The sequence below is a fragment of the Pseudomonas sp. DP-17 genome (assembly GCF_022380625.1).
GTDB classification, from domain to species: Bacteria; Pseudomonadota; Gammaproteobacteria; order Pseudomonadales; family Pseudomonadaceae; genus Pseudomonas; species Pseudomonas nitroreducens_A.
The window spans coordinates 56,457-113,197 of record NZ_JAKSXG010000008.1 but is presented as its reverse complement, the minus strand read 5'-3'; the positions used below and the strand labels follow the sequence as shown (position 1 = coordinate 113,197).

The following is a 56,741-nucleotide window of genomic DNA, read 5'->3' as shown; positions in this document are numbered from 1 at the left end:
GACATCAGGCTGTGGCAGTTGTCGGCGCGTCGCAGGTCGCCGACGGCGGTGGCGTCCAGCGGAACCTGGGCGTTGAGCGCATGCAGGCCGGCTTTGTCCACGTCGGTTGCGGCGATGCGCCAGTGGCTTTGGGCGAAACGTTTGGCGATGGCTTTTCCGAGGCCACCGGCGGCACCGGTGATCAGTACGACGGGAGTGCTCATTGTCTACGGGTTCTCCCTGCCTGAGAGAGGACGGCGGCCGGCAGGCAGTACCGGCGGCGCCGAGAGGACCACGAGGCGCGTCTGTGCCCCGTGCAGTTACAGACCAAGAAAAGACCAGATTCTTCAGTCTGACAGGGTAAATTTTTCGTAAGGCTGTCGTGTGTCAGGGCGCGGGTGGAACGTGATGGCTCAGAGGCCAGAGCCAAGCCCCTCCCCCCGGCACGTACTCCCCCGGTCATCCGCTCACGCGTGATGCAGGTACCAGCGCCAGTCCTGCTCGCCGACCTCGCCCATGAACTGGCGGTATTCCTCCCACTTGATCGCCAGGAACACCTTGAGGAATTCCTCGCCCAGCGCCTCGCGGGCCCAGGTGGACGCCTCCAGGGCGCGCAGCGCGGTGAGCCAGTCGGTGGGGAGGAACTCGGTGGCCTGCTCGTAGCCGTTGCCGACGATGGGCGCGCCCGGGTCGATCTGCTTGCGGATGCCTTCGTGGATGGCCGCAAGGATTGCCGCTGCCGCGAGATAGGGGTTGGCGTCGGCGCCGCAGATGCGGTGCTCGATGTGCCGGCTCTTGGCCGGGCCGCCGGGCACGCGGAACGACACGGTGCGGTTGTTCACGCCCCAGCTCTTTGCCAGCGGTGCATAGCTGTTGGCCTGGAAGCGGCGGAAGGAGTTGGCGTTGGGGCAGAAGATCGCCAGGGAATCCAGCAGCCGCGCCATCATGCCGCCGATGGAGTGGCGCAGCAGCGGCGTGCCATGGATGTCTTCGCTGGCGTAGAGATTGTTGCCCTGCTCATCGGCCAGGCTGACATGCAGGTGCATGCCGCTGCCTGCACGGTCGCCGAACGGCTTGGCCATGAAGCAGGCCTGCAGCCCGTGCTTGTTCGCCACACCCTTCACCAGGCGCTTGTAGCGCACGCCTTCGTCGATGGCCTGCATGACGTCGAAGCGGTGCTCCAGGGTCAACTCGACCTGGCCCGGCGCATATTCGGAGATCGCCGTGCGCACCGGCAGGCCCTGTACTTCGCAGGCGGCGTAGAGGTCGTCGAGGAACGGCTGCAGTTGCTCCAGTTCATAGACGCCATAGACCTGCGGCGCTTCCGGGCGGATGCCGTTCATCTGCAGCGCCGGCTGCGGGCGACCATGGGCGTCGCGCTGCTTGTCCAGCAGGTAGAACTCCAGCTCCACCGCCATCACCGGGTGGAAGCCGTCGGCCTTCAGCCGATCGACCACGCGGCTCAGCGCCTGGCGCGGGTCGGCCGGCGTGGCCGGCAGGCCCTGGGTCGGGTGCATGCTCACCTGCAACTGGCCGGTGGGGCTGGCGCGCCAGGGTTGCAGGGTCAGGCTGCCGGGCAGCGGGTAGGTCCAGCAGTCGGCGTCGGCCACTTCCCAGACCAGCCCGGTGCCTTCGACGTCTTCGCCCTGCACGGTCAGCGCGAGTATCGAGCTGGGCAGCGGACGGCCGTTGTCGTAGATCGCCACCAGCTCGTCACGGTGCAGCAGCTTGCCGCGGGGGATGCCGTTGGAGTCGATGATGAACAGTTCGATGCTGCGCACGTCCGGGTGGGCGGCGAGGAAGGCTTCGGCTTCCTTTCGATCGGCGAATTGCATGATGGTCCTCGGTGGCGCGGTGCGCCGGGTGTTCTGGGTTGGGGCGACTGGTTTTGCGTCGCGCTTCCCTCTCCCTAACCCTCTCCCTGAAGGGAGAGGGGACCGTTCGGTGCAGGACGAAACCTTGGCGTCAGCCGGCACGGACAGCTCCCTCTCTCTTCAGGGAGAGGGCGGGGGAGAGGGGCTTTCGATCAGGCCTCGCGCGCGCCGGGGATCGCCAGCAGCTCGGTGATGCCGGCATCCAGCGTCGCGATCAGGCGATCCACGTCGTCGGCGGTGGTGTCCGGGCAGCACAGGGTCATGTTGTGGAACGGCGTGATCAGGATGCCGCGGTTGATCAGGTACAGGTGCAGGGCCATCTGCAGCTCGTCGTGGAACGCCGCTTCGGCTTCGGCGCCGGTGCGCGGCGAGACGGGGCAGAACTGGAATTCGCTGCGCGCGCCCAACTCGGTCACCGACCACTTCAGCTCGTGCTTGGCGATCAACGTGCGGAAGCCATCCGCCAGGCGCTTGGCCAGCGGCAGCATGTGGTCATAGGCCGCCTGGGTCATGACCTGTTCCAGGTTGGCGCGCATGCAGTGCATGGCCAGGGCGTTGGCCGAGAGCGTGGTGCCCATGCCGCTGTGGCCGTGGCCATGGCTGTCTTCCTGGGCACTCTTGCGCGAGGCGGCCATGCGTTCGGCCATCTCCGCGCTGCAGCCGAAAATGCCGCAAGGCACGCCGCCGGCAATCGGCTTGCCGACCACGAAGAAGTCCGGGTCGAGGTTCCACAGCTGGGTGCAACCGCCGATGTTGGTGGAGATGGTGTGGGTTTCGTCGATGATCAGCAGCGCGCCGTATTTACGCGTCAGCTCGCGGCACTTCTGCATGAAGCCCGGATCGGGCAGGACCATGCCGATGTTGGTCATCGCCGGCTCGCACAGCAGGGCGCAGACGTCGCCCTGGGCCAGCGCGGCTTCCAGCGCCTCGACGTCGTTGAAGGGGATGGAGCGGCTGTGCTGGGTCAGGTCGTAGGCCTGGCCGACCAGGCCGGAACGGTGCACGGTCTCACCATCGCGGTAGCGCACCATCACGTCGTCGACGGTGCCGTGGTAGCAGCCATCGAACACCAGCAGGGTCTTGCGCTTGGTCACCGCGCGCGCCCAGCGCAGCACATAGCGGTTGGAGTCGGTGGCGGTGGCGGTCACCTGCCAGTAAGGCAGGCCGAAACGCGCGGCGAGCAGTTCGCCGCAGACCACCGCATCTTCCCCCGGAAGCATGGTGGTCAGGCCCCGCGCACCTTGTTCGGCGAGGGCGCGGGCAATGGGCGCCGGCGAGTGGCCGAACATGCTGCCGGTGTCGCCCAGGCAGAAGTCCACGTAGTCATGGCCATCCACGTCGTAGAAGCGGGCGCCCTGGGCGCGTTCGACGAACAGCGGGCAGGGCGTGGACCAGTCGGCCATCCAGTGCATCGGCACGCCAGCGTACAGCGACTGGTGCGCGCGCTCGGCGAGTGCAACGGACTTGGGATTCTGTTCCAGGAAGCGCTGGCGCTCACGGGCGGTGAAGAGATCAACGGCCTGTTGGGCGATTCCGCTGGCGGTCATGTTGCACACCTCGTTTGTTATTTCGCACATCTTCCATTTGTGATCACAAAAATGTCAATACAGCCGATCAACTGCCTGATAATCTGCCCTGTAACGAATTCTGTGATCACAGAGTGAGAAGATGCCCATGATAGATGTCACGGATGAGTCCGCCTGGGCGGGTCAGGTCGCCCTGGTCAGCGGTGCCGGTAGTGAGTCCGGCATCGGTTTCGCCAGCGCCCGCCGGCTGGCGCGCAATGGCGTGAAACTGCTGCTCACCGCCAGCAGCGAGCGCGTCCTGCAGCGGGCGGACGAGCTGCGCGCCGAGGGCTTCGAGGCCCGTGCACAGCCCGCCGACCTGACCTGCGAGGACGACGTTCGGGCCCTGGCCGAATGGGTGCAGGCGCAATGGGGAAGGGTAGACGTACTGGTCAACAACGCCGGCATGGCCATGCAGGGCAGCCCGGAACCCTTCGCCGATCTGGCGGCAATGGATCTGGCGACCTGGAACCTGTCGCTGGCGCGCAACCTGACCAGCGCCTTCCTGCTCACCCGCGCGTTGCTGCCGGGGATGCTGGAGCGCGGCTATGGGCGCATCGTCAACATCAGTTCCACCACCGGCGTGCGGGGAAGCAATCCGGGCGAATCGGCGTACAGCGCGGCCAAGGCCGGAATGCTCGGCATGAGCATGGGCCTGGCGCTGGAAGTGGCGCGTCGCGGGGTGACGGTGAACAGCGTGGCGCCGGGCTGGATTGCCACCGGCTCCAGCAGCGACGAAGAAATCCAGGCCGGACGGCGCACGCCGCTCGGCCGTTCCGGGCGACCGGAGGAGGTGGCGGCCGCCATCGCCTTCCTGGCCTCGCCCGAAGCCAGCTACATCACCGGCGAAGTGCTGGTGGTGGATGGCGGCAACTGTCTGATCGAGAACAAGGGATAAGCAAGATGAAGCACGACTGCAGCCTGACCTTCGCCCAACTGCCGGCACCGCCGGCCGGCCGGGAGTAATCCGCGATGGCCGACAACCTTCAGGAACAGCTGTACCAGAATCTGCGCCAGGCCCTGCTGAGCGGGCGCTTCCAGCCCGGCGAGCGGCTCAAGATCCGCGACCTGGCCGATGAATGGGGCACCAGCCCGATGCCGGTTCGCGCCGCCCTGCAACGGCTGGTGGCAGAAGGAGCGCTGGAAGGCGAGCCGCAGCGTTCGCTACGGGTGCCGGTGATGACCCGCGAGCGCTACCTGCAGATCCTGCAGGTGCGGCAATCCCTGGAGGGGCTGGCGGTGGAAGACGCGGCCCGGCATCTGACGCCCGCCGACATGGCGCTGCTGCGCGATTGCACCGAACGCATGGAAAGCGCGCTGAATGCCCGCGACGTCCACGGCTACCTGGAGGCCAACAGCCTGTTCCACCTGACGCTCTACCGTGCCTGTGGCAATCCCACGCTGCTGCGGATGATCGAGGCGCTGTGGCTGCAGGTCGGGCCCTTCTTCAACCGGTTGTTCACCGAGGCCGACCTGTCGCTGCGCCTGAACGACTTCCACGAAGACACCCTGCAGGCGCTGGAGCGCGGCGATGGCGCGGGCGCGCGCAAAGCCATCGAACAGGACCTGGGCTACTGCGGCCAGTACCTGCTCAACCTGCTGGAGCTGGAAAGCGGGGGAAGGCTCGGGGCGCGCTAGGGCGCCCTTCACGGGGTCTTGATGAAGCGGACGTTGTCCTTCTTGATCAGGATCGTCTCGCCGTTGAGCTGTTCGAATTCGTAGTAGTCATTGTATTTGTCGTAGTCGGAGTGATCCTTCACCAGGATTTCGCTGCCGTCCTGCAGCGTCACCACGGCCTTGTCGGCGCATCCGGCGAGGCCGAGCAGCAACAGGCAGGTGAACAAGGCTTTCAACTTCATAGTTTCTCCACGGGGCATCGTACCCGCCCGGGCAGCAAGGGCTGGAGGTACGCTGGGTTGCCTGTGTGACCATGGAAGTTTCAGGAAATTCCGACACCCCCCTTCAAGTATCGAGCCATACGTCGCGTGCCCAGGTCCACACCGAGTCCCAGGTCTCCTCGGTGAGCTCGCCGTCGGCCCAGAGGATCACCTCGCCGTCCTCTGCGACCGCGTAATAGTCGTCACCGTCGGCGCAGAGCGGAATCAGCTCGCGCGGCAGGCCGCTGGCCCAGGCAACGGCGGCCACTTCCGGCAGATAGGTGTGGGACTGCGGATCGGCCACGGTGACCGGCTCCAGTCGACCGTAGACGACGTCGCTCACCAGCAGGAGGAACTCACGGAATTCCGACGGAATGCCGATCAGCAGGGCTTCTTCGATTTCCACCAGCAGTTCTTCGTCTGGTAGCTCCAGCGGTACCGGAACCGGCTCGTTCGCTTCACGCAGTTTCTCGATCACATCTTCCACAGGCGGGGCCTCTCTGAAATTCGACGAATGGCGCGCTTTATACAGTAGTAGCCGGCCATCCGTGCAAGACCACTGCGCCGGCGTTGTCCGGACGAGCGGCGGGCCCGCGGGCACGGTTGTGCTGCTGCTCCCCGAGGGCTGCAGAAACGAAAAAGCCCGGCAATCGCCGGGCTTTTTCAGTGTTGCGGGCAGGATCAGTTCTGGCGGATGCCCGCCACCAGCCAGGGCTGGTTCTCGCCCTGGGCACGCTCCATGCGCCAGCTTTCGCTGAAGGGCTCGCCCTGGTCGAAGCGCGAGGACTTCGACACGCCGCTGAAGGTCAGGGTGGCGATGGTCTTCTCGGCCTGGTCGTCCACGCCCTCGAGTTGCACGTCGAGGTTGTCGATGTAGGTGGACTGGTAGCCGTCGCCCAGGTCAGCACGCTCCTGCTTGAGGAACTGCAGCATCTGCGGGGTGACGAACTCGGCGATCTTGTCCATCTCGTTGGCGTCCCAGTGCTGCTGCAGGGACATGAAATGCTCGCGGGCGGCCGCGACGAAACGGGTCTCGTCGAACCAGCTCGGCGCGTTGATCACCGGGCGGCTGTCCATCACCGGACGGGAAGCACCACCGAAGATCGACGGCGGGGCGGCCGGCATTTCGCGCTGCATCGGCGCGTGTCCACCGGCCATGGCGGGCTGGCCCTGCTGCTGGCGGCGACGGGAGGCGATGAAGCGGAAGGCGATGAATGCGATCAGCGCGATGATCAGGATGTCGAGGAACTGCATGCCCTGGAAGCCGTCGCCCATGAACATGGAGGCGAGCAGGCCGCCGGCGGCGAGGCCGGCCAGCGGGCCGAGCCAGCGCGAAGCACCGCTCTTGGCGGCAGCGCCGGCAGCGCCTGCGGCGGCACCGGTCGCGGCTGGGCCAGCAGCGGTCGGGGAATTCGGGGCGGCGCCGGGTTGCGCCTGGCGGGTCTGGTGGCTCGGCGCCGAGCCCATGCTCTTGCCGCCACCGAAACGCTTGGCGGCATTGACGTCGAGGCTGAGCGTCACGGCGACACAGAAGGCCATTGCAAGGCTGAGAAAGCGCTTCATCGTTGTCATTCTCTTGATGGGGTATACGACGCACATCATGTTGCCGGCCGAGGCCTGGAAGGGCCAGTCGGATTTTGTTTCGTGCTGTTGCCCTGTCCGGGGCACACCCCTGATATGGGGACGGATGAATCCCTTTCCAAATCAGTCTGTTACTGATTCTTTCAGAGCCGCCTGTCAGAGAACTCGGATGGTAGGCTTCGCTGAGCGAGGCCGTCAGCCGCGCGATCCCCTGACCCCACGCCGCGAGGACCGCCGACCATGCATGCCATCGACTTCATCCAGGACCTCGCGGTGATCATGCTGATCGCCGGTTTCGTCACCATTCTCTGCCACCGTTTCAAGCAGCCGGTAGTGCTGGGCTACATCATCGCCGGGGTGATCATCGGCCCGCATACCCCGCCCTTCGCCCTGGTGCATGACGAGGAGACCATCAAGACCCTCGCCGAGCTGGGGGTGATCTTCCTGATGTTCTGCCTGGGCCTGGAATTCTCCCTGCGCAAGCTGTTCCAGGTCGGCGCCACGGCGTTCATCGCCGCGTTCCTGGAAATCACGCTGATGATCTGGGCCGGCTTCGAGATCGGCCGCCTGTTCGACTGGAGCACCATGGATTCGCTGTTCCTCGGCGCGATCCTGGCGATGTCCTCCACCACCATCATCATCAAGGTCCTGGGCGACCTGAAGATGAAGAACGAGCGCTTCGCCCAGCTGATCTTCGGCGTGCTGATCATCGAGGACATCCTCGGCATCGGTATCATCGCGCTGTTCTCCGGCATCGCCGTGAGCGGCACGGTGGAGGCCGACCAGGTGTTCTCCACGGTCGGCAAGCTCAGCCTGTTCATGGTCGTCGCACTGGTCGTCGGCATCCTGCTGGTGCCGCGCCTGCTGGCCTACGTGGCGAAGTTCGAAAGCAACGAGATGCTGCTGGTGACGGTGCTCGGGCTGTGCTTCGGCTTCTGCCTGCTGGTGGTGAAGCTGGAATACAGCATGATCCTGGGCGCCTTCCTGATCGGCGCGATCATGGCCGAGTCGCGCCAGCTGGTGCAGATCGAGCGCCTGATGGAGCCGGTGCGCGACATGTTCAGCGCGATCTTCTTCGTCGCCATCGGTCTGACCATCGACCCCAGGGTGCTGGTGGACTATGCAGCACCGATCCTGGTGATCACCCTGGTGGTGGTCGCCGGCAAGCTGGTGTCGTGCGGCGCCGGCGCCTTCATCGCCGGCAACGACGGGCGTACCTCCATGCGCGTCGGCATGGGCCTTTCGCAGATCGGCGAGTTCTCCTTCATCATCGCCGCGCTGGGCATGAGCCTGGGGGTGACGAGCGACTTCCTCTACCCCGTGGTGGTCGGTGTGTCGGCCATCACCACGCTGCTGACGCCCTACCTGATCCGCTCGGCCGACCCGCTGGCGCTGTACCTGGGCCGCAGCCTGCCATCGCCCATGGTGCGGGTGTTCAGCCTGTATGGCGAATGGCTGCGCAGCATCAAGCCGCGCGGCGACAAGGCGATCCTCGCCGGGATGATCCGGCGCATCCTGCTGCAGGTCGGGGTCAACCTGACCCTGGTGATCGCGATCTTCTTCGGCCTGGCGTTCTTCGCCGGGCAGATCGGCCAGTGGCTGGCGCAGTTCGTCGAGCCCGAAGCGCTGCACAAGGCGCTGATCTGGGGCGCCGCGCTGCTGCTGTCGCTGCCGTTCCTGATTGCCGCCTACCGCAAGCTCAAGGCGCTGGCGATGCTGCTGGCGGAGATGGGCGTGAAGGCCGAAAGCGCCGGGCGCCACACGGCCCGCGTGCGCCGGGTGATTTCCGAGCTGATCCCGCTGCTGTCGCTGGGCGGCATGATGCTGCTGCTGGCGGCGCTCAGTTCGAGCATCCTGCCGCCGGGCGAGCTATTGGTGGTGGTGGCGCTGATCGCCGCGCTGGTGATCGCGGTGTTCTGGCGCTGGTTCATCCGCGTGCATTCGCGGATGCAGGTGGCGCTGATCGAGACCTTAGAGCAGGGCGGTGGCGGGCATCATCATTGATGTCGCTGCTGAACTGGGCGTAGGAGCGGACTTTGTCCGCGATGTTCCGAGTTTGCTGTGAGCTATCGCGGACGGAGTCCGCTCCTACGCATACCCGAGCGGGGGTGCCGGGTGATCAGATAGCCTCCAGCTTGGCATACCCCATCATCAGCCACTTGCTGCCCTCGCTATCGAAGTTCACCTGCACCCGTGCCTGGGCGCCGGAGCCTTCGAAGTTGAGGATCACGCCGTCGCCGAACAGCGGGTGGCGCACGGACTGGCCGAGGCTGAAAGGAGTGTCCGGCACGCTGGCGCCGCTGAACAGGTTGCCGCTGCGCTGGTTGCCCGACAACGGGCGGCTCACCGAGTTGGACAGGCGCACTTCCTGGATCAGGCTCGGCGGGATTTCGCGGACGAAGCGCGACACCTTGTTGTAGGTCTCGCTGCCATACAGCCGTCGGGTTTCGGCATAGGTCATGACCAGGCGGTGCATGGCGCGGGTGATGCCGACATACGCCAGGCGGCGTTCCTCTTCCAGGCGGCCGGGTTCTTCCAGGCTCATCTTGTGCGGGAACAGGCCTTCTTCCACGCCGGCGAGGAACACCAGCGGGAATTCCAGGCCCTTGGCGCTGTGCAGCGTCATCAGCTGCACGCTGTCCTCGAAGGCGTCGGCCTGGGTATCGCCGGACTCCAGCGCGGTGTGGTCGAGGAAGGCCACCAGCGGCGGGGTGTCCTCGTCGTCCGGATTCTCGAAGGCGCGGGCGGCGCTGACCAGTTCTTCCAGGTTTTCCACCCGGGCCTGGCCTTTCTCGCCCTTCTCTTCCTTGTGGTAGGTGATCAGCCCGGACTGCTCGATGACGATCTGGGTCATCTGGTGCAGCGGCATGCCCTCGACCTTCACCGCGAGCAGGTCGACGGTTTCCAGGAAGCCATTGAGCGCACTGGCGGCGCGGCCGGTCACGGCCTTGGCGGCGATCACGTCGTTGATCGCACGCCACATGGAGGTGCCGTTGTGGCGCGCGGCGTTGCGGATCGCCTCGACGGTCTTCTCGCCGATGCCGCGTGGCGGCACGTTGACCACCCGTTCCAGCGCGGCGTCGTCGTCGCGCAGGCGGATCAGGCGCAGGTAGGCGAGGGCGTTCTTGATCTCGGCGCGCTCGAAGAAGCGCTGGCCGCCGTAGATGCGGTAGGGAATCTTCTCGCGCAGCAGCGCCTCTTCCAGTACACGGGACTGGGCGTTGGAGCGATAGAGGATGGCGATTTCGCTGCGCTTCAAGCCGTCCTTGCGCAGGGCGTCCTCGATGGTTTCGACGATATAGCGCGCCTCGTCGTGCTCGTTGAAGCCGGAATACAGGGTGATCGGGTCGCCGTCGACGCCGTCGGTCCACAGTTCCTTGCCCAGGCGCCCGCTGTTGTTGGCGATCAGCGCGTTGGCGGCCTTGAGGATGGTGCCGGTGGAGCGGTAGTTCTGCTCCAGGCGGATGTCCTCGGTGCCGGCGAAGTCATCGCCGAACTGCTGGATGTTCTCGATCTTCGCGCCGCGCCAGCCGTAGATCGACTGGTCGTCGTCGCCCACCACCATCAGGCTCTCGCCGCCCTTGCCGAGCAAGCGCAGCCAGGCGTACTGCACGGCGTTGGTGTCCTGGAACTCGTCCACCAGGATGTGGCGGAAGCGCCGCTGGTAGTGCTCCAGCAGGCTCGGGCGGTCGCGCCAGAGGTCCAGCGAGCGCAGCAGCAGCTCGGCGAAGTCCACCACGCCGGCACGGGCGCAGGCTTCTTCATAGGCCTGGTAGACGCTGACCATGGTGGACAGGTACAGGTCGCCGCCGGCCTGGATGTTCTGCGGGCGGTTGCCCTCGTCCTTCTGGCCGTTGATGAACCACTGCGCCTGGCGCGGCGGCCAGCGCTGCTCATCGAGGCCCAGCTCGCGCACCACGCGCTTGACCAGGCGCAGCTGGTCGTCGCTGTCGAGGATCTGGAAGTTTTCCGGCAATCCGGCTTCCTGCCAGTGCGCGCGCAGCAGGCGGTGCGCCAGTCCGTGGAAGGTGCCGACCCACATGCCGGCCGGGTTGATGCCCAGCAGCTGCTCGATCCGCGCGCGCATCTCGGCGGCGGCCTTGTTGGTGAAGGTCACGGCCAGGATGCTGTGTGGCGAGGCATTCTCGACCTGGATCAGCCAGGCGATACGGTGCACCAGCACGCGGGTCTTGCCGGACCCGGCGCCAGCGAGCACGCGCTGGCGCCCCAGCGGCGCGGCCACGGCCTGGCGCTGCGGGTCATTGAGGGAGTTGAGCAGGTAGGAGATGTCATCGTTCATGGGGCGGCATTCTACCGACGGGCGGTTTTCCCCGGCAAACCCGCCCGCCGTCCGGCGTCTTCCCGACGAAAGTTGGGCGGGCGGCCAGCCAATTGCCATCATCCTGCTTGGGTGGGGCAACCTCCTCGGGTATGCTCCGCCGACGCCTAGGCCTGACACCTACAAGAAAAACGCCTATGACCGCTTATGTAGAGCCTTCGGTGATCCCGGTGAGCCATGCCGAGATCCGCCAGCAGTACGCTCACGAAATTGCCGTCGAACGCACGCGCCTCCTCTACCAGGGCTCGCGCGTGCCGACCCTGCTCATGCTGCTCAATGGCCTGGCCTGCGCCGGCCTGCTGTGGGATTACGTGAAGCCGGGGCTGCTCGCCGGATGGCTGATCTGGCTGGTAATGCTGGCCATGCTGCGGCTGATCCAGGTCAGCGCCTTCAATGCCGCTTCCGCCGAACGCCAGGCCAGTCCGCACTGGCAGCGCACCTTCCTGTTCGGCGCTGGCGCTTCGGGGCTGACGCTGGCCTTCGCCGCCATCGCCCTGGTGCCGCCGGACGCCTTCCTCCAGCAATCCCTGGTCTTCGGCCTGATTGCCGCAGCCATCCTGTCCGCCAGCGTTGCCTATGCGGTCAGCCTGCCGGCCTTCCTCACGTTTGCCTTGCCCTGTCTGTTCCCCTCCATTGCCTATTTATTGATCAGCGATAACCCGCTGCAACAAGGCTGGGGCGTGCTCGGGGTGATCCTGCTGGCGGCGCTGCTGGTGGTGGCCTGGCAGATCCACCGGGTCGTGCATGTCGGCCTGCTGCGGCGCTTCCAGGCCCAGGCGCTGGTGGCGCACCTGGAGCGCGCCAAGGCACAGACCGAGGCGCTGAACCAGGACCTGGAGCGTGAAGTCGAGCAGCGTCGCCGTGCCGAGCGTGAATTGTGCCGCGCCCGTGACGCCCTGCAGGAGCGGGTCGAGGCCGGCAGCGTGCAACTGACCCATACCGAGGCACGTCTGGCCCTGGCACTGGAAGCCAGCGAGCTGGGGCTGTGGGACTGGAACCTGCTGACCGACGAAGTGCACCACTCGCACCTGGAGGAAATCTTCGGTATCACCCAGGACGCCGTGAAGAGCGTGCGAAACGACCTGCGCCCGCGCCTGCACCCCGACGATCTGCCGCTGCTGCGCCGCGCGCTGGTCGAGCACCTCAAGGGACGCACCGACGGCTACCGCATCGAGTACCGCGTGCGCCATGCGGCTGGCCACTGGGTCTGGGTAGAAGACCGTGGCCGGGTGATGGAGCGCGACAGCCGCGGGCAGGTCACGCGGATGGTCGGCACCCGTGCCGACATCTCCACGCGCAAGCTGCGCGAAGAGGAACAGCGCCTGGCGGCCACGGTGTTCGAGGCCGCCAGCGAAGGCATCATCATCCTCGACCCGGACTACCGGCTGATCGCCCTCAACGAGGCCTTCACCCGCCTCACCGGCTATCGCCGCGAAGAGGTGCTGGGGCACAACGTCGCGCGCCTGATGGGCTCCTCGGAAGCCCTGCGCCGCTACCAGTCGATCCGCGCCGACCTGGAGCGCCTGGGCTCCTGGCAGGGTGAGCTGATCGAGACGCGCAAGAACGGCGAACTCTACCCGCAATGGCTGCAGCTCAACGTGGTGCGCGACAGCCGCGGCCAGGTCGCCCACGTGGTCGGCTTCTTCGCCGACCTCACCGCCCGCCGCGATGCCGAGGAGCGCCTGCGCTACCTGTCGCACTACGACGAACTCACGGGCCTGGCCAACCGCACGTTGTTCAAGGAACGCCTGCACGAGGCCAGCCAGCGCGCGCGCCAGGAAGGCCGCACGGCGGCGCTGCTGCTGATCGACCTGGATCGCTTCAAGCTGCTCAATGACAGCCTCGGCCACGAAGTCGCCGACCAGCTGCTGAGGCAGATGTCGCGGCGCATGACCCAGACCGTGCCCGAGGCCGACACCATCGCCCGGCTGTCCGGCGATGAGTTCGCTGTGCTGATCGACTCCTACGCCAGCCTCGCCGCGCTGGCTCGGCTGTCCAGCCGCCTGCTGGCCAAGCTGCGCACGCCGATGACCGTGGGTGGCCACGAACTGATGATCAGCGCCTCGGTGGGCATCAGCCTGTTGCCGGAAAACGCCTGGGAAATCTCCGCGCTGATGAGCCAGGCGAACATGGCCATGCAGCACGCCAAGCATCTGGGCGGGAATACCTTCCAGTTCTTCACCGACAACCTGCAGGCCTGCACCCTGGAGCGCCTGCAGCTGGAAACCCGCCTGCGCAAGGCCATCGACGAAGGCCAGCTGGACGTGCACTACCAGCCCAAGCTGAACCTCGCCAATGAGCGCCTGGACAGCGCCGAGGCGCTGGTGCGCTGGCGTCATCCGGAGATGGGCATGGTGCCGCCCAGCGACTTCATCGGCCTCGCCGAGGAAACCGGGCTGATTGGCGCCATTGGCGAATTCGTTCTGCGCCGCGCCTGCCAGCAGGCCCGCGCGTGGCAGAAGCTTGGGCGCGAACTGCGGGTGTCGGTGAACCTCTCGGTGCACCAGCTGCGCACCGGCAACCTGGTCGACCTGGTGCGTACCGTGCTGGAGGACACCGGCCTGCCGCCGCATCTGCTGGAGCTGGAGCTCACCGAAAGCCAGCTGCTGGATAACGTCGAGAGCGTCACCATGACCTTCCGCCAGCTGCGCGAGATGGGCGTGAAGCTGGCCATCGACGATTTCGGCACCGGCTATTCCTCGCTCAGCTACCTCAAGCGTTTCCCGGTGGACTACGTGAAGATCGACCAGACCTTCATCCGCGACCTGTCCGAGCGCGGCGAAGACGCGGCTATTACCCGGGCGATCATCGCCATGGCACACAGCCTGGAACTGAAGGTGGTGGCCGAAGGCGTCGAGCACGCCGAACAGCTGCGCTTCCTGCGCGCCCACGGCTGCGACGAGATTCAGGGCTACCTGATCAGCCCGCCGCTGGTGGCGGGGGATTGCCTGGAGCTATTGATAAGCGTCGACCGGCGCTGAGCGCGCCGGCCTGCGGCCTCAGTGGTGCTGGTGGTCGCCGGAGATGCCTTGCAGCACGCTCTGGTCGATCTCGCTGAAGCGCAGCACCCGACCACCTTCGGCATTGGCCATGCGCTCCGCGTCGGAGCGCTCGGCGAATGACGCCAGGGTCGCCCCCATGGCGCCCGGTCGCGGTACGCCGGCCACGTAATAAGCGGTGGTGGCGTCGATCAGGTGCCGGTCATCCGGGTGGTCCCAGCTGCTGTGGGCCATGTTGTGCACATAGAGGCGGGCACCGCTTTGCTGGTTTTCCGGTTGCAGCCACCAGCCGAGCAGTTCGGCGGTGGAGCAGAACTTGCGCACGCCGTCGGCGGCGACCGCCTCGCCCTTGGGACCGGGGAAACCTTCGATGAGCATGCCGCAAACATGGCATTCCTCTCCGCTGTGGAAGGGTACGGGAGCGAGGTTGGCCGAGCCCTGGTGGCTTTCATCGCAGCCGGCGATCAGGCCCAACAGACCGATCAGCAACGTGATCAGGTAAAGGCGCAATGGGAGGGGGATCTGCATGGGGTTCTCCTTGTGTCAGATCGGCCGGCGGCGGAACAGCGCGTAGGCCAGCGCCAGCGCGGTCAGGGGCCAGGCGCACAGCGCCAGCCAGAGGCCGGTGACGGGAACGGCGAGGTCGCGGCCGAGGGTCAGCACGCCGCCCAGCTCGGAACCGAAGTCAGGCAGGTTGATCAGCCGGTACAGGTCGGTGGGGTTGAGCAACAGCAGCCAGGGCAGCAGGTTGGCGCTGAGCTGGCCCTTGCCTATCACCAGCAGGGCGAGCAGGGCCAGGTCGAACAGCAGTACGAAGAAGAACCACACACCCAGCGCCAGGCCGGCGGCGGTGGATTTTTCGCTGACCCGCGCGCTCAGCGCGTAGGCCATCGCCAGGAAGGTCCAGCCCAGCAGACAGGACGACAGGATGAAGCGGGCGAACGAGCCCAGCAGTTGCCCCAGCGGGATACCCGGCACCAGCAGGCCGATGGCCAGGGCGGCAGCGGAGAAGCCCAGCAGCGTGGCGAGCCCGAGAATCAGGCCGTGGCCAAGAAATTTGCCGATCAGCAACTGCCCGCGCCCCAGCGGGTAGGTCAGCAGCAGCAAAAGGGTGCCGCCTTCTTCCTCGCCGACAATGGCGTCGTAGGCCAGCAACAGGGCGATCAGCGGCATCAGGAAGGTAGCGAGGCTGGTCAGGCTGGCCAGGGTCGCCGGTAGCGAGGTGAAGCCTACCTGGCCACTGGCGGCGGCACCGAGCCAGGCAATGCCGACCGCCAGCAGGGCGAACAGCAGGCTGATGGCAAGCAGCCAGCGATTGCGCAGGCCGTCGGCCAGTTCCTTGCGCGCGATGTTCCAGATCGGGTTCATGTCGGGGCTCCCGCTTGCGCGCTCTGCATGTGATGGCGATAGAGGTCCTCCAGCGACGGCGGCAGTACTTCGAGCTCCTGTGCGTGCTCGGCGAGCAGAACGCTGAGCACTTCGTGCTGGCGCCCTTCATCGACCCGCAGCTCCAGGCGTCGGCCATCCAGGGCGGTGACTTCATGGCCGACGGTGCGCCAGTGTTGCGGCCAGTCGCTGTCGGGTTTGCCTGCGTAGCGGATACGTACCGGCAGGCCGGCATTCCGCCTTAGGTCGGCAAGACTGCCGGCTGTGAGCAGGCGGCCCTTGGCCAGGATCGCGGCGCGGTCGATATGCGACTCCACGCCGGGCAGTACGTGAGAGCAGAGGATGATCCCGGTGCCCTGTGCGCGCAGGCGGTCCAGCCATTGGTAGAGCTCGATGGTGGCCAACGGATCGAGGCCGACGGTGGGCTCGTCGAGCAACAGCAGCTGTGGCTCGCCGAGTAGCGCTTGGGCCAGGCCGAGGCGCTGGCGCATGCCCTTGGAGTAGGTTTTCACCCGGCGCTGTGCGGCGTGGCCGAGGCCGACTCGCTCGAGCAACTCGTCCACCGCGGCGGGTCGCGCGCCCTTGAGTCGGGCGAAGTGCTGCAGGGTTTCGCGGCCGGTCAGCTGTGGATAGAAGGTTACGTTCTCCGGCAGGAAGCCGATGCGCCGGCGTACTGCCGCATCACCCGGCGACTGGCCGAAGACTCGCACCGAGCCTTGTGTCGGGCGCAGCAGGCCGAGGATCAGCTTGATCGTGGTGGTCTTGCCGGCGCCGTTATGTCCGAGCAGGCCGAGGACTTCCCCGGCCCCCAGTTGCAGATCGAGCCCATGCAGGGCAGTGAAGCCGCCGTAGTCCAGAGTTGCGTCACGGATTTCCACGGGGTTCATGGTTGCGGCTCCAGGTCAGCGGTTCGCATCAGCGGGAAGCTGTCGCGCACGCCGGGTGGACGGGTGACGGGAAAGGCGCGCTGGACCCAGCGCAGCAATTCGATGGCGGGGCTGGTCATCAGCAGCTGCACCTGTGGGTACAGCCAGAGCAACTGGTCGACCTTGTCGTTGGGCTCGTAGGCGACGTCGCCGATGCCGTCGGCGTTGCGGTCCCAGCCCAGGTAATCGCTCCAGTAGTTGCCGCGCCCGTCGGCGGACCATTCCTGGGTCCGGCTGGCGACGTACTTGACCTGCTGGCGGTTGCCAATGAAGGCGTTGCCACTGATGCGGTTGTCTTCGGAGCCGGCGGTCAGGTGGATGCCCAGGGCGCTGCTTTCGAAGCGGTTGTCCTCGATGCGGTTGAACAGCGAGTTATAGATGAACAGGGCCTTGCCCTCGGCCCCGGCGATCATCGCGTCGCCGCCGCCATCGCCGCTGCGCACGGCCTCGACGCGGTTGCCGGTGAGGGTGGAGTAGGTGATGTAGTTCATCAGGATGCCGTAGTTCTGGTCGTCCACCGAGCGGTTGCCGACCACGGTGAGCTTGCGGCTCTGCATCAGCGCATAGCCGGTGCGGGTGTGCCGGGTGGTGTTGCCGATGACGCGGCTGTTGTGGGTGAACATGTAGTGCACGCCGTAGCGCAGGTCCTCGAAGAGGTTGTCTTCGATGCTGCTGTCGTTGGAGGTGTCGATGTAGACGCCGTCGCGGGTCTGGCGCACCTGATTGCCGCGCACCAGGGCGTTCTTCACCGCATAGAGGTGGATGCCGTTGCCGCGGTCCTGGGAGCGCACGCTGGGGTCGCCCTGGATGCGGTTATGGAGCACCTGCACGTCCGCCGTGGCGTCGAGCCAGATGCCAAAGCCGGCGCCCTGCAGGTCATTACCGCGCACCACGGTGCCGTGCGCAGCCTTGTCGATGAAGATCGCCGCGTCCATGGCCGTCAGGTCGCGCCCCCAATTGCGCAGGGTGCAGTTTTCGATGGTGACGCCGGGTGCCCGCACCTGCAGTGTGCTGCCCGCGCCCTGGCCGTCGATCAGGGCGCCAGGCGCACAGCGCAGGTGCAGCGGCTGGTCGATGGTGAAGTTGCCGTGGTAGGTGCCGGCCGGCAGCATGCGGAGCTCGCCATCGCCATCGCCATCGCCCTGCAACGGCAATTGGTCGATGGCTTGCGGTTGTGCCTGGGCGCTTGCCGCAACCAACAGCGACAGGGCCAGGCCAAGCCGGGTGAGTTCCATGCAGCACCTTCTCGTCGATGCCCCGCCGGCGGCTGCCGGCGGGGCCAGGGGCCTGGAAATCAGGCCTTTTCCACCAGCATGCGACCGACCATTTCCATGTGCAGCGCATGGCAGAACCAGCTGCAGTAGTACCAGTGCAGGCCGGGCTTGTCGGCGGTGAAGGTGATGGAGGAAGTCTGCTGCGGGCTGATCTCCATGCTTACGCCGTGGTTGACCACGACAAAGCCGTGGGTGACGTCCTCGATCTCGTCCAGGTTGGTAATGGTGACGGTGACTTCGTCGCCCTGCTTCACGGTGAATTCGGTGAGGCCGTAGGAGGGAGCGGTCGAGGTCATGTAGACGCGGACCTTCTTGCCGTCGCGGATGACCTTGTTGTCCTGCATCAGGTCGATGCCGTCGCGCTTGGCGATCGCCACGGTCTCGGCGAAGAAGGGATCGTCGCGTGCCCAGATCTTGCGGGTCTTGATCTGGTCGCGCCGGGCCAGGATGCAGTCATGCGGCTCGGCGAAGGTGGGGCCGTCGTGCACCAGCTTCATCTCGTCGCCGGAGATATCGATCAGCTGGTCGTTCTCCGGGTGCAGCGGCCCGGTAGGCAGGAAGCGGTCCTTGGAGAACTTGCTGAGCACGATGATCCATTTGCCGTCGGCATCCCGGGTTTCGCAGAGCGACGCATGGTTGTGTCCGGGTTGGTATTGCACGTCGAGCTTCTGGCGGATGTAGTCGACCTTCTCGCCCTTGTACGCGCGGCGTGCGTCCTCCAGGTTCCACTTGACCAGCTGGCTGTCGATGAACAGCGTTGTATACGCATTGCCGCGACCGTCGAAGGTCGTGTGCAGCGGACCCAGGCCGAGCTCTGGCTCACCGACGACTACGTCGCGCGGGTCCTTGAGTTTTCCGTCGAACAGGTCGGGCAACTTGTCGATGGCGATCATGGTGACCGTCGGTGACAGCTTGCCGTTGGCAATGAAGTACTGTCCATCCGGCGAGGTGTTGAGGCCGTGGGGGTTCTTCGCTACAGGGATGTAGCGGGTGACGGGGCTGTCCTTGCCGTCCCGCTTGCGACCATCGACCACCGGTACCTTGCTGTCACCCAGGGTAATGAAACGCTTGGCCTTGATCTCTTTCTCGATCGCCGGGATGTCGAATACCACTACCCAGTCGCGCTCGTTGCGCATCATGCCGGCGAGGTCGGTTGCCTTCTCCGAGTTGTAGCAGGTGGAGGCGGCGAAACGGCCGGTGTAGTCCATGTCGCTGTTGTCGAGGTTGCCATCGACTATCACCTGCCAGGCCACTTCCATGGTCTCGGCATCCAGCGCGTTGTACATCGTAAAGGCGTTGTCGCCGGAGATGTCGAAGGTCGAGCCGTCATTGGGATGCGGGATGATGAACTCGGCGTTGCAGAACACGTATTTGGTGTGTGGCACCTTCTGCAGGCGCAGGCCGTGGATGGCCTGGACGTTGGGGATGGTGGTGATCTTGTCGCACTTCATGACATCCAGGCGGATGCGTGCAACGCGGCTATTGGCCTTGTCGTTGATGAAAACGTACTTGCCGTCGTACTTGCCATCGGTCATCGAGATGTGTGGATGGTGGCAGTCGCCGTTATGAAAGCGTGCGCTGTCGCCGAGAATGCGTTTGCTTTCATTGGTCAGTCCCCAGCCGGTGGCCGAGTCGGTATTGAACACTGGGATACGCATCAACTCGCGCATCGAGGGAATGCCCAGTACGCGCACCTCGCCGGAGTGGCCGCCGCTCCAGAAACCGTAGTATTCATCGAGTTCACCGGGGGCGACGGAGGCTTCGTCCTGCGCGCATTTCACGGCATCGGCCCATGCTTTGTTCGAGGTAAAGACGCCCATCGAACCCGCGGTGACCAGCGCAGCGGCGCCGGTCACCGCGGAGGCACCGAGGAAGCCCCGCCGGCTGAGCCCGGCAATCTCGTCGTGCTGCTGTTTCTTGTCAGTCATTTCCTGCTCCTTCCTGAAGGCAAATGGTCAGATCTGTTGCACTGCAATCAACTGGTCGTCGTCGCTGGCTGTTGCCCGCTTGCCGCGCTTCTTGCGCTTGTTCACCAGCGGCGGGCACTTGTTCTCGTTGTGGTAGGTCATCTGGCAGTCGAGGCAGTAGTGGCACTCGTTGGCGTTGATCCTTCCATCGGGGTGGATGGCCTGGATCTCGCACTCCTTGGCGCACAGCTGGCAGGGCTGGCCGCACTCCTTGCGCCGCTTGAGCCAGTCGAACAGGCGGGCCTTGCCGGGGATCGCCAGCGCCGCGCCGAGCGGGCAGACGTAGCGGCAATAGACCTTGCGGGTGAACAGGTTGAGGACCAGCAGCACCGCCACGTAGGCGACGAACCACCACTGGCGGTGGAAGTGCAGGGTGATGGCGGTCTTGAAGGGCTCGACCTCGGCGAAGCGCTCGGCGGTGGAAAGCGACTCCAGGGAGAGGCCGAACAGCACCAGCAGGACGATGTACTTGATCGCCCAGAGCCGCTCGTGGACGGCGAATGGCAGCTCGTACTGCGGCACCTTGAGCTTGCGCGCAGCCTCGTTGAGCAGCTCCTGCAGGGCGCCGAACGGGCACAGCCAGCCGCAGAACACGCCGCGGCCCCAGAGCAGGAGGCTGGCGGCGGTGAAGGTCCAGAGGATGAACAGCACCGGGTCGATGAGGAACAGTTCCCAGCGGAAGCCTTCGAACAACGCGTGGACGAAGGTCAGCACGTTGACCACCGACAGCTGCCCCAGGCAGTACCAGCCGATGTAGGTCAGGGTGAACAACAGGTAACCCCGGCGCAGCCAGTGCAGCAGCTGCGGGCGGCGGGTCAGGTTGTCCTGCAGGAACAGGATGACCGCAAGCAGCCCCAGGGCGCTGAGCAGCACGCCGATCTGGAAACTCTTCTGGTACCAGACGCGCAGCCACATCGGCCGCTTGGCATCGGCCAGCGCCTCCAGTTCCGCAGCGGTCGGTTGTGGCCGGTCGAGGTAGCCTTCGGGCGTCTGGTAGCCCAGGTCGAAGGTGGTGAAGAGGCTGTCCACCGGGCCGGTCTGGCGCCGCACCAGCAGTTCCAGATCCCACGGAGTGCCGGGGTCGAAGCGTTGTGCGGCGCGAACGATGAAGATGGCCATCTCGACAAAGTGCGGCATGCCTTCGGCGTAAGTATCCGAAAGACGCTGGTAGTCGAGGTCGCGGAAGCTGAGGATGTCGCCAAACTGGCGGATCTGCACCCGGTCGAAGATGCCGCCGCGCACGTAGCCCGAGCCCTTGAACGAGTATTGGCCGCTGCTCATTACGGCCACCGCGTATTCATTCGGCTTCAGCGAGTCCATCAGTTCGCGGTATTGCTTGTCGCCGAGCAGGTTGCGGCCGACATTGGGCGGGTTCAGCAGGGCGGTATAGAGGTCTATGAAAGTGTCTTCGCGCTGCTGCGCATCGCGGGCCTGGCCGACCTTCTCGGCGGCGGTGCCCTTGAAGGCATCATCGATCTGCCCGCGGGTCAGTTTCAGCTGGCGGATCGCGCCATTGCCCAGCAGCTCGCTCCAGCTCGCCGGCTGGTAGGCGTCGGCGCGGACGATGGCGGGCTTGGGCCGCACCTGCCCGTCGTCCTTGATCAGCTTGAGCGACACCGCCACGGTACGGGCGGCGCGCATGACGATCTCGTTGACCACCATGACCGTCACGGTGGCGCCAGCGACGGCATCCACAGTGACCGTCTGCGGGTCGCCGGAGCGGCCCACGGCGACCCGCTGGTCGGCGCGCAGCCCGGAGTAGCCGGCGGTGAAGGCGTGAAGTTTCTCTTCGGGAATGCCGATCAGCAGGATCGGCTCGTGGTGTTCGAGGACGTAGCTGTCGCGGATCACCGCCTGCGGATCGAGGATCACCTGGACGTTGATCGGCTTGCCCGAATACGCGGGCATGCGGGTGACGCGGATGCTCTGGAAGGCGTAGCCCAGGAGTTGATCGCCGTGGGACAGGCGCCGCACGCCGTACTCGCCTTCGGGCTCGCCGATGTGATCAATCTGGGGAAACACCTGTTGGATGCGCGTTCGCTCCAGATCACTGAGTGCCGCACCTTGGGCTGCCAGGCCAGCGATCAGCAACAGACAGCCGAGCAAGGTTCTGAACCACTCACGAACGCCCACCATGAGGTCTCCTACCTCTATCGCCCTGTTGGGCAGACTCTGTCAGAGGGCGGTGGGCGCCGATCTCACACGTCAGGTTACTTGAGAGTGACGATCCATTCGGCCAGGGTCTTGGCCTCCTCCGGGCTGACGGCGTTGGCCGGCATCGGGATCGGTCCCCAGACACTCTTGCTGCCGCTCTTGATGCTGTTGGCTATGTGGGCAACGCCATCAGCCTGTGCACCGTATTTGGCGGCGACGTCATGGAAGGCGGGGCCGACGAGCTTCTTGTCGACCGAGTGGCAGGCCACGCAGGCCTTCGCCTTGAACAGCTCCTCGCCGGTGCTGGCCATCGCGGTTGTCTGGACCAGCAGGCCGCCGAACAGCAGGGCTACCAGGGCTTTGTTCATGAACGTCTCTCCTCACAGGCTTGGCGCTTCGAGGCGCCGATCGTTTTCGCCGGCTTCCCGCCCGGCGTCTGTGGCGATTCTAGGAGCGGCCCCTGCGGCTTCCGCTTGATGCCAATCAAGAACTTCCGGCGACGTGCTTGAGGCAATCCGTCGCGCTGGATAGCTTGCTAACCGAAACTTCCTACCGAGATTTGCCTGTCATGAATGCCCCTGCGCAGAACGATCCGCCGCTCTTCTACCAGCCGTCCGGCAACGAGGTGGCGCTGTTCAGCCACGCGTCCGCGCAGGGCATGCCGGTGCTGATCAAGGGCCCGACCGGCTGCGGCAAGACGCGCTTCGTCCAGCACATGGCGCAGCGCCTGAATCTGCCGCTGTACACCGTGGCCTGCCACGACGACCTGTCGGCGGCGGACCTGGTCGGTCGCCACCTGATCGGCAGCGACGGCACCTGGTGGCAGGATGGTCCGCTGACCCGCGCGGTGCGCGAAGGCGGAATCTGCTACCTGGACGAGGTGGTGGAGGCGCGGCAGGACACCGTCGTGGTGCTGCACCCGCTGGCGGACGACCGCCGCGAGCTGTTCATCGAGCGCACCGGCGAATCCCTGGTGGCGCCGCCGGGCTTCATGCTGGTGGTGTCCTACAATCCCGGCTATCAGAACCTGCTGAAGGGCATGAAGCCCAGTACGCGGCAGCGCTTCGTCGCCCTGCGTTTCGATTACCCGACGCTGGACGTGGAAGCCGGCATCATCGCCCGCGAGGCCGGTGTTTCCTCCGAGCTGGCTCAGCGTCTGGCGCAATTGGGCGTAGCCCTGCGCCGCCTGGGTCGGCAGGAGCTGGAAGAGGTCTGCTCGACGCGCCTGCTGGTGCTCACCGCGCGCCTGCTGCAGGCCGGCGTGGCGCCGCGAGATGCGTGCCGCGCCGGGCTGGCCGAGCCGCTGTCGGACGACGCAGCCACGGTCGCCGCGCTGATGGACCTGGTCGATGTCCATTTCGCCTGAGGCGACGCTCGGTGCCCGGCGCCTGCCGGGCGACCTGGCGATGTGGTTGTTCATCCTCGCCGAGCTGACCGTCTTCGCCATCCTCATCATCGTCTTCGCCGTGACCCAGCACCTGGACGTCGAAGGCTTTCGCGCCGGGCGTGCGCAGCTGGATCTGTCCACCGCCCTGGCGCTGACCCTGACCCTGCTTACCGCCGGCTTCTGCGCGGCGCTGGCGGTGGAGCAGGTGCGCCGCGGCCGCCAGCGGCGCGCCGCTGTCCTGCTCGGCGTGGCCGTGCTGCTGGGGCTGGCCCACGTGATGCTCAAGTCCGGCGAGTACCATCACCTCGTCGCACGCGGGCTGGACCTGGAGTACAGCACCTTCTTCACCCTGTTCTGGTTGATCACCGGCTTCCACTTCCTGCACGTGCTGCTGGGGTTGGTGATCCTCGGCTGGATGACCCTGCGTTGCCTGCGCGGCGCCTACCGCAGCGACGCCCTGGGCGGGCTGGAGTCCGGCGCGTTGTATTGGCACATGGTCGACCTGGTCTGGGTGGTGCTCTTCCCGCTGGTCTACGTGCTGGCGCCTGGCTCATGAAGACGTTGCTGCTCGCCTGGCTGCTGATGCTGCCGATGTCCGTCGCCTCGGTCTGGCTCGGTCACCATGCACCCGACCTGCTGCTGCCGGTGGCGGCGATCCTCCTGCTGGGCCTGGGCAAGGCCTGGATCATCACGCTGCGTTTCATGGAGCTCAGCCACGGCCCGCGACTGTGGCAAGCGCTGCTGCTCGGCTGGCCGCTGGTGGTCACCGGCGTGATCCTTGCCCTGCACGCAACTCCATGATTTTTCATAAAAAAATACCTGACTGGAAGCATTGGTCTTTCTTGATTGCCATCAAGCGAGAGGTCCTAGGTCGCTTCCTACAATGGCCCCGACCGTGACCTAGGAGGGCCCCATGTCAGAGACATTTACCAAAGGGATGGCGAGGAACATCTACCTGGGAGGAGGCGTTTTCTTCTTTCTGGTATTCCTTGCGCTGACCTATCACACCGAAACCACCTTCCCCAAGCGCACCAACCAGAGTGAGCTCACCGAATCGGTGGTGCGCGGCAAGCTGGTGTGGGAGCAGAACAACTGCGTGGGTTGCCACTCGATCCTCGGTGAAGGCGCCTACTTCGCGCCGGAGCTGGGCAACGTCGCGATCCGCCGTGGCGGTGACGCAGCCTTCGGCAGCTTCCTCGCGGCCTGGATGAAGATGCAGCCGCTGGGCGTGCCCGGTCGCCGGCAGATGCCGCAGTTCCACCTGAGCGACCAGGAGGTCACCGACCTTGCGGCGTTCCTGCTGTGGACCTCGAAGATCGACACCAACAAATGGCCGCCGAACAAGGAGGGTTGATCATGAACCCGGGCAATCCCTATCTGAAATTCGCTTCGCAGTCGGTGGCCAAGCCGTACTTCGTGTTCGCCCTGATGCTCTTCGTCGGGCAGATCGTCTTCGGGCTGATCATGGGCATGCAGTACGTGGTCGGTGACTTCCTGTTCCCGGCGATCCCCTTCAACGTCGCGCGGATGGTGCACACCAACCTGCTGATCGTCTGGCTGCTGTTCGCCTTCATGGGCGCGGCCTACTACCTGATCCCCGAAGAGGCCGACCGCGAGCTGTACAGCCCGAAACTGGCCATCGTGCTGTTCTGGGTGTTCGCCATCGCCGGCGTGCTGACCATCCTGGGCTACCTGCTGGTGCCCTACGCGGGGCTGGCCAAGCTGACCCACAACGACCTGCTGCCGACCATGGGCCGGGAGTTCCTCGAGCAGCCGACGATCACCAAGATGGGCATCGTGGTGGTGGCGCTGGGCTTCCTCTTCAACATCGGCATGACCATGCTGAAAGGCCGCAAGACCGCCGTCAGTGTGGTGATGATGACCGGCCTGGTGGGCCTGGCGGTGTTCTTCCTGTTCTCCTTCTACAACCCGGAGAACCTGTCGCGCGACAAGTACTACTGGTGGTGGGTCGTGCACCTGTGGGTGGAAGGCGTGTGGGAGCTGATCATGGGTGCGATGCTGGCCTTCGTGCTGATCAAGATCACCGGCGTCGACCGTGAGGTCGTGGAGAAGTGGCTTTACGTGATCATCGCCATGGCCCTGATCACCGGCATCATCGGCACCGGCCACCACTTCTTCTGGATCGGCGCGCCGGGCGTGTGGCTGTGGCTGGGCTCGATCTTCTCCGCGCTGGAACCGCTGCCGTTCTTCGCCATGGTGCTGTTCGCCTTCAACATGGTGAACCGTCGTCGTCGCGAGCACCCGAACAAGGCCGCCGCGCTGTGGGCCCTGGGCACCACCGTGACCGCCTTCCTCGGCGCCGGCGTGTGGGGCTTCCTGCACACCCTGGCGCCGGTGAACTACTACACCCACGGCTCGCAGCTCACCGCCGCCCACGGCCACCTGGCCTTCTACGGCGCCTACGCGATGATCGTCATGACCATGATCAGCTACGCCATGCCGCGCCTGCGGGGTATCGGCGAAGCGCCTGATGCCAGGTCGCAGAGCCTGGAGATCTGGGGCTTCTGGCTGATGACCATCTCCATGCTGCTGATCACCCTGATGCTCACCGCCGCCGGCATCGTCCAGGTCTGGCTGCAGCGCATGCCCGCCGATGGCGCCGCCATGCCGTTCATGGCCACGGTCGACCAGCTGAAGATCTTCTTCTGGCTGCGCCTGTACTCCGGTGTCGGCTTCTTCATCGGGCTGATCTGCTACCTGCTGAGCTTCCGCCAGCGCGGTCGTGTGGCCGTCGCCTCCGGCGCGGCCCAGGTGAGCTGATCGATACCGTCCACCCGGGCCCGTCCGCTTTGCGGCGGGCCCTTTTGAAGTTTACGGAGCCTGCCGGGCTGCGATCTGGCCGGTAGCGCTTTCAGCTCCCTCTCCATGAAGGGAGAGGGGACTGGCTCGGTGCTCTGTTGGGACACCGTGCCCTGTTCCTTCTCCCTGCCTTCCGGAGGCGCCATGACCATCCACCTCGAAATCGAAGAAGGCTTCGGCCGCGCCTGGCACCGCTTCATCACGCGCCGCGCCAGCCCGGAGTTCGAAGAGGCGGCAGTCAGCCTGGAGGAAGTGCGGCGCAGCCTGCTGCTGCTGTTCCGTGGCACCGGCGGCGAGGCCGGGGTCGGCGTGGAGGCGGCCAGCGCCCGCGAACTGCTGGTGCGCCGCAGCCTGCTGCAGCAGGTGGCCGGCACCTGCCAGCAATTGCCGGTGGCCTGGTTCGATGCCGATTCCCTGCGCCTGCCCGCGCAGTTGGCGGTGTATCCCGACGTCGAGCTGAACCGCGAGCTCTACCGCTGGCTGGCGCTGCTCGCCGCCCACAGCCAGCCGATGCGCCACTGGGCGCGCGACAACCAGGCCTGGACCTGCGCCGTGCTGGAGCACTACCCGCTGCTGCGCCCGCGCTACCGTCGACTGGTGGAAGCGCTGCTCAGCCTGCGTCCCGACCCCACTGATCTGCCACCGGCGGAAGCGGAACTGGAGCTGGCGCTGCAACGGGCGCTGCGCGATCCGGGTAGCGTCGAGCGCCTGCCCCGCAGTGAAAAGGCGCCCTGGCCGGTGCCGCTGTGGCTCTACCCGCCGCAACGCCTGGCTGCACCACAGCACACCGACCTGATCGACGGCGACGAGCAGGGCCGTTCCGCCCACAGCGAAGCCAAGGGCCCGGCGCGCAAGCGTGCCGAGCGGGTCGGGCAGGATCCCGGCCGGGGTGGCCTGCTGCTGTTCCGCCTGGAGAACCTGTTCAGCTGGTCCGAGCACATCGAACTGGACCGTGCCGGTGACGACAGCGAGGACCTGGACGCGGCCAAGGTTGCCGATGATCTCGATCACCTGAGTCTGTCCCGGCAACGGCAGAAGAAGGGCGGCGGGCTGAAGCTCGACCTCGACCTGCCGGCCGCCGACTTCGATGACGTGCCGCTGGGCGAGGGTATTCGCCTGCCGGAATGGGATTACCGTCGCCAGCAACTGATCGACGACCACGTCTGCCTGCAGCCGATGCTGCCGCGCGATGCCGTTCCGGCACCGCTGCCGGATGCCCTGGCGCCCATTGCGCGGCGCTTGCGCCGGCAGTTCGAGAGCCTGCGCCAGCAGCCCCAATGGCTGCGCCGGCAACCCCAGGGCACGGAGCTGGACCTGGAAGCCTGGCTGGACTTCAGCGTCGAGCGGCGCCTCGGCGCCTGCAGCGAACCCGGGCTGTTCCTCGAGCGCCGGCAGACCCGTCGCGACCTTGCGTGCCTGCTGCTGGCGGACCTGTCGATGTCCACCGACGCGCACATCGACAACGACCACCGGGTGATCGACCTGATCAGCGACAGCCTGCTGCTGTTCGGCGAGGCGCTGCAGGCGGTGGGCGACCGGTTCGCGCTGTATGGCTTCTCCTCGCTGCGTCGGCAGCAGGTGCGCCTGACCCAGCTGAAGACCTTCGATGAGCGCCACAACGATGTGGTGCGCGGGCGCATCCGCGCGCTGCGGCCGGGCTACTACACGCGCATGGGCGCGGCGATCCGCCGGGCGACGCAGTTGCTGCTGGAGCGCAAGGAACGCCAGCGGGTGCTGCTGATCCTCACCGACGGCAAGCCCAATGACCTGGACCTGTATGAGGGGCGCTACGGCGTCGAGGATACCCGCCAGGCCGTGCTGGAAGCCCGTCGCGCGGGGCTGGTGCCGTTCTGCATCACCATCGACCGCGAGGCGGCCGACTACCTGCCGCACCTGTTCGGCAGCCAGGGCTATCTGTTGATCAACGATCCGGCCCAGCTGCCGGTGCAGTTGCCGCAGCTGTATCGGCAGCTCACCCGCCGGCAGGGGTGAAGCCACACCTCAGGCACAGTGGGTCGGAAACGTAGAATGGGTGGAGCGAAGCGATACCCGTCAATACGCCGGTGAAAGGGCCGATGGGTATCGCAAGCTCCACCCATCCTACGAAGGGCGATGGGGTGCGGGAGTCAGCGCGGCAACCACACCATCATCACCCCGCAGAATACCGCGAGGAATACGCAGTACCAGGCAAAGCGCCGCAGCCGGCGCTGCTTCGCCAGCGCCTGGTCTACCGGCAGGGGCATCCCGCACTGCGGGCAATCCGCAGCGTCCTCGGGGCTCTCGTGCTGGCAGTACAGGCACTGGCGCATGGCTACTCGAACTGTTCCAGCCGCGCGACGTCGAGCACCTGCACCACGCGTCCGTGAAGGCTGATGATCTTCTCGTCGATCAGCCGCCGTAGTACGCGAGAGAAAGTCTCCGGCTGGATCGACAGGTGCCCGGCCACCAGTTGTTTGGCCATCGGCAGCTCGAAACGACCCTCCTCGTTGCCATGGCGGTTGAGCTGGGTGAGCAGGTAGCGCACCACGCGGTGGGTGGAGTTCTTCAGCGACAGCGTCTCGATCTCGTTGATCCGCCGGTGCAGACGCACGCAGAGCGTGGCGAGCAGGGAGAAGGGCAGCTGCGGATTGCTGTGCAGCAGCTCCATATAGGTGCGGTTGGCGAAGCGGTAGACCTGCGTGGGCTCCAGCGCCTGGGCCGAGGCGACATAGTCGGAGGTGTCCATCAGCATCATGGCTTCGGCGAAGGTCTGCCGGCTGCCGACGACCTCCAGCACCTTTTCCTGCCCCTCCGGCGTCAGACGGTAGATCTTCACCGCCCCGGATATCACGAAATAGAAAGCATGGGCCGGCTCGCCCTGGAGGAACAGCTTGTCGCCTTTCTCCAGGTTGAGCAGCGTGCTGGTGGCGAGCAGCTGCTCCAGCTGTTCTTCGTTGAGTACGTTGAACAGGTGGTGGCCGCACAGAATCTGGTGGTGGACGCGTTGAGCGAGCATGACGGAGCGCTCCTGGGCGGGGACAATCCCGCCAGTATGTGCGATGCCGCCGGGCAGCGTGGTGAGACAAGCTGTCACTGGTCGCCCTCCTGGCTTGCGGTGCGGCGCTCAGGCCGGATGGTTGGCGCCCAGGAACAGCAGGTTGTTCTCCAGGTGGATGTGCTGCATCAGGTCGCGGCGCAGCTCTTCCAGGCCGCTGTAGAGCCGGCGCCAGCTGTTGCAGCCGTCCGCCGGCACGGTGAGGTCGTCGGTCAGGTCGGCCAGCGCGGCGAGGGATTGCGAGTGTTCGTCGTGCTCATGCCGCATCACGCCGATCGGGCCCTGCACATGGGACAGCGGGATGCCCTGGCGCAGCCAGGGGAACAGCACGCTTTCCTCCTTGCACATGTGCCATTCCAGTTCTTCCTGCATCTTCTTCAGGAGCGCGGTCAGTCCGGTGGGGCATTGCGGATGTGCGGCATGGGTCTTCTCGACGCGTTCGGCCAGCGGGATCAGTGCCGACAGCTGCTCGCGGTGAACTTTGTGGTAGCGCTCGAGGATGTGGTCGATCAACTGGTCGTTGCTGGTCAGGCGCCAGTCGGTCTGATCCTCGGTTGGCGGCAGCGCTTGCAGTTCGTCGACGATGCGCTGGGCGTCGAGGCCCTGTTCGCTAGCGGCATCGGCCAGGCTGCGCTGGCCGGCGCAGCAGAAGTCGAGTTTGTAGTCGTGGAACAGCGCGGTGCTGCCCGGCAGGCTGAAGGCCAGGTCGCTCAGGGTGCGTTCGGTGAGGTGGTCGGTCATGGCAGGCCTCGGGTGGAGTGGGGCACGGCGCCCGCAGTCGTCGTGGTCGTCAGTCCTGGAATGGGGTGACCAGTTTAGGGATGAGCGCGCGCCAGGCTCCTTGATTGCAGTCAAGCACCCTCGACCGTCACTTCCCGCTCGTCGCCGCCAGCCACCCGCATCAGTTGCTGCGGGTCGCGCACCAGCAGCTTCTGCCGGCCGCCGACCACCAGGCCGCGGTCTTCCCAGGCGCTGAGGATGCGCGAGACGGTGTGCAGGGTAGTGCCGGTCATCTCGGCGATGTCCTGGCGGGTGACCGGGAAATCGATGCGGATGCCGTCGGCCTCCGGTCGGCCGGACTGCTGCACCAGGCGCAGCACGGTGTGGGCGACGCGCCGCTCGACCTCTTCGGTGGCCAGCTCGCAGAAGCGCACATGGGCTTCCTGCAGGCGTTCGCCGATGGCCTGTACGGTGTTCAGGGCGAAACCGGGGTGGCGGGCAAGCAGCGGTTCCCACTGGCTGGTGGGCCAGGCCAGCGCCAGGCTGTCCTGGCTGGCCGTGGCGGTGGCGGGATAGTCGCGCCGGCCGAGCGCGCGGACGAAGCCGAACAGGTCGCCCGGGTTGACCACGCGCACCAGCACGCGCTGGCCATCGCCAGTGAGCTGGGTGGCCTTCAGTCGGCCGTGCACCAGCAGGTAGAAGCGGGTCGCCGGCGCACCTTGCTCGAACACGGCCACGCCGCTGTTCAGGCGCAGGATGCTGGCCTGGCGGAGGATATCGTCCTGTTCCTCGCGGCTGCTGTTGGCGAAGGGCGGCAGACTGCCCAGCCAGGCGCGGTTGAGGGAGAGATCGGCGGTCACGTCAATGATTTCCCTGGGTCCCGCCGCAGCATAATGGTTATGTGCCGCGGTGGAACTTGAGGGGAATCAAGGGATGTCCCTGACCAGGCGGAAACCCAGATTATCCGGCGGCTGCCCCGCGCTGCAGCCACCGCCGCGGGCATCGCGGACAAAATCGTTGATCGCCGCGCGGTGGCGCCCTTCGGCGATGCGGATCGAGCAGTACTCTGCGCGGTGGGTCTGGGCGCCCTGGGCGTCGAGGTTGACCCGTTGGTGGCAGCTCTGCGTCCATTCCCAGACGTTGCCGCCCAGGTCGGCCACGCCGTATTCGTTCAGCCCGTGGTTGCCGCGCGCCTGGGGCAGCGCCGAGGCGCTGGTACGGGTCTCCGCTTCCAGGCGGTAGCGCGCGAGCCAGCGTCGGGCAGGGTTGCTGCCATCATCGTCTTCGATGCGCAGGGCATCGTCGGCCCAGCGCGTGCCGGCGAAGAAGGCCCACTCGCGGTCGGTCGGCAGCCGCCAGGGCTGGCCGGTGCGTTTGGACAGCCAGTCGGCATAGAGCTGCGCGTCCAGCAGGCTGGCGCCGGTCAGCGGCAGGTCGTCGCGAGGGGCGCTGGCGTCCAGAGCCAGGCAAGCGCCCTCGGCTACGCAGCGAGCGTATTCGCCCTGGCTGACCTGGTACTTCATGACTTCGAAGCGCGGGGCGAGATGCTCACGTTGCGACGGCGCGTCCACCGCCTGCTTTTCCAGCCAGTAGTCGCCCGCCGGGCGGAAGTCGAAGTCGCGGGGTTCGAGTGTCACGGTTTGCGGCGCGAGTTCCGGTTGGTACTGCGGTCGCAGAAGGAGTAACGCCCCGCCCAGCAGTAGCGCAGCGGGTACGCCGATCAGAATGGTCTTGTGCATGGTCCGCCCTGTCCGTCATTCGCGGGGGAAAGGCCGGCCCGCAGGGCCGGCCGTGGGCGTTACTTGATCGGAGTCGGCGGCTGGATCTGGCTCATCAGGTCGTTGTTCCATTGGCCTTCGACCTGGATGTGCGCCGCGGCGCCCAGCAGCACAGCCTCGATGAGGTTGTGGTTGAGGTAGGTGTACAGGCCCGGCTGCAGGAAGGTGTACAGCGCAGCGCCGGCCGCGCCGCCCGGGATGAACCAGGTTTCCAGGTCTTCCTCCGGCGGGTTGTGGAACTTGCCGGTGGCCCAGACGTGGTCGCCATGGCCGCCGATGAGGTGCGGGCGGGTATCGCGGTTGGCCTGGGAGTGGACGATCAGCAGGGTCTCGCCGACGTTGGCCTTGAGCGCGTTCTTGCCGGTGAGGGCGCCGACCTTGCCGTTGAACACGATGTGGCTGGGGATCAGCCCCTTCATGACTTCCTGCATGTCGTTGTAGCTTTCCATGGGCGTTGCGTAGCGCTTGAACTTGCCGTCCTTGTCACGCGGGACGTAGTAGTCCTGCTCGCCGATGTAGACCACCTTGTCGTACTTAAGGGACTTGCCTTCGCGGTCCTTCAGGCCGTCGCGCGGCAGCACCATGATCGCGCCGTTCATGCCCGAGACCACGTGCCATGGGATCATCGCGCCGCCCGGTGCGCAGTGGTAGACGAACACGCCGGGGCGGGTGGCCTTGAAGCGCAGCTTCACTTCCTCGCCGGGCTGGATGATGGTCAGCGCGCCGCCGCCCAGGGCGCCAGTGGAGGCATGGAAGTCGATGTTGTGGGTCAGGGTGTTGGTCGCCGGGTTAACCAGGGTGAGTTCCAGGTAGTCGTCCTGGTGCACCACCATCATCGGGCCGGGCACCGAGCCGTTGAAGGTCATGGCGTGGATCTCGGTGCCATCGTCGTCGATGACCAGCTTCTTCTCCTCGATCACCATGCGGAACTGCACGACCTTGGGCTTGCCCTTGGCGCGCTGTTCATGGGCATGGACGAAGGGCGGAGCGACCAGCTCGACCTGGACGTGCTCCAGCTTCGAGAGGTCCAGGGCCGGACCCATGTTCTTCGGCGCCGCCTCCCCGTCGGCCATGGCCTTGCCGCTGCCGAGCATGCTGCCGGTAACGCCCAGCACCACGGCGCCGGCCAGCAGGGTGCGGCGGGATAGCGAAATCTCTTCCTGATCAAACATGGGTAACTCTCCGTCATCGACGAACTGTCGTTGGCTACAGAAATACCCGGTCGGCAGATTCCTTCTTTGAGCCGGAACAAAGAAGGAATCAGCTGGACAACGTGTCGCAGGCTCTGTTGTGCGGTAGATCGCGTTTACAGTCTTGTACCCATGCAGGCGGGCAAGACCGGGCGCGGCGAGGTAAGATTCTTCCTGCTCTGAATTCCGGCCCGGCATGCGGGCTGCAACGGACAAGGATCCTTCATGCGTCTGTACGGACTGACCCTGCTGGCCCTGATCACCGGCTGCCTTGGCGTGCAGGAGGCGCGCGCGAGCAGCGACGACTCCTGCTACCCGAGCTGGAACCTCAAGCGCGACACGCTGGACGTATGCAACAGCCTGCCGTTCCTCAGTCCGGGCAACGACAGCCGGGTCAACCTGCAGTTGCTGCTGGCGGATGCGGGTCAGGCCAGCATTCCCAACCGCGCGCTGACCGACGACGAGCAGCAGCTGGGCTACGGCCAGGTGCCTTTCCCGCTGGCGCGCTGGCTGGAAGGCTCAATGCCAGGAGATTCGACCGACAGCTCCAGCGCTGCCAGCACCGCGCCGCTGGCCGACCTCGCCGCGCGCATCGGCCTGCCGGCGGATGCCGTGCAGTCCTCCGCCGACAGCTTCGCCAGCGGCGAAGGCAGCCGCTGCCGCAGCAACAACGCAGGCACCGCGCAGGACTTCCTCTCCCAGCTGTTGCTGGCCGACAGCCTTTCAGCTGACGAACGCCAGGGCCTGGCCCGTGCGCGCCTGACCCTGCTGGGCGCCTGCCAGTGGGACGAAACACAGCTCAGCGTGCTGTTGCCCAATGATCTGCAGAGCGCCCCGGCCAAGGCCTACCGCGGCTACCTCAAGGGCGCCGCGGACTTCTACAGCGGCCGCTTCGGCGACGCGCTGAAATCCTTCCGCGCCCTGCAGGACAGCGACCAGGCCTGGCTGAAGGAAACCTCGCGCTACATGGTCGCCCGTGCGCTGCTCAACCAGGCGCAACAGAACGCCTTCGACGAGATGGGCTACCCGGACCTGCGCAAGGTCGACAAGAAAATCCTCGCCCAGGCCGAATCCGCACTGGGCGACTACCTCAAGGCTTATCCACAGGGCCGCTTTAGCGCTTCGGCCAAGGGGCTGACGCGCCGCGTGTACTGGCTGATGAGCGATGAGAGCCGGCTGGCGGGCGAGTACGCCGAACTGTTCGCCCGCGAGGATGCCGACGATCTCGCCCAACTGGTGCAGGAAGTCGACAACAAGCTGCTGGTCACCGCACACCCGGCCGACGTGCGCGACGCGCGCCTGCTGGCGGTGCTCGACCTGATGCAGATGCGCCACCACGAGCCCAACGAACCCCGTGCCCTCGACGCCGCCGGCCTGGCCGCGCAGAAGGACCTGTTCGCCAGGTATCCCGGCCTGCACGACTACCTGACGGCGGCCTACCGGCTGTACGTCGAGGAAAAGCCCACCGAAGCGCTGAAATCCCTGCCCGAGGAACTGCCGGCCAAGCTCGACTACCTCGCCTTCAGCCAGCAGACCCTGCGCGGCTTTGCCCTGGAAGCCGGTAACGACTGGATCGCCGCCGAGAAGCTCTGGCTGCGCCTGCTGCCGCTGGCCGAGCAGCCGCTGCAACGCGAGCAGCTGGAGCTGGCGCTGGCCTTCAACTACGAGCGCAGCGATCGCCTGGTGAAGGTCTTCGCCGACGGCTCGCCGGTGCATACGCCGATCATCCGCGAGATTCTCCTGCGCCACGTCGCCGGCCCCGACCTGCTGCGCCAGCAGGCGAAGTCCACCAGCGTCTCGGTGGAAGAGCGCGATACCGCGCTGTTCGCGTTGCTCTACAAGGACCTGCTGCACGGCCAGTACCAGGCCTATATCGACGACCTCGCGCTGCTGCCCACCGACGGCAGCGGCAAGCCACTGGGCGCCAGCATCGGCTATCTCTACGGGAGCATGCCGCTGTCGCTGTTCCAGTGGCCGGGCGGCAAGAACGACAGCGGCTACGAATGCCCGGCCATCGTCGACGTCGCGCGCGACCTGCTGCAGAGCCCGCAGCCGCCCAAGGCGCTGAACTGCCTGGGCGAGTTCATCCTGCGCAACGGCCTGGATGGCTTCCCGCTGGACACCCAACCCAGCGAGCGCGAACTGGGCGGCGGTGAATCGCTGTTCCCCGGTTCGGCCTATTCGCGCATGGACGGCTATCTCAAGGTCATCGCCGACAAGCAGGCCGTGGAAGAGGACCGCGCCTACGCGCTGTACCGCGCCATCAACTGCTTCGCGCCCAGCGGCTACAACGGCTGCGGCAGCCAGGACATCGCCCCGTCACAGCGCAAGCAGTGGTTCCGCACCCTCAAGGGGCAGTACTCCGGCACGCCCTGGGCGAAGTCCCTGAAGTACTACTGGTAAGCCCCGTGCGGCGCTTACTGGCGCTGGCGCTGGTGTTGCTCGCGGGCAACGCTTCGGCGGCCGGCGTGGACGCCGCGGACCACGACGCCTTCTGGCTCTGGAGCGGCGTCTCGCCCCAGCCGGCGCTGGCCCAGGCGCGTACCCTCTATGTGCTGCAAGGGCAGATCAGTGCGCCGCGCTATGGCCACGGCCACGCCCGGCTGATCGCCCAGGGCATCGCCATCCCCCGCCTGAAGCAGGGCGAGGTGTGGATGGTCTACCGCGCGCATACCCTGCGCTGGAACGAGGACATCTACCGCACCCTGCTTTCGCAACTGCGCCGCTGGCGTGCCGCGGGCAATCCGGTGGTCGGCGTGCAGATCGACTTCGATGCGCACACGCGCTACCTGCACGAGTACGTCGACTTTCTCCAGGACCTGCGCAAGCGCCTGCCCGCGGGCAGCAAGCTGAGCATTACCGGGCTGATGGACTGGGGCAGCAATGCCGCGCCGGAAACCCTCAATCGACTGGCCGGCGTGGTGGACGAGGTGGTGGTGCAGACCTACCAGGGGCGCCAGACCATTCCCAACTACCAGGCGTACCTGCCGCGCGTGGCCCGTTTGCAGTTGCCCTTCCGCATTGGGTTGGCGCAGTACGGGGAGTGGCAGGCGCCCGACTACCTGGCGAAGAGCCGGTGGTTCAGGGGATATGTGGTGTTCCTGCAGAACCCGTGAGGTTGATGTGTGCAGCGGACCGACCACGGACGGAGCCCGCTCCTGCGCAGGGTTGATCCTGGGGTAGGAGCGGACTCCGTCCGCGATTGCTGTCCGCCGGCAGAGGACCTAACTGCCGCCACACCCGCACTTGCCGCAATCGCTCCCGCAACCACCGGCTGACGCGGGCTCTCGCGCATCGCGGGAAGTTCCGCCTTTCAGATTGCGCATCAGCAGGGCGTATTGCAGGTCAAGCTCGTCGGGCACCGGGATATGGACGAGGTGGCCGTCGCCCGGCGCAACGCCGATAGACTCGCCACGGGCGTTCTCCATGGTGTGCAGGCGGAAGGTGCGGTTACCCGCCGGGGTCATCAGCTCGACGCTGTCGCCCACTTCGAAGCGGTTCTTCACCCGCACCTCGGCCAGGCCGTGGCGGCGCTCGCCGGTGAACTCGCCGACGAACTGCTGGCGCTCGGACAGCGAATGGCCGTACTGGTAATTCTGGTATTCGTCGTGCACGTGGCGGCGCAGGAATCCCTCTGTGTAGCCACGATGGGCGAGCGACTCCAGGGTGTCCATCAGGCCGAGGTCGAAGGCGCGCCCCGCGACTGCGTCGTCGATGGCCTGGCGGTAGGCCTGGGCGGTGCGTGCGACGTAGTAGTGGGACTTGGTCCGGCCCTCGATCTTCAGGGAATGCACGCCCATCTGCGTCAAACGTTGCACATGCTGGATGGCGCGCAGGTCCTTGGAATTCATGATGTAGGTGCCGTGCTCGTCCTCGTACGCCTCCATCAGCTCGCCGGGGCGGTTGGCTTCTTCGAGCAGGACGATTTCCCTGCTCGGCGCGCCGATGCCCAGGGTCGGCTCGACGTTGCGCACCGCGTGGCCCAGCTCGTCTTCATGGGCGGCGTGGGTCTGGTATTCCCAGCGGCAGGCGTTGGTGCAGGTGCCCTGGTTGGGGTCGCGGCGGTTGATGTAGCCCGACAGCAGGCAGCGACCGGAATAGGCCATGCACAGCGCGCCGTGGACGAAGACCTCCAGCTCCATGCCCGGCACGCGTTCGCGAATCTCGCCGATCTCCTCCAGCGACAGTTCGCGGGACAGGATCACCCGCTTGAGTCCCTGCTGGCGCCAGAACTCCACGCTGGCCCAGTTCACCGCGTTGGCCTGCACTGAGAGGTGGATATCAATTTCAGGGAAATGCTGGCGAACCAGCATGATCAGGCCCGGATCGGACATGATCAGCGCGTCCGGCCCGAGGGCGATCACCGATTCCACGTCTTGCAGGAAGGTCTTCAGCTTGGCGTTGTGCGGGGCGATGTTCACCACCACGTACAGGCGCCTACCCAGCGCGTGGGCCTCGTTGATGCCGGTGGCGAGGTTGGCGTGGTCGAACTCGTTGTTGCGCACCCGCAGGCTGTAGCGCGGCTGGCCGGCGTAGACGGCATCGGCGCCATAGGCGAAGGCGTGGCGCAGGCTCTTCAGCGAGCCGGCGGGGCAGAGCAGTTCGGGGGAAAACGGAGTGTGGGACATGGTGGCGGAGCGGGTTGTGGGAAAAAGGCCGCCACTCTAGGAAATCCGCCGGCTGCGCGTGCTGAGCGAGGTCAACGGATGCCCTATCCGGTCCCCGCGACCTTATGCCCGACGTGCTCTTTGTAGGATGGGTGTGCATCCGGCGAAATCGGTGCGGTGCATCACTCCAGCCAGCGCCGTCCCTGCAGCTCCAGCAGCGTCTGTGCCTGCTCCGGCCCATTGCTGCCGGCGGGGTAGGGGCGCGGGCTCAGGTAGTGCTCGTGCCAGCCCTTGATGATCGGGTCGACCCAGCTCCAGGCCGCTTCCACCTCGTCGCGGCGCATGAACAGCGTCGAGTCGCCCTCTATCACGTCCAGCAGCAGGCGCTCGTAGGCATCCCAGCGGCGCTTGTTGCGGCTGAAGGCCTCGGCCAGGTTGAGGTCCAGTTCCACCGGCTCCAGCTGCATGCCCTTGCCCGGCGCCTTGGCCATCAGCTGCACACTGATGCGTTCTTCCGGCTGCAACCTTATCCACAGGCGGTTGGCCGTGCTGCCAGCACCGCCGATCAGGCCGTTGGGCGCCGGCTTGAACTGGATGACGATCTCCGAACATTTCTTCGCCATGCGCTTGCCGGTGCGCAGGTAGAAGGGCACACCGGACCAGCGCCAGTTATCGATCTCGGCCTGTACGGCGACAAAGGTCTCCGTATCGCTGTCGTTGTCGACATTTTTCTCGAACCAGTAGGCGGGCACTTCCTGCCCGCCGATGTGCCCGGCGGTGTACTGGCCGCGCACGGTCTTGTCCTGCACGTCCTGTCCGGAAATCGGCTTGAGCGCCTGGAGAATCTTCACCTTCTCGTTGCGCACGGCCTCGGCATCGAAGCGTACTGGCGCCTCCATCGTCACCAGGCAGAGCAGTTGCAGCAGATGGTTCTGCACCATGTCGCGCATGGCGCCGGCATGGTCGTAGTAGGCGCCGCGGTTCTCCACGCCCAGGGTCTCGTTGACGGTGATCTGCACGTGGTCGATGTGCCCGTTGCGCCATACCGGCTCGAACAGGGTGTTGGCGAAGCGCAGGGCCATCAGGTTCTGCACGGTTTCCTTGCCTAGGTAGTGGTCGATGCGGAACACCCGCGATTCGTCGAACACTTCGCCGATGGCCTGGTTGATCGCCAGCGCCGAGTCCAGCGAGTGGCCCAGCGGCTTCTCCAGCACGATGCGCGCCAGCGGCCCGGCGAGCCCGGAGACCTTGAGGTTCTGCGCGATGGGGGCGAACAGGCTCGGCGCGGTTGCCAGGTAATGCACCAGCACGCGGCCTTCCGTGCGCTTGAGGGCCTTGGCCAGGCGGCCGAAGTCGGCGCTCTGCGAGGCGTCCATCGCCACGTATTCCAGGCGCTGGGAGAAGCTGCGCCAGGCCTCGGCGGAGAAGTCGCTGCGCGCCACCTGGGCGCGGCAGTTGCGTTCGGCCAGGGCGAGGTAGGAGGCGTTATCGCGCTGGCTGCGGGCGAGGGCGAAGATTCGCGTGTCGGCCGGCAGGCGGTTCTCCCGGTGCAGGTGGTAGAGCGCCGGCAGGAGTTTATGTAGCGCCAGATCACCACTGCCGCCAAACACCAGAATGTCGCAAGAGCTTGGCAAACCGTGGCTCGCAGACGTATTCACAGACTTATTCCCTGGGCGCGAAGGCAAGTTTTGTAGTATAACTACAACAAGACTACATAAATTTCAGACAACTATCACCGAGCCTATCCCTGTGAACCTTTTGCAGCACATTGCCCAGTCGCGTCATCTGCTCCGCAAGTCGGAGCTCAAGGTTGCCGATCACGTGATGCAGGACCCTGCATCGGTCATGCACAGCTCCATGGCGGACCTCGCTCACAGCGTGGGCGTCAGTGAGCCGACCATCGTTCGCTTCTGCCGCGCCATCGGCTGCAGCGGCTTCCAGGACCTCAAGCTCAAGCTGGCGCAGAGCCTGGCCGCCGGTGCCAGTTTCGGCCAGTTTTCGATCAACGAGAGCGATTCGGTGGCGGACTTCAGCCTGAAGATCTTCGACACCACCCTGCATTCGCTGATGGAAGTGCGCGAACACCTCGACACCCACGCCCTGGAGCGCGCCATCGCGGCCATTGCCCATGCCCAGCGCGTCGAGTTCTACGGCTTCGGCGCTTCCGGCGCGGTGGCGGCGGATGCCCAGCACAAGTTCTTCCGCCTGCTGCTGTCGGCGGCGGCGTACTCCGACCCGCACATGCAGGCCATGTCGGCGGTGACCCTGAAGCCCTCGGACGTAGCGATCTGCATCTCCCAGTCCGGCCGCTCCAAGGACCTGCTGGTGACTGCCAACCTGGTACGTGAAGCGGGCGCCACCCTGATCACCCTGTGCCCCAGCCAGACCCCGCTGGCGGACCTGGCCACGGTGAACCTGGCGGTGGACGTGCACGAAGACACCGATATCTACACCCCGCTGACGTCGCGTATCGCCCACCTGGTGGTGATCGACGTGCTGGCCATGGGCGTGGCCATGGCCCGCGGCCCGGACCTGGTGAATCACCTCAAGAGCGTTAAGCGCAGCCTGCGCAGCCTGCGCCTGTCGCCGAAAGTGGTGAAGAACCACGAGGAGCGCCCGGAAGAGGCGTCCTGAAACCCTACCTGCAGGAGCGAGCAAGCTTGCTCCTGCTGGGGACAGCTCCAGACCGCTCGTCGGCGTCACCGGCGCTTCACCGCCGCGTCGTCAAACGGTCATCCGTCGTCAGCATGCTGGCGTCTCCAGCCCTTCGGCCTTGGGAGATGCGAGATGCCCCGCCATATCGACGACACCCAGCTCCAACTGGACGCCAAGACCCGCCGCAAGCTTGAAGACCAGCGGCGCATGCAGTTCCGTCGTGCCATCGAAGACCGGGTGGAGGCGCAACGCCTCGCCGTGGAAACCTCCGACTACCCCGATCTGATTGCCGCTGCCTATCTCACTTCTGCACGGGCGGGCCGGCGAAACGTTCAGCCAGCTGGCTGATCAGCGCCCGCTCTTCACGGATGAAGGCGACGAACGCCTGGGCCACCGGGCTCAGGCGCTTGCCTCGCGCGTGCACCAGACACCAGCTGCGGTAGAGCGGCAGCTCTTCCACCGGCAGTTCGCGCAGGAGGCCCGAGTGCAATTCGCGGCTGACCGCATGGCGCGGCAGCAGCGCCAGGCCCAGGCCCGCCAGTACCCCTTCCCGTGAACCTTCGAGCGAAGCGAATTCCAGCGTCTGCGGGAAGTGCGCACGTTTCTGCTGGAAATGTTCCTCGCAGGCCTTGCGCGTGCCCGAGCCGGGTTCGCGGATCAGCAGCGGATAGGGCTCCAGGTCCTTGAGCGACAGCTTGGCGGCATTGCACAGCGGGTGATCCGGCGGCGCCACCGCGATGATCGGGTTGTTCAGGAAGGGCAGGAACTCCAGGGCCATGTCCTGGGGCACCAGGGACATGATCACCAGGTCGTCACGGTTGTCCGACAGGCGCTTGATCGCCTGGGCGCGGTTGACCACGGTGAGGTTCAGGCTGACGTCCGGGTGCTGCGCATGGAAGGCGGCGAACAGGTGCGGGGTGATGTACTTGGCGCTGGATTCCACTGCCAGGCGCAACTGGCCCTGCAGCGAGCCCTTGAGGTCGGAGAGGTTCATGTCCAGCACTTCCAGGCGCTGGAAGATGTCGTTGGTGGCGCGCAGCAGGGCGTCGGCGGCATCGGTCTGGTAAAGCTTCTTGCCGATGTACTCGAACAGCGGTTGGCCGACCAGTTCTTCCAGCTGGCGAATCTGCAGGCTGACCGCAGGCTGGGTCAGCGCCATTTCCTCCGCTGCCCGGCTGTAGGAACGGCTTTCGCACACGGCGCGAAAAACCTGCAGCTGGCGAAGTGTCATACGCATCAATGACTTACGCATAGAAGCCTGCCTGATGAGGACATTTTTGCAGAACTATAAAGCATTCTTTATGGCTACCCCAATAATTATTGATTTTGGTTAATCCTCCCTCCCGCGCTAGGGTAAATCCCACGCCGGAACCCGCTCCGGCCAACATATCCAGCTGCCGGTTGCGGAGCTGCCGATTGGTTTTACGCCGGGGCCCTCAAGGTCCGGGCCGAGGGAAAGCCGCAGTGATCAAGAAAATCCTGATCGCCAACCGTGGGGAGATCGCTGTCCGGATCGTGCGCGCCTGCGCCGAGATGGGCATCCGTTCGGTGGCCGTCTATTCCGACGCCGACCGCCACGCCCTGCATGTGAAGCGCGCCGACGAGGCACACAGCCTGGGCGCCGATCCTCTGGCGGGTTACCTGAACCCCCGCGCCCTGGTGAACCTGGCGGTGGAAACCGGCTGCGACGCCCTGCACCCGGGCTACGGCTTCCTCTCCGAAAACGCCGAGCTGGCCGATATCTGCGCCGAGCGCGGGATCAAGTTCATCGGTCCGTCGGCGGAAGTGATCCGCCGCATGGGTGACAAGACCGAAGCGCGCCGCAGCATGATCGCCGCCGGCGTGCCCTGCACCCCGGGCACCGAAGGCAACGTCGCCGACCTGGCCGAAGCCATTTCCGAAGCCGAGCGCATCGGCTACCCGGTGATGCTCAAGGCCACCTCCGGCGGTGGCGGCCGCGGCATCCGTCGCTGCAACAGCCGCGAAGAGCTGGAGCAGAATTTCCCCCGCGTGATCTCCGAAGCCACCAAGGCCTTCGGCAGCGCGGAAGTCTTCCTCGAGAAGTGCATCGTCAACCCGAAGCACATCGAAGCCCAGGTGCTGGCCGACTCCTTCGGCAACACCGTGCACCTGTTCGAGCGCGACTGCTCGATCCAGCGCCGCAACCAGAAGCTCATCGAGATCGCCCCCAGCCCGCAGCTCACCCCCGAGCAGCGCGCCTACATCGGCGACCTGTCGGTGCGCGCGGCCAAGGCCGTGGGCTACGAGAACGCCGGCACCGTGGAGTTCCTGCTCGCCGATGGCGAGGTGTACTTCATGGAGATGAACACCCGCGTGCAGGTGGAGCACACCATCACCGAGGAAATCACCGGCATCGACATCGTCCGCGAGCAGATCCGCATCGCCTCCGGCCTGCCACTCTCGGTCAAGCAGGAAGACATCATTCACCGTGGCTTCGCCTTGCAGTTCCGGATCAACGCCGAAGACCCGAAGAACAACTTCCTGCCGTCCTTCGGCAAGATCACCCGCTACTACGCACCCGGTGGCCCCGGCGTGCGCACCGACACCGCGATCTACACCGGCTACACCATCCCGCCGTACTACGACTCGATGTGCCTGAAGCTGGTGGTCTGGGCGCTGACCTGGGAAGAGGCGCTGGACCGAGGCCTGCGCGCGCTGGACGACATGCGCGTGCAGGGCGTGAAGACTACCGCGGCCTATTACCAGGAAATCCTCAAGAACCCGGAATTCCGTAACGGCCAGTTCAACACCAGCTTCGTCGAAAGCCACCCGGAACTGACCCAGTACTCGATCAAGCGCACCCCGTCGCACCTGGCCATCGCCATCGCTACCGCCATTGCCGCCCACGCTGGCCTGTGAGGAATTCGTCCATGACCGTTTCCAAGAAAGTCACCGTCACCGATACCATCCTGCGCGACGCCCACCAGTCGCTGCTGGCGACCCGGATGCGCACCGAAGACATGCTGCCGATCTGCGACAAGCTCGACCAGGTCGGCTACTGGTCGCTGGAAGTCTGGGGCGGCGCCACCTTCGACGCCTGCGTGCGCTTCCTCAAGGAAGACCCCTGGGAGCGTCTGCGCAAGCTCAAGGCCGCGCTGCCCAACACCCGTCTACAGATGCTTCTGCGCGGGCAGAACCTGCTGGGCTACCGCCACTACAGCGACGACGTGGTGCGCGCCTTCGTCGCCAAGGCGGCGGTCAATGGCATCGATGTATTCCGCATCTTCGACGCGATGAACGACGTGCGTAACCTGCGCGTCTCCATCGAGGCTGTGAAGGCTGCCGGCAAGCACGCCCAGGGCACCATCGCCTACACCACCAGCCCGGTGCACACCATCGACGCCTTCGTTGCCCAGGGCAAGGCCATGGCCGACATGGGCGTGGATTCCATCGCCATCAAGGACATGGCCGGTCTGCTGACCCCCTACGCCACCGGCGAACTGGTCAAGGCGCTGAAGGACGCGCTGCCGCTGGACGTGGTGGTGCACTCCCACGACACCGCCGGCGTTGCCAGCATGTGCCAGCTGAAAGCTGTCGAGAATGGCGCCGACCGCATCGACACCGCGATCTCCAGCATGGCCTGGGGCACCAGCCACCCGGGTACCGAATCCATGGTCGCCGCCCTGCGCGACACCCCGTTCGACACCGGCCTGGACCTGGAACTGATCCAGGAAATCGGCATGTACTTCCACGCCGTGCGCAAGAAGTACCACCAGTTCGAGAGCGAGTTCACCGGCGTGGATACCCGCGTGCAGGTCAACCAGGTGCCGGGAGGGATGATTTCCAACCTGGCCAACCAGCTCAAGGAACAGGGCGCGCTGAACCGCATGCCGGAAGTGCTGGCGGAGATCCCGCGCGTCCGCGAAGACCTCGGTTTCCCGCCCCTGGTCACCCCGACCTCGCAGATCGTCGGCACCCAGGCGTTCTTCAACGTGCTGGCCGGCGAGCGCTACAAGACCATCACCAACGAGGTGAAGCTCTACCTGCAGGGCCGCTACGGCAAGGCGCCGGGCAAGATCAACGAAGCGCTGCGCCGCCAGGCCATCGGTAACGAGGAAGTCATCGACGTGCGCCCGGCCGACCTGATCAAGCCGGAGCTGAACAAGCTGCGCGAAGAGATCGGCAGCCTGGCCAGGTCCGAAGAGGACGTGCTGACCTTCGCCATGTTCCCGGACATCGGCCGCAAGTTCCTCGAGGAGCGTGCCGCAGGCACCCTGAAACCCGAAGAGCTGCTGCCGATCCCCAACGGCAAGGGCGTTGCCGCTGCCGGCGGCGAGGGCGTACCGACCGAGTTCGTGGTCGACGTGCACGGCGAGAGCTACCGCGTGGACATCACCGGCGTCGGCGTGAAGACCGATGGCAAGCGCCACTTCTACCTGTCGGTGGATGGCATGCCCGAAGAGGTGGTGTTCGAGCCGCTCAACGAGTTCATCGGCGGCGGCGGCAACAAGCGCAAGCAGGCCAGCGAGCCGGGCCACGTCAGCACCACCATGCCGGGCAACATCGTCGATGTGCTGGTCAAGGAAGGCGACAGCGTGAAGGCCGGCCAGGCCGTGCTGATCACCGAAGCGATGAAGATGGAGACCGAAGTGCAGGCGGGCATCGCCGGCACCGTGAAGGCCATCCATGTAGCCAAGGGCGACCGGGTCAACCCTGGTGAGATCCTGGTTGAAATTGAAGGCTGACCAAGGACAGACGGGTCTTTAAGGTTCAGTCCCCGGGGGAGCACGATGCTCCCCTTTTTTTTTGCGCGCCGGTTCGCTTCTGCTTAGACCGATTGGTTGATCCAGGTCGGAAATTTCCTTCAGAAACCCATTAGCGTCGACCCTGGGAAAACTGACCAGGGTGCGGTGATGGGGAGAGTCGTGCTGTTGTGGGTGCTCCTGTGCGCCAGTGTGCAGGCATCGGAGATGATGGATCGGCTCGCCGCCCTGGAGCAGGACCCGGCCAAGCGCGAGCAGGCCTATGCGGCTGCCGAGGAGCGCATCCTGCTGTGCAGCAAGTGCCACGGCAAGGATGGCAACAGCAAGCGCGACTACATCCCCAACCTGGCCGGGCAGAACCCGCAGTACCTGTTCGATGCCTTCGAGAAATACGTCGACGGCCAGCGCACCGACTTCGTGATGAACCAGGCGGCCAAGCTGCTGACCATCAATGAGCGGGTCAACATCGCCTACTACTTCAGCCAGCAGAAGGTCCTGCCACGCGCCGAAGCGGCGCCGGACAAGGCGCTGGTGGAGCGGGGCGCCCAGCGCTTCGCCACTGTCTGCGTCACCTGCCACGGCGAGCAGGCCATGGGACGCGACGGCTTCCCGCGTATTGCCGGGCAGCCGCAGGTCTACCTTACCCATGCCCTGCAGCGATACCGGGACAAGGACCCGAGCCGCGCGGACTCGCCCATGCTGGCGGTGGCGGCATTGCTCAATGACGACGATATCCCTGCGCTGACCGCCTACCTCAGCCAGCTGCAGCCCTGAAAGCAGCCAGCCGCCCGAAGGCGGCTGGCTGTTGTGCTGAGTGGCAGACGCTTACTGCTGCTTGTCGTCGGCCGGCTTGGCTGCTTCGGCGGCCGGCTGGGCCGGGGCGGCGGCTGGTTCGGTGGCAGCGGCTGGCGCTTGCGGTTGGGCTTCCGGTTGAGCGGCAGGCTTGGCTTCCTGCTGGGCGGCGGCGGGAACAGCGGTCTTCGAGGCTTGCTCTTGTTGTTTGTCGCAGGCGGCGAGAACGGCGCAGGCGGCGATCAGAATGCAAAGCTTTTTCATGGGAGTGCTCACTCATCGAGGTTGGGCGGATGCCGGTCGGCTGACCGGGGCGGCAAGCTTTACCGCACGCCTGTGAGGAGGCTATGTGGCGGATTCCCAGACTGGTTGGGAAATTTCCGAATCTCCCCGTCCTTAACAGCTCCGAAAAAAGCCCGCTGGATCTGCGCTGGGCGCCAGCGCGCGATGCTGCCCGGCAGCCCGCTTGGGTAGCGATGTTGCCCCCGGCCATGCGGATCGCCGGACAGGAATGGCAGAAACCTTATATACTCTGCGGTCTTTTTACCGATTCCACTGTGAGAACTGCCGTGAGCCAGCTGCCGCCCTGCCCCAAATGCAACTCCGAGTACACCTACGAAGATGGCGCCCAGCTGGTCTGCCCCGAGTGCGCCCACGAATGGTCCGCTGACGGTTCGGGCGAGACCGACGGCGACGCCCGCGTGATCAAGGACTCGGTCGGCAACCTGCTGCAGGACGGCGATACCGTCACCGTGATCAAGGACCTCAAGGTCAAGGGCTCGTCCCTGGTAGTCAAGGTCGGCACCAAGGTGAAGAACATCCGCCTGGTGGACGGCGACCACGACATCGACTGCAAGATCGACGGCATCGGCGCGATGAAGCTGAAGTCGGAGTTCGTGAAGAAGGTCTGAGCCTTCGCTGCCAATGAAAAGCCCGGCCATGTGCCGGGCTTTTTCATGTGCCTCTATTCGCCCCAGGGAAGGGGCGAGAGTGAGCACCTACGTAGGATGGGTGGAGCTTGCGATACCCATCGCTCGTTGTTGCAGGTATTGATGGGTATCGCTTCGCTCCACGCCATCCTACGAAGAGCGAAGCGGCTTATTCCTTGTAGTAAACGATCTGGTTGCTGGTCGCCAGCAGCGCGCCGGATTCGCTCCACAGCTGGGCGCTCTGGTCGAAGAAGCCGTTGCGGAATTCCTGGGCGCGGGCGTCACCCAGCACATAGCCGGTGCCCACCTCGGCCAATTGCGCGGCGTCGGTGTGGAAGTAGGTGGTGATCGACACGGTGCCGGCCGGTACCGGGGTGGCGCGGCGCAGCCAGACGCGCGGATAGAAGATGTCGCTCACCGCCGCCAGGGACAGGAAGTCCAGCGGGCGGTCCTGGGCGTCGCGCAGCCAGAGCTGGCTGCGGCTGGTCTGGTTAGTGCCGTCCCATTTCGTCGGAAAGGCGCCGGAAACCGGGCGCATCTCGTACTGCCTGGGCCAGGCCACGCCCTTGGCGGCGGGGCTCATCGGCGGAAAGTCGCTGGGCGGGGCGATATCGGGGAAAGGCAGGTCGGTCAGGCTCCAGGTCTCGCGGCGCAGCGCGGTGACCAGGGTGGCGGTGGAAGTGACCTGCTGCTCGCCGGCCTCATCGGCCTGGGTCAGTTGCAGCAGCCAGTGCTGGGTGGAGCGGTTGGTGCGCACCGGGATGGCTTCGACCTGGAAGGCGCCGGCCACGACGGCGGCGGCGTAGTTCACCGTCAGCGACAGCGGGCTGCCGAGCAGCTGCGGATGGCGCAGCGCGCCTTGCAGCAGGACCGCGGCGGTCACGCCACCGAAGGGGCCGACCATGTTCCAGTAGTCCTGGCTGGTGTGGCCTTCATAGAGGTTGGGCTGGCCGGCCACGGGTTGCAGGGCCACGGCGCGGTCGAACGGGTGCAAGGCGGTATCGGTCATGACTCTCTCGGCGCTTTTTGTTCTCGGGAGAGGCTCTATGTAGAGGAAAGCGCCGAGCCGGGTCAAGGATACCGGGTGGTCAGGGCGTGACCTCGAAGCGCAGCGTGCCGATCACCTGGCCGGCCTCGGTGAGTACCTGCACCTGCCACTTGCCGCTCGGGTCGGTGGGGAAGTTCTGCTTGTGCGTCCAGGCGCGGTAGCCGGCCTCGCGGCCGCCCTTGATGTCCAGGGCAATGCGGTCGACTTCCTGGCCGTCCTTGCGCCAGGCGTGATAGATGCGCTCGTTCAGACCGCGTGGTGCGTTGATCGCGGTGTAGGCGTAGAGACCCTGGGCTTTGATCTGCGCGACGCTGACCGTCTCCAGGCTGTCGCCGGGGGTGCGCTGGGCGTTGTCGAAGCTCTCGGTCACCGCCATTTCGGTCATCCACAGGGTAGAGGGCGGCACCCAGGCGCGGGCGAACCAGCCCACCGCGCCAATGGACAGGGTCAGGCCGACGAGGGCAAACCAGCGCCACCATTTGTGGATCTTCACCGTCACCGCGAGGCTCGGGAAGGACAGCAGCACGGCGATGCCCAGCGCCGCCTGGTAGCTCTGCGGGGTGCTCAGGTGGAGGATGATCGGCAGCGCGGTGAGCAGCACCGCGAACAGCGTCAGGGTGTGATAGCCCAGGAAGGTCCAGCGCCGCACCGACAGCCACTTGTAGTAGATGGGGTCGGTGATCGCCGCCAGCCCCGCGAGGGTCAGCACGCCGGTGAACAGGGCCTGGCCGCTGTTCCAGGTGGTGGTGACGAAGAAGAACGGCAGGCAGAAGAACAGGCTTTCCTGGTGGATCAGCTGGGTCCCGTAGCGCAGCAGGCCCGGCGGCACTTCCCAGCCGAAGCGGCTCTTGAAGCGCTTGGTCAGCAGGTTTTCCAGCATCAACCAGATCCAGCTGATCAGCATGACGATGGCCATGGCGCGGGCGAAGCCGGCGCGATGACGGTCCACCATGATGAAGCTGAAGACGCCGGAGCAGAAGCCGAACAGGGCGATGACGCGCGGGTAGCGCTGCAGCAGGCCGAGGACGAGGGTGATGAGGCGCTGCACGCGCTCTTTCCAGATCAGCATGGGGCGGGGAGGCATTGCGGTTGGGGGTGGGATTGTAACCCCGGATGTCGGGTTGGGGGTGGGGGGAGTGACGGGAGGGGAGTTCGGTGCTCGGGCGTGGACCCTCTCCCTAACCCTGGCTGCGCGCCCCGCTCCGAAGGGAGAGGGGACTGTTCCGAGCGCGCTGAGGCATTAGTGCTCGCCGGTTGACTGTGAAGTGAGCCGTTGCAGAGGACTGCTCCCTCTCCCTTCAGGGAGAGGGCGGGGGAGAGGGTCCCCACCGCGCCGAAGCTGGTTCGCGAGCAAGCTCGCTCCTACAAAGAAGAGCAGGCCTCAGTGCTTCCCGCTCAACTCCTCCCGCGCAAAGTCGACGAACAGCTGCGCCGGCTTGGTCAACTGGGCGCGCTTGAGCCAGGCGGCGACCAGGCCTGATGTGCTGACTTCTTCGGCAATATCCACCGTCACCACCTTCTTGCCGTCGTAGGTGCATTCCGAATGCGGGCGGGTGACCAGCAGGGAGAAGCCGAAACCCTGGCCGACCATGCCGCGCACCATCTCGATCGAAGGCGAGCTGAAAGCGATGTGCGGGTTCAGCCCCAGTTCCTCGAAGATGCGCACGAAGTAGGTGCGGCTGGGCTGCACGTCGAGCAGGATCATCGGCTCCAGCACCAGGTCGCGCAGGGAGACCTTGTCCTGCTTGGCAAAGCGGTGGTTCTCCGGCAGCAGCGCGTAGGGGCGCTGGGCGGGCATCAGCGGGTCGGTGGCGATGGTGGCGTCGAGGTCGTGCTCGTAGAGCAGCGCCAGGTCGAAGCGGCCGGCGGTCAGGCCCTGCACCAGCTCCTGCTGCTCGCCGTCGCTGATGCGGATTTCGACGCCAGGGTAGCGCTCGCGGAACCCCGAGATCAGGCGCGGCAGGTAGAGCGGAGCGACTGTCTCGAAGCAGCCGATGTCGATCTGCCCGGCCACCACGTCGTTGTCGGCCAGGGCGTTCTGCTCGAATTCGTGGGCCATGCGCAGCAGTTCCTGCGCCTTGCGGTAGAAGCGCGCGCCGCTGGGGGTGAGTGACACGCCCTGGGCGTGGTGGCGGATGAACAGCTGCACGCCGAAGCTCTCTTCCAGCCCCTTGATCGCCGTGGAAATGGACGGCTGCGCGATGTACAGCTTGCGCGACGCCTCGGCCACGCTGCCGCATTCCACGGTGGTCACGAAATACTTCAATTGCCGCAAGGTATAGGAAGCCACTGCACGCCTCGTTGTTGCTTTTTTATACAAGATACCGCGTTGGGCCGGCCGGCGGGGGCGGCCCGTGGCGAAGATTTTCCTCGCCGGGGACCACATTTTTCATGGCCTTGGCCGCCTGCTGCATCCCTCCGGGCGCGGGCATACTCCAGCGCAATCGGTGAAAACGCCCTGCAAATCCCGTACACGCAGCCTGGAGTACAACTCATGCGCATGGCCCTTTGGCAGACCTGCGGCCTTCCCGGCGATGTCGCCGGCAACCTCGTCCAACTGGAGCGCCAGGCCGGCGCCGCCGCCGCTGCCGGCGCGCAACTGCTGCTCTGCCCGGAGCTGTGGCTGGGCGGCTACAACGTGCCCCAGCGCATGAACGAGCTGGCCGAGGCGGCGGACGGGCCGTCGACCGCACGCATCGGCGAGCTGGCGCAGCGCTTCGGGCTGGCCATCGCCTACGGTTACGCCGAGCGGCATCCGCAGGGCGGCAAACCGTACAACTCGGCACAGGTCATCGGCCCGTCCGGCAGCGCACTGGGCCACTACCGCAAGGCGCACCTGTTCGGTGCCATGGAGCGGGAAGTGTTCAGCGCCGGCGATGTGCTGGAAGCGCCGTTCGACTACGCCGGCTGGCGCATCGGCCTGCTGATCTGCTTCGACGTGGAGTACCCCGAGGCAGTGCGCGCCCACGCGCTGAACGGCGCCGGGCTGGTCCTCATCCCTACCGCGCTGACGCCCGAATACGGCGCGGTGCCGCGCGTGATAGTGCCGGCGCGGGCGGTGGAGAACCAGCTGTTCGTCGCCTACTGCAACCACTGCGGCGTGGAGGACGGGCTGGCCTTCCTCGGCGGCTCCTGCATCGTCGCGCCGGACGGTGAGCGCCTGGCTGCCGCCGGGCCCGCGGAGAGCCTGCTGATCGTCGACCTGGACCCCGAGCAGCGTGCCCGTCAGGCCGAGACTTTCCCCTACCTGCCATGTCGTCGCCCCGAGCTGTATGGTGCGCTGACCCGCTGAGCACGGGCCCTGCAGCGGTGCGCAGGCGTGCACCGCGATGGCGCGACATGCGCCGGGCCGGTGCGTGGCTGCCCAGCTTTTTCATATATCCCGAAGACAAATTTAATAATTTTCCTTGGCAGGGCCTTGGGCGACCATCCAATCCACATTCGAACAACAACGTCCCTCGAGGGCGAGCGAAGCAGGAGTGCCCTGGTGTACGAGCTCAACGATTGGCGGCAGCGTGCTGCCCGGCAGACCTTCATCGACAGCGCGCTGATCGGCGGCCGCCGCGTGGCCGCGCAGGATGGCGCGACCTTCGCGTCCATCGACCCGGCGACCAATCGCCTGCTGGCCAATATCGCCGCCTGTGGCGCGGCCGAGATCGACGCTGCCGTGCGCATCGCCCGCCAGGCCTTCGAGTCCGGCCCCTGGGCGCGCATGGCGCCGCGTGAGCGCAAGGCCGTGCTGCAGAAGCTCGCCGAGCTGATGATGGCCCACCGAGACGAGCTGGCCCTGCTCGATACCCTGAACATGGGCAAGCCGGTAATGGACGCCTGGAACATCGACGTGCCCGGCGCCGCCGGCGTGTTCTCCTGGTACGCCGAAAGCCTCGACAAGCTCTACGACCAGGTCGCCCCGACCGCGCAGAACGCCCTCGCCACCATCACCCGCACGCCGCTGGGCGTGATCGGCGCCGTGGTGCCGTGGAACTTCCCCCTCGACATGGCCGCCTGGAAGCTGGCGCCCGCGCTGGCCGCCGGCAATTCCGTGGTGCTCAAGCCCGCCGAACAGTCGCCGCTCTCCGCCCTGCGCCTGGCCGAGCTGGCGCTGGAAGCCGGCCTTCCCGAAGGCGTGCTGAACGTCGTGCCGGGCCTGGGCGAAGCCGCCGGCAAGGCGCTGGGCCTGCACCCGGACGTAGATGCCCTGGTGTTCACCGGCTCGACCCAGGTCGGCAAGTACTTCATGCAGTATTCCGCGCAGTCCAACCTCAAGCAGGTCTGGCTGGAATGCGGCGGCAAGAGCCCGAACCTGGTGTTCGCCGACTGCCGCGACCTCGACCTGGCCGCTGAAAAAGCCGCCTTCGGCATCTTCTTCAACCAGGGCGAAGTCTGCTCGGCCAACTCGCGCCTGCTGGTGGAGCGTTCGATCCACGACGAGTTCGTCGAACGCCTGATCGCCAAGGCCCGCGACTGGACGCCGGGCGACCCGCTGGACCCGGCCAGCCGCGCCGGCTCCATCGTCGACAACAAGCAGACCGCCGGCATCATGGCCTGCATCGACCGCGCCCAGGGCGATGGCGCGCAGCTCGCCTGCGGCGGCCGCCAACTGAGCTTCAACGGTTCGGACAACTTCATCGAACCGACCATCTTCACCGGCGTGCGCCCGGAGCAGTCCCTGGCCCGCGACGAAGTGTTCGGCCCGGTGCTTGCAGTCATCCCCTTCGACAGCGAAGAAGAGGCCGTGCGCCTGGCCAACGACAGCATCTACGGCCTTGCCGCTTCGCTGTGGAGCGACGACCTGCACCGCGCCCACCGCGTGGCGCGCAAGCTGAACGCCGGCACCGTGTCGGTGAACACGGTGGACGCGCTGGACCCGGCGATTCCGTTCGGCGGCGGCAAGCAGTCCGGCTTCGGCCGCGATCTCTCGCTGCATTCCTTCGATAAATACACGCAGCTCAAGACCACCTGGTTCCAGCTGCGCGACTAAATGCAAGACAGGCCGCCGGGTCGAGCCCGGCGCCTGAGCAACACGCGAATCCCTAACCGAACCGTTCGAGACGGCCGGTGAGACTGCCCAGGTAAGTCCGTCGCCCTCGATCCCCTGAAGACCCCTCAGGCCGGCTGCCGGAGCACCGCCGAGGGATAGAGGAGAAAAGTCGATGACCGACAAGACCCGCGCGCCACGTGATACCCGCGACTACCAGAAAGCGGACGCCGCGCACCACATCCATGCCTTCCTCGACCAGAAGGCGCTGAACGCCGAAGGCCCACGCGTGATGGTGCGCGGCGAAGGCCTGCACCTCTGGGACAACGACGGCAACAAGTACATCGACGGCATGTCCGGCCTGTGGTGCACCAACCTGGGCTACGGCCGCAAGGACCTGACCGCCGCCGCCACCGCCCAGCTCGACGAGCTGCCGTACTACAACATGTTCTTCCACACCACCCACCCGGCGGTGATCGAGCTCTCCGAGACCCTCTTCAGCCTGCTGCCCGATCACTACAGCCACGCGATCTACACCAACTCCGGCTCCGAGGCCAACGAGGTGCTGATCCGTACCGTGCGCCGCTTCTGGCAGATCGAAGGCAAGCCGCAGAAGAAGATCATGATCGGCCGCTGGAACGGCTACCACGGCTCCACCCTCGCGGCCACCGCGCTGGGCGGCATGAAGTTCATGCACGAGATGGGCGGCCTGATCCCGGACATCGCGCACATCGACGAACCCTACTTCTTCGCTGCCGGCGGCGACCTGACCCCGGCCGAGTTCGGCCGTCGCTGCGCCCTGCAGCTGGAAGAGAAGATCCTCGAACTGGGCGCCGACAACGTTGCCGGCTTCATCGCCGAACCGTTCCAGGGCGCTGGCGGCATGATCTTCCCGCCGGAAAGCTACTGGCCGGAAATCCAGCGCATCTGCCGCCAGTACGACGTGCTGCTGTGCGCCGACGAAGTGATCGGCGGCTTCGGCCGTACCGGCGAGTGGTTCGCCCACCAGCACTTCGGCTTCCAGCCCGATACCCTGTCCATCGCCAAGGGCCTGACCAGCGGCTACATCCCCATGGGCGGCCTGGTGCTGAGCAAGCGCATCGCCCAGGCGCTGGTGGAAGAAGGCGGTGTGTTCGCCCACGGCCTGACCTACTCCGGCCACCCGGTGGCGGCAGCGGTGGCGGTGGCCAACCTGCGCGCGCTGCGTGACGAGGGCTGGGTGAATGCGGTGAAGAACGACACCGGCCCGTACCTGCAGCAGTGCCTGCGCGAAGTCTTCGGCAACCACCCGCTGGTGGGCGACATCCAGGGCGCCGGCTTCGTCGCCGCGCTGCAGTTCGTCCAGGACAAGGCCACCCGCAAGCGCTTCGACAACGAGAACGACATCGCCTGGCGCTGCCGCACCATCGGCTTCGAGGAGGGCGTGATCATCCGCTCCACCCTCGGCCGCATGATCATGGCCCCGGCACTGGTCGCCGGTCGCGCCGAGATCGATGAGCTGGTCGACAAGACCCGCCGCGCGGTCGACCGCACGGCCCAGGAAATCGGCGTGCTGTAACGGCACGCGCTTCTGCTCTTTTGTAGGAGCGAGCTTGCTCGCGAACAGAGCTCCGGGGAACGCCTGCACTAGCGGAGTTCCCTCTCCCCGCCCTCTCCCTGAAGGGAGAGGGAGTCGTCCGTGCCGGCAGACACCGTAATTTCAGCCGGCGCCGATCCAGTCCCCTCTCCCTTCAGGGAGAGGGTTAGGGAGAGGGGTTCTTCCCGAGGCACCGTTCGCGAGCAAGCTCGCTCCTACGAAAAGCCGAAATACCGAACAACAACGCCGCGAGCGCAAAGACGCCCGCGCGATGGAACTCTTTTTGCCCGGCTTCTGGCCGGGGTACTGCCCAGCAACACAACAACGCCAATCCGGCTGTGGGAGTCGTTCCATGAAAGTGTCCTTGCTCACGCGCATCTCCATCACCTGTGCCCTTGCTGCCGCTGTCGGTAGTGCTCACGCGCAGTCCCAAAGCATCACCGTCATCTCCTTCGGCGGCGCCACCAAGGCGGCCCAGGAGCAGGCCTACTTCAAGCCCTTCGAAGCCAGCGGCGCCGGCAAGATCGTCGCCGGCGAATACAACGGCGAGATGGCCAAGGTGAAAGCCATGGTCGACGTCGGCAAGGTCACCTGGGACGTCGTCGAAGTGGAAAGCCCCGAGCTGCTGCGCGGCTGCGAGGAAGGCCTGTTCGAGCGCATCGACCCGGCAGCCATCGGCGATGAGAAGAACTTCGTCCCCGGCACCCTCAGCGAGTGCGGCGTGGCCACCTACGTCTGGTCCATGGTCATGGCCTACAACGGCGCCAACGTCGCCAAGGCTCCGCAGTCCTGGGCGGATTTCTGGAACACCAGCCAATTCCCGGGCAAGCGCGGCCTGCGCAAAGGCGCCAAGTACACTCTGGAAATCGCCCTGCTGGCCGACGGCGTAAAGCAGGAAGACCTCTACAAGGTGCTCGGCACGAAAGAGGGCGTCGATCGCGCCTTCGCCAAGCTCGACCAGCTCAAGGGCAACATCCAGTGGTGGGAAGCCGGCGCGCAACCGCCCCAGTGGCTGGCCGCCGGTGACGTGGTGATGAGCGCCGCCTACAACGGCCGCATCGCCGCCGCGCAGAAGGAAGGCGTGAAGCTGGGCATCGTCTGGCCGGGCAGCCTGTATGACCCGGAATACTGGGCCGTGGTGAAGGGCACGCCGAACAAGGCGCTGGCCGAGAAGTTCATCGCCTTCGCCAGCCAGCCGCAAACCCAGAAGACCTTCTCCGAGAACATCCCCTACGGCCCGGTGCACAAGGGCACGCTGGACCTGCTGCCGGCGGACGTGCGCGACGCGCTGCCCACCGCGCCGGCCAACCTCGAAGGCGCCCGCTCGGTGGACGCGGCCTTCTGGGTCGACCACGGCGAAGAGCTCGAACAGCGCTTCAACGCCTGGGCCGCCCGCTGATCCTTTCCTGATCCACGCCCGGCGTTCGCGCCGGGCCTGCCTTGCCAACGACGCGTGAGAAACACAATGACAACGACGCAAAACCAGGCGACGACGCTGGAGCTGAGCACCATCCAGCCCATCGCCGCACATGAACGACACGGCCGCGCCCGCGACCTCTTCACCATCTGGTTCGGCAGCAACATCATGCTGCTGACCGTGGTCACCGGCGCCCTGGCGGTCACCGTGTTCAAGCTGCCGTTCTTCGCCGCCGTGCTGGCGCTGGTACTCGGCAACCTGGTGGGTGGCGTGTTCATGGCCCTGCATTCGGCCCAGGGCCCGCAGCTGGGCGTGCCGCAGATGGTGCAGACCCGCGGCCAGTTCGGCTCCTTCGGCTCCTTGCTGGTGGTCGCCCTGGTGGTGATCATGTACCTGGGCTTCTTCGCCTCCAACCTGGTGCTCGGCGGCCAGGCGCTGCACGCACGCTTCGAGGTGATCGGCACCAACACCGGCATCCTGCTGGTGGGCGCGATCAGCGTGATCGCCACGGTGTTCGGCTACCGCCTGATCCATGGCTACACCCGCGTGATGTCCTGGCTGTCCGGCGCAGTGCTGCTGATCAGCTTCGTCTGGCTGGTGTTCGTCCACGGCCTGCCGGCGGACCTGCTTGAGCGCAATGAGAACAACATCCCCGGCTTCCTCGGCGCGCTGTCCATCGCCGCGCTGTGGCAATTGGCCTACGCGCCCTACGTCTCCGACTACTCGCGCTACATGCCGCAGGGCACCGGCGCGCGCACCGCGTTCTGGTCCAGCTACTGGGGCTGCTGCCTGGGTTCGATCCTGCCGATGCTGCTGGGCGTGCTGGTCGGCCTGTCGGTGGGCGAGGGCGATGTCATCGCCGGCCTGATCGAGATGACCGGCGGCTTCAGCGCCATCATGGTCGCGGTGTTTTCCATCGGCATCGCCGCCACCAACTCGATGAACCTGTACTGCGGCACGCTCTCGGCCATCACCGTCGGCCAGACGCTGATCCCGGCCTGGTCGGCCAAGGCCGGCTGGCGCGCGGTGATCGCCCTGGCGCTGTTCGGCGGCTCGCTGGCCATCGCCCTGCTGGGCCAGGACAACTTCATGGCCAACTACACCAACTTCATCCTGCTGCTGCTCTACGTGCTGGTGCCCTGGAGCGCGATCAACCTGGTCGACT

General features: G+C 65.9%; 50 protein-coding genes (2 of these 50 cut by a window edge). 23 read left to right on the top strand and 27 right to left on the bottom strand.

Going from position 1 to position 56,741, the window contains the following annotated elements; all coding sequences use genetic code 11:
- The 3 genes from MJ122_RS13475 to MJ122_RS13465 form a co-directional block, all read right to left on the bottom strand.
- Positions 1-203: the 5' portion of an SDR family oxidoreductase gene (locus MJ122_RS13475; protein WP_017521493.1), read on the bottom strand. It extends 556 nt beyond the left edge of the window; the window shows 203 of its 759 coding nt (coding positions 1-203); it begins with the start codon at positions 201-203; its stop codon lies beyond the left edge, outside the window.
- Positions 204-446: 243 nt separating this feature from the next.
- Entirely contained in the window at positions 447-1,814 is a 1,368-nt protein-coding gene (locus MJ122_RS13470; protein WP_239744513.1) for a glutamine synthetase family protein, read from the bottom strand.
- A 191-nt stretch (positions 1,815-2,005) separates the two neighbouring features.
- Positions 2,006-3,400, bottom strand: coding sequence for an aspartate aminotransferase family protein (locus MJ122_RS13465; RefSeq protein ID WP_239744512.1), 1,395 nt, complete (start codon positions 3,398-3,400; stop codon positions 2,006-2,008).
- A gap of 127 nt (positions 3,401-3,527) precedes the next feature.
- Here MJ122_RS13465 and MJ122_RS13460 point away from each other — a divergent pair, with 127 nt between their 5' ends.
- Together MJ122_RS13460 and MJ122_RS13455 are read left to right on the top strand one after the other, a co-directional pair.
- A complete protein-coding gene (locus MJ122_RS13460) occupies positions 3,528-4,316 on the top strand; it encodes an SDR family NAD(P)-dependent oxidoreductase (protein WP_239744511.1) in 789 nt (262 codons plus the stop codon).
- A gap of 74 nt (positions 4,317-4,390) precedes the next feature.
- On the top strand, positions 4,391-5,056 hold the full coding sequence (locus MJ122_RS13455; RefSeq protein ID WP_088420786.1) for a GntR family transcriptional regulator: 666 nt from the start codon (positions 4,391-4,393) through the stop codon (positions 5,054-5,056).
- A gap of 8 nt (positions 5,057-5,064) precedes the next feature.
- Here MJ122_RS13455 and MJ122_RS13450 read toward each other — a convergent pair whose 3' ends face one another.
- From MJ122_RS13450 to MJ122_RS13440, 3 genes are all read right to left on the bottom strand, one after another.
- Positions 5,065-5,277: a YgdI/YgdR family lipoprotein gene (locus MJ122_RS13450; RefSeq protein WP_017521498.1), complete on the bottom strand. Its 213-nt coding sequence runs from the start codon at positions 5,275-5,277 to the stop codon at positions 5,065-5,067.
- A gap of 103 nt (positions 5,278-5,380) precedes the next feature.
- Complete coding sequence (locus MJ122_RS13445) at positions 5,381-5,782, bottom strand: SMI1/KNR4 family protein (protein ID WP_017521499.1); 402 nt, start codon at positions 5,780-5,782, stop codon at positions 5,381-5,383.
- Between the two features lie 194 nt (positions 5,783-5,976).
- The gene (locus MJ122_RS13440; protein WP_239744510.1) at positions 5,977-6,858 is read right to left on the bottom strand and encodes a TIM44-like domain-containing protein; all 882 of its coding nucleotides are present in this window, start codon (positions 6,856-6,858) and stop codon (positions 5,977-5,979) included.
- A 258-nt stretch (positions 6,859-7,116) separates the two neighbouring features.
- Between MJ122_RS13440 and MJ122_RS13435 the strand changes: the two genes are divergently transcribed.
- Positions 7,117-8,880 carry a cation:proton antiporter gene (locus MJ122_RS13435; RefSeq protein ID WP_239744509.1) on the top strand — a complete coding sequence of 588 codons (1,764 nt, stop codon included), beginning with the start codon at positions 7,117-7,119 and terminating at the stop codon, positions 8,878-8,880.
- A 115-nt stretch (positions 8,881-8,995) separates the two neighbouring features.
- On the opposite strand, the gene uvrD is transcribed toward MJ122_RS13435, so the two are convergent.
- A complete protein-coding gene (gene uvrD, locus MJ122_RS13430) occupies positions 8,996-11,176 on the bottom strand; it encodes a DNA helicase II (protein ID WP_088420789.1) in 2,181 nt (726 codons plus the stop codon).
- 176 nt (positions 11,177-11,352) lie between these two features.
- Here uvrD and MJ122_RS13425 point away from each other — a divergent pair, with 176 nt between their 5' ends.
- On the top strand, positions 11,353-14,196 hold the full coding sequence (locus MJ122_RS13425) for a GGDEF domain-containing phosphodiesterase (protein WP_239744508.1): 2,844 nt from the start codon (positions 11,353-11,355) through the stop codon (positions 14,194-14,196).
- Positions 14,197-14,214: 18 nt separating this feature from the next.
- Here the strand turns inward: MJ122_RS13425 and MJ122_RS13420 are convergent, their stop codons facing one another.
- From MJ122_RS13420 to MJ122_RS13390, 7 genes are all read right to left on the bottom strand, one after another.
- Positions 14,215-14,742, bottom strand: coding sequence for a nitrous oxide reductase accessory protein NosL (locus MJ122_RS13420; protein ID WP_239744507.1), 528 nt, complete (start codon positions 14,740-14,742; stop codon positions 14,215-14,217).
- Between the two features lie 15 nt (positions 14,743-14,757).
- Positions 14,758-15,582, bottom strand: coding sequence for an ABC transporter permease (locus MJ122_RS13415; protein WP_239744506.1), 825 nt, complete (start codon positions 15,580-15,582; stop codon positions 14,758-14,760).
- Positions 15,579-16,487, bottom strand: coding sequence for an ABC transporter ATP-binding protein (locus MJ122_RS13410; protein ID WP_239744505.1), 909 nt, complete (start codon positions 16,485-16,487; stop codon positions 15,579-15,581). Before MJ122_RS13410 ends, MJ122_RS13415 begins: the two co-directional genes overlap by 4 nt.
- Positions 16,484-17,761, bottom strand: coding sequence for a nitrous oxide reductase family maturation protein NosD (locus MJ122_RS13405; protein WP_239744504.1), 1,278 nt, complete (start codon positions 17,759-17,761; stop codon positions 16,484-16,486). The genes MJ122_RS13410 and MJ122_RS13405 overlap by 4 nt, the downstream gene beginning before the upstream one ends.
- Before the next feature lie 59 nt (positions 17,762-17,820).
- On the bottom strand, positions 17,821-19,728 hold the full coding sequence (nosZ, locus tag MJ122_RS13400; RefSeq protein WP_239744503.1) for a TAT-dependent nitrous-oxide reductase: 1,908 nt from the start codon (positions 19,726-19,728) through the stop codon (positions 17,821-17,823).
- A gap of 27 nt (positions 19,729-19,755) precedes the next feature.
- Positions 19,756-21,903 (bottom strand): NosR/NirI family protein, encoded by a 2,148-nt coding sequence (locus tag MJ122_RS13395; protein ID WP_239744502.1) that lies wholly within the window; start codon positions 21,901-21,903, stop codon positions 19,756-19,758.
- A gap of 74 nt (positions 21,904-21,977) precedes the next feature.
- On the bottom strand, positions 21,978-22,289 hold the full coding sequence (locus tag MJ122_RS13390; protein ID WP_239744501.1) for a c-type cytochrome: 312 nt from the start codon (positions 22,287-22,289) through the stop codon (positions 21,978-21,980).
- Between the two features lie 200 nt (positions 22,290-22,489).
- On the opposite strand from MJ122_RS13390, the gene MJ122_RS13385 reads away from it, so the two are divergent.
- The 6 genes from MJ122_RS13385 to MJ122_RS13360 all read left to right on the top strand — a co-directional run bounded on the left by MJ122_RS13385 (position 22,490) and on the right by MJ122_RS13360 (position 28,120).
- The gene (locus MJ122_RS13385; RefSeq protein WP_239744500.1) at positions 22,490-23,287 is read left to right on the top strand and encodes a CbbQ/NirQ/NorQ/GpvN family protein; all 798 of its coding nucleotides are present in this window, start codon (positions 22,490-22,492) and stop codon (positions 23,285-23,287) included.
- A complete protein-coding gene (locus MJ122_RS13380; protein ID WP_239744499.1) occupies positions 23,271-23,864 on the top strand; it encodes a cytochrome c oxidase subunit 3 in 594 nt (197 codons plus the stop codon). Before MJ122_RS13385 ends, MJ122_RS13380 begins: the two co-directional genes overlap by 17 nt.
- Positions 23,861-24,109 (top strand): cytochrome C oxidase subunit IV family protein, encoded by a 249-nt coding sequence (locus MJ122_RS13375; RefSeq protein WP_239744498.1) that lies wholly within the window; start codon positions 23,861-23,863, stop codon positions 24,107-24,109. Before MJ122_RS13380 ends, MJ122_RS13375 begins: the two co-directional genes overlap by 4 nt.
- 112 nt (positions 24,110-24,221) lie before the next feature.
- Positions 24,222-24,662: a cytochrome c gene (locus tag MJ122_RS13370; protein ID WP_169935397.1), complete on the top strand. Its 441-nt coding sequence runs from the start codon at positions 24,222-24,224 to the stop codon at positions 24,660-24,662.
- Positions 24,662-26,089, top strand: a complete 1,428-nt coding sequence (locus tag MJ122_RS13365) for a cbb3-type cytochrome c oxidase subunit I (RefSeq protein ID WP_239744625.1) — start codon at positions 24,662-24,664, stop codon at positions 26,087-26,089. Before MJ122_RS13370 ends, MJ122_RS13365 begins: the two co-directional genes overlap by 1 nt.
- Before the next feature lie 183 nt (positions 26,090-26,272).
- Complete coding sequence (locus MJ122_RS13360; RefSeq protein ID WP_239744497.1) at positions 26,273-28,120, top strand: VWA domain-containing protein; 1,848 nt, start codon at positions 26,273-26,275, stop codon at positions 28,118-28,120.
- Positions 28,121-28,254: 134 nt separating this feature from the next.
- Here MJ122_RS13360 and MJ122_RS13355 read toward each other — a convergent pair whose 3' ends face one another.
- The 6 genes from MJ122_RS13355 to nirK all read right to left on the bottom strand — a co-directional run bounded on the left by MJ122_RS13355 (position 28,255) and on the right by nirK (position 32,733).
- Positions 28,255-28,437 (bottom strand): protein DnrP, encoded by a 183-nt coding sequence (locus MJ122_RS13355; RefSeq protein WP_239744496.1) that lies wholly within the window; start codon positions 28,435-28,437, stop codon positions 28,255-28,257.
- Between the two features lie 2 nt (positions 28,438-28,439).
- On the bottom strand, positions 28,440-29,123 hold the full coding sequence (locus MJ122_RS13350) for a Crp/Fnr family transcriptional regulator (protein ID WP_239744495.1): 684 nt from the start codon (positions 29,121-29,123) through the stop codon (positions 28,440-28,442).
- A gap of 108 nt (positions 29,124-29,231) precedes the next feature.
- On the bottom strand, positions 29,232-29,903 hold the full coding sequence (gene ytfE / locus MJ122_RS13345; protein WP_239744494.1) for an iron-sulfur cluster repair protein YtfE: 672 nt from the start codon (positions 29,901-29,903) through the stop codon (positions 29,232-29,234).
- Positions 29,904-30,013: 110 nt separating this feature from the next.
- The gene (locus MJ122_RS13340; RefSeq protein WP_239744493.1) at positions 30,014-30,742 is read right to left on the bottom strand and encodes a Crp/Fnr family transcriptional regulator; all 729 of its coding nucleotides are present in this window, start codon (positions 30,740-30,742) and stop codon (positions 30,014-30,016) included.
- A 66-nt stretch (positions 30,743-30,808) separates the two neighbouring features.
- Positions 30,809-31,621, bottom strand: coding sequence for an SUMF1/EgtB/PvdO family nonheme iron enzyme (locus MJ122_RS13335; RefSeq protein WP_239744492.1), 813 nt, complete (start codon positions 31,619-31,621; stop codon positions 30,809-30,811).
- A 59-nt stretch (positions 31,622-31,680) separates the two neighbouring features.
- Positions 31,681-32,733 carry a copper-containing nitrite reductase gene (nirK, locus tag MJ122_RS13330; protein ID WP_239744624.1) on the bottom strand — a complete coding sequence of 351 codons (1,053 nt, stop codon included), beginning with the start codon at positions 32,731-32,733 and terminating at the stop codon, positions 31,681-31,683.
- Between the two features lie 342 nt (positions 32,734-33,075).
- Between nirK and MJ122_RS13325 the strand changes: the two genes are divergently transcribed.
- Complete coding sequence (locus MJ122_RS13325; protein ID WP_088420804.1) at positions 33,076-35,253, top strand: outer membrane assembly lipoprotein YfiO; 2,178 nt, start codon at positions 33,076-33,078, stop codon at positions 35,251-35,253.
- A 5-nt stretch (positions 35,254-35,258) separates the two neighbouring features.
- Positions 35,259-35,966 carry a DUF3142 domain-containing protein gene (locus MJ122_RS13320; RefSeq protein WP_088420805.1) on the top strand — a complete coding sequence of 236 codons (708 nt, stop codon included), beginning with the start codon at positions 35,259-35,261 and terminating at the stop codon, positions 35,964-35,966.
- A 108-nt stretch (positions 35,967-36,074) separates the two neighbouring features.
- Here MJ122_RS13320 and yegQ read toward each other — a convergent pair whose 3' ends face one another.
- Both yegQ and zwf read right to left on the bottom strand, forming a co-directional pair.
- On the bottom strand, positions 36,075-37,478 hold the full coding sequence (gene yegQ, locus MJ122_RS13315) for a tRNA 5-hydroxyuridine modification protein YegQ (protein WP_088420806.1): 1,404 nt from the start codon (positions 37,476-37,478) through the stop codon (positions 36,075-36,077).
- Between the two features lie 161 nt (positions 37,479-37,639).
- On the bottom strand, positions 37,640-39,091 hold the full coding sequence (gene zwf, locus MJ122_RS13310; RefSeq protein WP_239744491.1) for a glucose-6-phosphate dehydrogenase: 1,452 nt from the start codon (positions 39,089-39,091) through the stop codon (positions 37,640-37,642).
- 115 nt (positions 39,092-39,206) lie between these two features.
- On the opposite strand from zwf, the gene hexR reads away from it, so the two are divergent.
- Entirely contained in the window at positions 39,207-40,091 is an 885-nt protein-coding gene (gene hexR, locus MJ122_RS13305; RefSeq protein WP_017521521.1) for a transcriptional regulator HexR, read from the top strand.
- A 153-nt stretch (positions 40,092-40,244) separates the two neighbouring features.
- Positions 40,245-40,460, top strand: a complete 216-nt coding sequence (locus MJ122_RS13300) for a transcriptional regulator (protein WP_088420808.1) — start codon at positions 40,245-40,247, stop codon at positions 40,458-40,460.
- Here MJ122_RS13300 and MJ122_RS13295 read toward each other — a convergent pair.
- Entirely contained in the window at positions 40,414-41,349 is a 936-nt protein-coding gene (locus MJ122_RS13295) for a LysR family transcriptional regulator (protein ID WP_088420809.1), read from the bottom strand. The two genes, MJ122_RS13300 and MJ122_RS13295, sit on opposite strands and share 47 nt — an antisense overlap.
- A 227-nt stretch (positions 41,350-41,576) precedes the next feature.
- On the opposite strand from MJ122_RS13295, the gene MJ122_RS13290 reads away from it, so the two are divergent.
- The 3 genes from MJ122_RS13290 (at position 41,577) to MJ122_RS13280 (ending at position 45,610) form a co-directional block, all read left to right on the top strand.
- Positions 41,577-42,992 (top strand): acetyl-CoA carboxylase biotin carboxylase subunit, encoded by a 1,416-nt coding sequence (locus MJ122_RS13290; protein WP_017521524.1) that lies wholly within the window; start codon positions 41,577-41,579, stop codon positions 42,990-42,992.
- 11 nt (positions 42,993-43,003) lie between these two features.
- Positions 43,004-44,818 carry a sodium-extruding oxaloacetate decarboxylase subunit alpha gene (gene oadA, locus MJ122_RS13285; RefSeq protein ID WP_088420810.1) on the top strand — a complete coding sequence of 605 codons (1,815 nt, stop codon included), beginning with the start codon at positions 43,004-43,006 and terminating at the stop codon, positions 44,816-44,818.
- A gap of 225 nt (positions 44,819-45,043) precedes the next feature.
- Positions 45,044-45,610 (top strand): c-type cytochrome, encoded by a 567-nt coding sequence (locus MJ122_RS13280; RefSeq protein WP_239744490.1) that lies wholly within the window; start codon positions 45,044-45,046, stop codon positions 45,608-45,610.
- Between the two features lie 51 nt (positions 45,611-45,661).
- On the opposite strand, the gene MJ122_RS13275 is transcribed toward MJ122_RS13280, so the two are convergent.
- Positions 45,662-45,892 (bottom strand): hypothetical protein, encoded by a 231-nt coding sequence (locus tag MJ122_RS13275; protein ID WP_239744489.1) that lies wholly within the window; start codon positions 45,890-45,892, stop codon positions 45,662-45,664.
- 305 nt (positions 45,893-46,197) lie between these two features.
- On the opposite strand from MJ122_RS13275, the gene MJ122_RS13270 reads away from it, so the two are divergent.
- Positions 46,198-46,539 carry a zinc ribbon domain-containing protein YjdM gene (locus MJ122_RS13270; protein ID WP_088420812.1) on the top strand — a complete coding sequence of 114 codons (342 nt, stop codon included), beginning with the start codon at positions 46,198-46,200 and terminating at the stop codon, positions 46,537-46,539.
- 187 nt (positions 46,540-46,726) lie between these two features.
- Here the strand turns inward: MJ122_RS13270 and MJ122_RS13265 are convergent, their stop codons facing one another.
- The 3 genes from MJ122_RS13265 to MJ122_RS13255 all read right to left on the bottom strand — a co-directional run bounded on the left by MJ122_RS13265 (position 46,727) and on the right by MJ122_RS13255 (position 49,895).
- The gene (locus MJ122_RS13265; protein WP_239744488.1) at positions 46,727-47,566 is read right to left on the bottom strand and encodes a thioesterase family protein; all 840 of its coding nucleotides are present in this window, start codon (positions 47,564-47,566) and stop codon (positions 46,727-46,729) included.
- 79 nt (positions 47,567-47,645) lie between these two features.
- Entirely contained in the window at positions 47,646-48,674 is a 1,029-nt protein-coding gene (locus MJ122_RS13260) for a DUF5924 family protein (RefSeq protein ID WP_239744487.1), read from the bottom strand.
- Between the two features lie 312 nt (positions 48,675-48,986).
- Positions 48,987-49,895, bottom strand: a complete 909-nt coding sequence (locus MJ122_RS13255; protein ID WP_088420815.1) for a LysR substrate-binding domain-containing protein — start codon at positions 49,893-49,895, stop codon at positions 48,987-48,989.
- A 204-nt stretch (positions 49,896-50,099) separates the two neighbouring features.
- On the opposite strand from MJ122_RS13255, the gene MJ122_RS13250 reads away from it, so the two are divergent.
- The 5 genes from MJ122_RS13250 to MJ122_RS13230 all read left to right on the top strand — a co-directional run.
- Positions 50,100-50,897 (top strand): carbon-nitrogen hydrolase family protein, encoded by a 798-nt coding sequence (locus MJ122_RS13250; RefSeq protein WP_239744486.1) that lies wholly within the window; start codon positions 50,100-50,102, stop codon positions 50,895-50,897.
- Positions 50,898-51,092: 195 nt separating this feature from the next.
- Positions 51,093-52,586, top strand: a complete 1,494-nt coding sequence (locus tag MJ122_RS13245) for an aldehyde dehydrogenase (RefSeq protein WP_239744485.1) — start codon at positions 51,093-51,095, stop codon at positions 52,584-52,586.
- Positions 52,587-52,758: 172 nt separating this feature from the next.
- Positions 52,759-54,141: an aspartate aminotransferase family protein gene (locus MJ122_RS13240; protein WP_088420818.1), complete on the top strand. Its 1,383-nt coding sequence runs from the start codon at positions 52,759-52,761 to the stop codon at positions 54,139-54,141.
- Positions 54,142-54,511: 370 nt separating this feature from the next.
- Positions 54,512-55,558: an extracellular solute-binding protein gene (locus tag MJ122_RS13235; protein ID WP_239744484.1), complete on the top strand. Its 1,047-nt coding sequence runs from the start codon at positions 54,512-54,514 to the stop codon at positions 55,556-55,558.
- A gap of 66 nt (positions 55,559-55,624) precedes the next feature.
- On the top strand, positions 55,625-56,741 hold the 5' portion of the coding sequence (locus tag MJ122_RS13230) for a cytosine permease (RefSeq protein WP_239744483.1). The gene runs 275 nt beyond the window's last position; only the first 1,117 of its 1,392 coding nucleotides appear in the window; its start codon is at positions 55,625-55,627; the stop codon falls past the right edge of the window.

What these genes read in the sequence shown, in the direction of transcription:
- ytfE (WP_239744494.1), bottom strand. Translation starts at nt 29,903, where the DNA reads ATGACCGACCACCTCACCGAACGCACCCTGAGCGACCTGGCCTTCAGC.
- MJ122_RS13450 (WP_017521498.1), bottom strand. Translation starts at nt 5,277, where the DNA reads ATGAAGTTGAAAGCCTTGTTCACCTGCCTGTTGCTGCTCGGCCTCGCC.
- MJ122_RS13465 (WP_239744512.1), bottom strand. Translation starts at nt 3,400, where the DNA reads ATGACCGCCAGCGGAATCGCCCAACAGGCCGTTGATCTCTTCACCGCC.
- MJ122_RS13275 (WP_239744489.1), bottom strand. Translation starts at nt 45,892, where the DNA reads ATGAAAAAGCTTTGCATTCTGATCGCCGCCTGCGCCGTTCTCGCCGCC.
- MJ122_RS13470 (WP_239744513.1), bottom strand. Translation starts at nt 1,814, where the DNA reads ATGCAATTCGCCGATCGAAAGGAAGCCGAAGCCTTCCTCGCCGCCCAC.
- MJ122_RS13260 (WP_239744487.1), bottom strand. Translation starts at nt 48,674, where the DNA reads ATGCTGATCTGGAAAGAGCGCGTGCAGCGCCTCATCACCCTCGTCCTC.
- MJ122_RS13415 (WP_239744506.1), bottom strand. Translation starts at nt 15,582, where the DNA reads ATGAACCCGATCTGGAACATCGCGCGCAAGGAACTGGCCGACGGCCTG.
- MJ122_RS13410 (WP_239744505.1), bottom strand. Translation starts at nt 16,487, where the DNA reads ATGAACCCCGTGGAAATCCGTGACGCAACTCTGGACTACGGCGGCTTC.
- MJ122_RS13385 (WP_239744500.1), top strand. Translation starts at nt 22,490, where the DNA reads ATGAATGCCCCTGCGCAGAACGATCCGCCGCTCTTCTACCAGCCGTCC.
- MJ122_RS13335 (WP_239744492.1), bottom strand. Translation starts at nt 31,621, where the DNA reads ATGCACAAGACCATTCTGATCGGCGTACCCGCTGCGCTACTGCTGGGC.
- MJ122_RS13265 (WP_239744488.1), bottom strand. Translation starts at nt 47,566, where the DNA reads ATGACCGATACCGCCTTGCACCCGTTCGACCGCGCCGTGGCCCTGCAA.
- MJ122_RS13380 (WP_239744499.1), top strand. Translation starts at nt 23,271, where the DNA reads ATGTCCATTTCGCCTGAGGCGACGCTCGGTGCCCGGCGCCTGCCGGGC.
- MJ122_RS13375 (WP_239744498.1), top strand. Translation starts at nt 23,861, where the DNA reads ATGAAGACGTTGCTGCTCGCCTGGCTGCTGATGCTGCCGATGTCCGTC.
- MJ122_RS13405 (WP_239744504.1), bottom strand. Translation starts at nt 17,761, where the DNA reads ATGGAACTCACCCGGCTTGGCCTGGCCCTGTCGCTGTTGGTTGCGGCA.
- MJ122_RS13250 (WP_239744486.1), top strand. Translation starts at nt 50,100, where the DNA reads ATGCGCATGGCCCTTTGGCAGACCTGCGGCCTTCCCGGCGATGTCGCC.
- MJ122_RS13440 (WP_239744510.1), bottom strand. Translation starts at nt 6,858, where the DNA reads ATGAAGCGCTTTCTCAGCCTTGCAATGGCCTTCTGTGTCGCCGTGACG.
- MJ122_RS13460 (WP_239744511.1), top strand. Translation starts at nt 3,528, where the DNA reads ATGATAGATGTCACGGATGAGTCCGCCTGGGCGGGTCAGGTCGCCCTG.
- MJ122_RS13325 (WP_088420804.1), top strand. Translation starts at nt 33,076, where the DNA reads ATGCGTCTGTACGGACTGACCCTGCTGGCCCTGATCACCGGCTGCCTT.
- MJ122_RS13240 (WP_088420818.1), top strand. Translation starts at nt 52,759, where the DNA reads ATGACCGACAAGACCCGCGCGCCACGTGATACCCGCGACTACCAGAAA.
- MJ122_RS13295 (WP_088420809.1), bottom strand. Translation starts at nt 41,349, where the DNA reads ATGCGTATGACACTTCGCCAGCTGCAGGTTTTTCGCGCCGTGTGCGAA.
- MJ122_RS13370 (WP_169935397.1), top strand. Translation starts at nt 24,222, where the DNA reads ATGTCAGAGACATTTACCAAAGGGATGGCGAGGAACATCTACCTGGGA.
- oadA (WP_088420810.1), top strand. Translation starts at nt 43,004, where the DNA reads ATGACCGTTTCCAAGAAAGTCACCGTCACCGATACCATCCTGCGCGAC.
- MJ122_RS13280 (WP_239744490.1), top strand. Translation starts at nt 45,044, where the DNA reads ATGATGGATCGGCTCGCCGCCCTGGAGCAGGACCCGGCCAAGCGCGAG.
- MJ122_RS13455 (WP_088420786.1), top strand. Translation starts at nt 4,391, where the DNA reads ATGGCCGACAACCTTCAGGAACAGCTGTACCAGAATCTGCGCCAGGCC.
- MJ122_RS13425 (WP_239744508.1), top strand. Translation starts at nt 11,353, where the DNA reads ATGACCGCTTATGTAGAGCCTTCGGTGATCCCGGTGAGCCATGCCGAG.
- nirK (WP_239744624.1), bottom strand. Translation starts at nt 32,733, where the DNA reads ATGGCCGACGGGGAGGCGGCGCCGAAGAACATGGGTCCGGCCCTGGAC.
- MJ122_RS13435 (WP_239744509.1), top strand. Translation starts at nt 7,117, where the DNA reads ATGCATGCCATCGACTTCATCCAGGACCTCGCGGTGATCATGCTGATC.
- yegQ (WP_088420806.1), bottom strand. Translation starts at nt 37,478, where the DNA reads ATGTCCCACACTCCGTTTTCCCCCGAACTGCTCTGCCCCGCCGGCTCG.
- MJ122_RS13350 (WP_239744495.1), bottom strand. Translation starts at nt 29,123, where the DNA reads ATGCTCGCTCAACGCGTCCACCACCAGATTCTGTGCGGCCACCACCTG.
- uvrD (WP_088420789.1), bottom strand. Translation starts at nt 11,176, where the DNA reads ATGAACGATGACATCTCCTACCTGCTCAACTCCCTCAATGACCCGCAG.
- MJ122_RS13390 (WP_239744501.1), bottom strand. Translation starts at nt 22,289, where the DNA reads ATGAACAAAGCCCTGGTAGCCCTGCTGTTCGGCGGCCTGCTGGTCCAG.
- MJ122_RS13360 (WP_239744497.1), top strand. Translation starts at nt 26,273, where the DNA reads ATGACCATCCACCTCGAAATCGAAGAAGGCTTCGGCCGCGCCTGGCAC.
- MJ122_RS13235 (WP_239744484.1), top strand. Translation starts at nt 54,512, where the DNA reads ATGAAAGTGTCCTTGCTCACGCGCATCTCCATCACCTGTGCCCTTGCT.
- MJ122_RS13300 (WP_088420808.1), top strand. Translation starts at nt 40,245, where the DNA reads ATGCCCCGCCATATCGACGACACCCAGCTCCAACTGGACGCCAAGACC.
- MJ122_RS13420 (WP_239744507.1), bottom strand. Translation starts at nt 14,742, where the DNA reads ATGCAGATCCCCCTCCCATTGCGCCTTTACCTGATCACGTTGCTGATC.
- nosZ (WP_239744503.1), bottom strand. Translation starts at nt 19,728, where the DNA reads ATGACTGACAAGAAACAGCAGCACGACGAGATTGCCGGGCTCAGCCGG.
- MJ122_RS13395 (WP_239744502.1), bottom strand. Translation starts at nt 21,903, where the DNA reads ATGGTGGGCGTTCGTGAGTGGTTCAGAACCTTGCTCGGCTGTCTGTTG.
- MJ122_RS13355 (WP_239744496.1), bottom strand. Translation starts at nt 28,437, where the DNA reads ATGCGCCAGTGCCTGTACTGCCAGCACGAGAGCCCCGAGGACGCTGCG.